We start from the raw sequence: 54,116 nt of genomic DNA on the forward strand, positions 1-54,116 counted from the left end.
CATCGCTGCAGCGTAGGCTTCCTCGAGTGCGCGGCGGTCCTCGGGCGGCTGCTCCGCGTAGCGCGCGGACAGCGCCTGGATGAAGCCCTGCTCGCGCTCGCTGGCGCCCGGCGCGAGTTCGCGAGCGCGCTGCAGGCGCTGCCAGGCATCGGCGTGGTCGGCCGGATCCATCGCCGCGTTGACGTGCGGGCCCAGCACCAGCGACGCGCCCCACCAGCACATGGCGCAGTCGGGATCGAGCTCGGTCGCCTTGAGGAAGGAGCGTTCCGCGGCGTCGTGGTTGAAGCCGTAGGCCAGCATCAGGCCCTGGTCGAACCAGCGCTGCACCTCCGGGTGCGCACTGGTGACCGGGAAGTGGTATTCGCCCAGGCCTTCGAGCAGGTGGGCGCCGACCATCGCCAGCTCCGGCGGCGAGACCTGCGGCGTCGCCGGTGCCCCGGACGCTTCGGGCCGGTCGCAGGCCGGCAGGGCCAGCGCGGCGAGCGCACAGGCGAGCAGCGGGGTGCGGATTTTCATGGCAGGGGTCTCCGGCGGAGGATCGCGCCGCCCGCGGCGGTGCGACGGCAAGGGCATCCACGGGAGCCCCTGTTCCCCATGGCAACGGTCCAACAGCCCCCTCAACGCGGACAGGCGCCGGCAACGGCCAGCAGGCGGCACCGCGCCGCGTCAGCGGGCCAGGCCCAGCGCCTCCAGTGCCTGCTTCAGGGCGGCGCGCTGGGCATCCAGCGTGTCGGGCCCGTCGTAGGGAAACACCGTCCAGGTCTCCGCGGCGCGCATGGTCTCGCCAGGCGCGAGGCTGCGCATCGGCGCATGGACTTCCAGCTCCAGCACGCCGGCCTCCGGATCGTCGGCGTGCCACTGCTGGTAGATCTCGACCTGGCCGTGCTCGGGATCAACCAGCGCGTCGGGCTGGCGCTCGAACCGGATCAGCAGCAGCTGGCCCGCGTTGAAGCCGGCGACCCATCCCGCCGAGGGCGCGATGAAGATCTTGCCGCGCCGCCCCTGCCTGTCCTGTGGCGGCGGGTCCAGCTGCAGCGAATACAGCCCGTCTTCCCACCACGCCACGGGGCCGTCGAACACCTCGTCGGCATCGGCGCGCAGGCGTGCGTCCCCTGGCCTGGCCACGGGCGCGAAGACGCGGCTGCCGGCAGGCAGGCGGGTGTTGAACCACAGGTCGCGCCGCACCTTGCGGTCGCGGCGGTTGACCGCCTCGGCGTCGAGCTCGAGCGTGGCAGGCGCAGTGCCCGACAGCCGGAACCGCTGGGTGGCCTGCAGCCCGGTCACCGGACTGGCGACGCCCTCGAGCACCAGGTGCCGGGCGGAACGTTCGACGACGCGATTGCGCGCGTGCGCCAGCCAGGGGTCCGGCGGCCAGATCGCGGCCGCGTCGCGGCGCTGCGGATTGAGGTCCTGGTCGGTCCACCAGCGCGACTGCGGACCGAACCACAGCTCATGCCCGAAATAAGGCAGGTCGGGCCCGTCGGCCGAAGGTTCCGGCGCCGGTTTCGCGGCCAGCGCCGGCCCGACCTTGAGCAGGTTGTCGCGGCCCGGCAGCGACAGGTGCACCACCCGGCCGCCGATGCCTGCCGCGATCTCCACCTCCAGATGACCGTCGTCCAGGCGGATGCGGCGTTCGTCGTCCACGGTCGCGGCCTGCGCGATCGCGGGCAGCGCCAGGGCGACACCCAGCAGCAGCCGGGCGGCGGCGCGGGACGCGCGCGGTCCGGTGGCCCGCATCACATCGTGTGCGTCGGCTTTTCGGCCGTCAGCGTGCCGGCCAGCAACGTCTCGATCCTGCCCCGCACCGCCTCGCCCTCCGGCGTGTCGGCGAACTGCACGCCGACTCCCGCCGTGCGTGCGCCCTGGGCGCCGGTCGGCGTCACCCACACCACCTTGCCGGCCACGGGCAGGCGCTCGTTGGACTCGGGCAGGGTCAGCAGCAGGAACACCTCGTCGCCGAGGAAGTAGCGCCGCGGCGTGGGCACGAAGATGCCCCCGTGCTTGAGGTAGGGCATGTAGGCGCCGTAGAGCTGGGCCTTGTCCTTCAGCGCCAGCGACAGGATGCCCTGGCGCGCGCCGCCCGCGGTCGTGTTCATCGATACCTCGTGTTTGCGGATGCCTGGCCCGTTGCTTCCCCGCCGCGCCAGGACAGCAGCAGCTCCGCCACCGCGAGGTCCGCGCGCACCGTGGTACGCAGCAGGTCGCGCGTTCGGTTGGCCGCGTCGAACCACTGGGCCAGCTTCCGGATTCGCGCCGGAGCGGTCAAGCCCGCGGCCTCGGCCAGTGCCAGGTCGGCGGCGTGGCGCAGGCGCAGGTCGGCCTGTTCGTCGCCCGTCCAGCGCTGCGCGGCCTCGATCGGCGCGAGCTCGCCGCGCGACAGCTTGGCCAGGTCGCCGGCCACCTCGCGGCGCAGCTGCATGCCGCCGTCGGCCAGCCAGGCGTCGGCCAGGCCAGGGTGGCCGCGCGCGGCGTCCAGCGCTTCGTCCGCGGCGGCGGCGGGATGGCCCTGCGCCCGCAGCCAGTCCAGCGCCTCGTCGTGCGGCGGCAGGCGGAACTCCAGGCGCTGGCAGCGGCTGCGGATGGTCGCGGGCAGGCGCGCCGGATTCGAGGCCAGCAGCCACAGGTAGCGCCCGGGCTGCGGCTCTTCCAGCGTCTTGAGCAGCGCGTTGGCCGCGGCGGTGTTGATGGCATCGGCCGGATCGACGATTGCCACCTGCACCCCGCCGTACTGCGGAGTCAACGCCAGCTTCTCCGACAGCTCGCGGATCTGCTCGATCACGATCTCCGTGCGCAGCTTCGTGCCCTCGCGGTTGGGCTGCAGGGTGACCACGTGGAAGTCCGGGTGCGTGCCGGCGGCGATCAGGTGCCCGGCGCGCGGGTCCTGCGCACCAAGCAGGTGCGCGGCCAGCCGTTCGGCGACCGCGCGCTTGCCCAGCCGCGCCGGGCCGCAGACCAGCAGCGCATGTCCGAGGCGGCCTTCGGACAATGTCCGCGCGGCATGATCGAAGGCGCGCTGCTGCCAGGGGGCGAGCGGAGCGCTCATGCGCGCGCCATCCAGTCGCGCAGCAGGCGCACGGCCTCGGCGGCCACTTCGGCAGCCGGCGCGGACGCGTCGATCACGCGGAAGCGATCCGGTTCGGCGGTTGCGCGCGCGCGGTAGACGGCGCGCACCCGCTCGAAGAATTCGTCGCGCTCGGACTCGATGCGATCGGGCGCGAGGTCGCGGCCGCGGGTGCGTTCGCGGCCACGACCGACGTCGACGTCGAGCAGCAGGGTCAGGCCCGGCCGCAGCCCGACCACTTGCCTCTCCAGCTGTTCGATCCAGCCCGCATCCAGGCCACGTCCACCGCCCTGGTAGGCGTAGCTGGAGTCGGTGAAGCGGTCGCACAGCACCCAGGCGCCGCGCTCCAGCGCGGGCCGGATGGTCTCGTGCACGTGCTGGGCGCGCGCGGCGAACATCAGCAGCAGTTCGGTGTCGGCCGCAGGCGGCTCGTGCGAAGGGTCGAGCAGCAGCCCGCGGATCATCTCCGCCAGCGGCGTGCCGCCCGGCTCGCGCGTGTGGACCACGTCCTGCCCGCCCTCGCGCAGCGCCTCGCGCAGCGCGTTGAGCACCGTGGTCTTGCCGGCGCCCTCGCCGCCCTCGAGCGAGACGAAGCGCGGATGGGTGGGCAGCGCGCCGCTCACGGACCGAACTGCGCGCGATAGCGGCGCACGTACTCGCGCACCGCCGCGTTGTGCTCGTCGAGGGTGCGCGAGAACACGTGGCGGCCGCTGCCGTCGCCCACCGCGACGAAGTACAGCTCGTCGCCGTCGGCCGGCCGGGTGGCCGCCTGCAGCGCCGCCGCGCCGGCCATCGCGATTGGCGTCGGCGGAAGCCCGTCGCGGGTATAGGTGTTGTAGGGCGTGTCGGCCAGCAGGTCGGCGCGGCGGATGTTGCCGTCGTAGCGGCTGCCCAGGCCGTAGATCACGGTCGGATCGGTCTGCAGGCGCATGCCCCGCTGCAGGCGCCGCACGAACACGCCACCGATGCGGGCGCGCTCCTCGGCGATGCCGGTTTCCTTCTCGATGATCGAGGCCAGCACCAGCGCCTGCTCGGCATCCTCCAGCGGCAGGCCGGGCGCACGCGCCTCCCAGGCGGCCTGCAGCGCGCGCTCGAGCGCCTGGTTGGCGCGGCGCAGGAGGTCGAGGTCGGTGTCGCCGCGGGTGTAGACGTAGGTCTCGGGCAGGAAGCGGCCTTCCGGATGCACGCCGGCGCGGTCGAGCTTCTCCATCAGCGCCGCGTCGTCGAGATCGCCGATGGTCTGCTCCAGCGGCGTCGCCTTGGCCAGCGCCGCGCGCAGTTCGCGGATGTTCCAGCCCTCGACGATGGTGAAGCGGTAGCTGAGCACGCGGCCGTCGCGCATGCGCTGCAGCAGCGTGCGCGGGGTCATGCCCGGTTCCAGCGCGTATTCGCCCACCTGCATCCGCGCGTCGGCACCGAGCTGGCGGGCGAGCGCCTGCCATTCCAGGTCGTGGCCGTCGCGCACCCCGGCCTCGCGCAGGCGCGCCAGCACCCGGCGGAACGAATCGCCGCGCTCCACCCGCAGCGCCTCGCCGGCCTCGATGCCCGACAGCGGCGCATCGGCGAAGCCGGTGTAGCGGTCGTACAGGAAGAACGCGGCCGCGCCGGCGAACAGCGCCGAGAGCACGAACAGCAGCCGCAGGCCACGCCAGAGACTACCGCTCCTGGCCATGCGCCTGCCTCGTCGGTCCGGAAGGAATCGTCATGCCGCTAGGATAGCGTGCCGCCGCCGGCCTCCGCCGCCAGCGCCTGCAGCATGCCGCGGGCCTTGGCCCGGGTTTCCTCGAGTTCGCGCGCGGAGTCGGAATCGGCCACGATCCCGGCGCCGGTGCGGAACCGCAACTCCGCGCCTTCGACCTCGGCGCTTCGGATCAGGATGTTGAGGTCGAGGTCGCCGTCGCGGTTCAGCCAGCCCATCGCGCCGGTGTAGACGCCGCGGCCGCTGCCCTCGAGCTCGGCGATCACCTGCATGCAGCGCACCTTGGGGCAGCCGGTGATGGTGCCGCCGGGGAAGGTGGCCGCGATCACCTCGCCGGGGCTGGCGCCGGGACGCAGGCGGCCGCGCACGTTGCTGACGATGTGGTGCACGTGCGCGTAGCTCTCGATGGTCATCAGCTCGTCCACCTCGACGCTGCCGGGCACGCAGACACGGCCCAGGTCGTTGCGCTCCAGGTCGACCAGCATCACGTGCTCGGCGCGTTCCTTGGGATGGCCGATCAGCTCGCGCACGCGCGCCGCCTCGTCGTCGCCGGGCAGGCGCGGACGGGTGCCGGCGATGGGGCGGGTCTCGACCACGTCGCCACGCACCGAAACCAGGCGTTCGGGCGACGCGCTGGCCACCGCGAAGCCGGCGCCCGCGTACAGTCCGGCGAAAGGCGCGGGGTTGGCCTGGCGCATGCGTGCGTACAGCCGCGCCGGATCCAGCGCGGCGGCGAAGCGTGCCCGCCAGCCGCGCGAAAGGTTGACCTGGAATACGTCGCCCGCGGCGAGGTAATCGAGGATGCGGGCGACGCCCTCGGTGAAACGCGCTGGCGCGTCCTCCTCGACCGCCAGTGGCGGCGCCCAGTCCGGCAGGGGCGCGAGCAGGGCAGCCGCCGCCAGGTCGGCCTCGAGCGCCCCCAGCATCGCGTCCTGCCCGGGCTCAGCCACGGCCACGCATTCGCCGCTGGCGTGGTCGCGCAGGACCGCGGCCGGACAGCGCAGCGCCTGCGCCACCGGCAGGGCGCCCGCGGCGGACGGCAGGCGCAGCACCGGCTCGACCTGGCGCGCGAGTTCATAGCCCAGCAGCAGCGCCCAGCCGCCGCGGAACGGCCAGCGCGGCTCCTCGCGCGGCAGCCGCAGGGCGCGCCAGGCGGCATCGAGCGCGTCGAGGAAACCACCGGCCAGCGCCGCGCCAGTTCCATCGCGGGTGGCGCCATCGTCGCCGAGCGTCAGCGATTCGCCGCTGGCGGCGAGCAGCAGGTCCCAGCGCGCCTGCGCGGTGCCGTGCGCAACCGACTGCAGCAGCACCGGATAACGGCCCGGATCGAGGCGATGCAGCGCCAGCAGGTCGGTATCGGGCGGTAGCGGCCTGCTGATCAGCACCCTGGACTCGCTTGCATGATGTGGCGGTTGCGACGCGGAACGGACCTCGCCCGCCGGCACAGGCCGCCAGCGGACGCGAGCCGGGACGCCGACGGCACCGCTGGCCCGCGCCGCAGCGCCGGGATCAGACCCGGCGGAAGACCAGGGTGCCGTTGGTGCCGCCGAAGCCGAACGAGTTCGACAGCGCGATGTCCACCTGCGCCTCGCGCGCGGTGTGCGGCACGTAGTCGAGGTCGCAGCCCTCGGACGGATCGTCGAGGTTGATCGTCGGCGGGACCACGCCGGTGTGCAGGGCCATCGCCGAGAACACCGCCTCCACGCCGCCGGCCGCGCCGAGCAGGTGGCCGGTCATCGACTTGGTGGAGCTGACCATCAGCTTCGAGGCGTGCGCGCCGAACACCGACTTGATGCCCATGGTCTCGGCCAGGTCGCCCTGCGGCGTGGACGTGCCGTGGGCGTTGATGTAGCCGACTTCCGACGGGTCGATCCCGGCATCGCGCAGCGCCGCCTGCATGCAGCGCGCGCCGCCCTCGCCGTTCTCGGCCGGCGCGGTCATGTGGTGCGCGTCGCCGCTCATGCCGAAACCGGCGAGCTCGGCGTAGATGCGCGCGCCGCGCGCCTTCGCGCGCTCCCAGTCCTCGAGTACCAGGATGCCGGCACCGTCGCCCATCACGAAACCGTCGCGTCCGGCGTCCCAGGGGCGCGAGGCGCGCGTCGGGTCGTCGTTGCGGGTGGACAGCGCCTTCATCGCGCAGAAGCCGCCCAGCGAGGTCGGCGTGGTCGCGAACTCGGACCCGCCGGCGATCATCACGTCGGCGTCGCCGTACTGGATCATGCGCGCGGCCAGGCCGATGTTGTGCGTGGCCGTGGTGCAGGCCGTGACCACCGCGATGTTGGGGCCGCGCGCGCCGGTCATGATCGACACGTGGCCGGCAACCATGTTGATGATCGTGCTGGGCACGTAGAACGGCGAGACCTTGCGCGGCCCGCCCTCGTGGTACTTGATCGACGTCTCTTCGATGCCCTTCAGGCCACCGATGCCGGCGCCGATGGCCACGCCGATGCGGTCGGCCTCCGGGCCGGCGATCTCGAGGCCGGCGTCGGCGATCGACATCAGCGCCGCGGCGACGCCGTAGTGGACGAAGGGATCCATCTTCTTGATGTCCTTCGCCGGGATCCACTGCGTCGGGTCGAAATCCTTGACCGAACCCGAGATGCGGGTGGCGAAGGCGGACGCGTCGAAATGGGTGATCGGGCCGATGCCGGAGCGGCCGTTGACGATGCCGTCCCAGCTCGAGGCAAGGTCGTTGCCGAGCGGCGACAGGATGCCGATGCCGGTGATGGCGACGCGACGCTTGGACATGGTCGGCTCTCTCCTCGATGCATGCATGGGCATCGCGCCGCGGGCGCCGCGCGATGCAAAACGCACGAGGCCGCATCGCGGCCCCGGGTTGTTACGGATCGGCCCGACGGGCCGATGCAATCGCTTCGGGACCACGCCCGGCCATCGGCCGGGCGCGGCCGCCGGGACTCACGCCTTGACGTGGGCCTTGATGTAGTCGATCGCCTGCTGCACCGAGGTGATCTTCTCGGCTTCTTCGTCGGGGATCTCGCACTCGAACTCTTCTTCGAGCGCCATCACCAGTTCGACGGTGTCGAGCGAGTCCGCGCCGAGGTCGTCGACGAAGGAAGCGCTGGCGCTGACCTCCTCTTCCTTGACGCCCAGTTGTTCGACCACGATCTTCTTGACGCGTTCTTCGATGCTGCTCATTGGCTCTGGCTCCGCGGAGGCTGTTACGTTGACAAGTGTAAGGTCTGATCCGGGGCGAGGATAGCGCGTTGCCGCTGCGCGGCCCCGGGGCGGTCGGGCGTGTCGCAACAGGCGACAACGCATTCCCTTTGAAATCGGCAACTTAGGAACGCACCGCGACCAGGGTCGCGACGCGCTCCGGAAGGCGTTGCGGCTCAGGGCATGTACATGCCGCCGTTGACGTGGATGGTTTCACCGGTGATGTAACCGGCGCCGGGTCCGGCGAGGAAGGCCACCGCGTTGGCGATGTCCGCCGCCTGGCCCAGTCGCGCAAGCGCGATCTGGCCCACCAGGCCCTTCTTCACTTCCTCGGGCAGCGCGGCGGTCATGTCGGTTTCGATGAAGCCGGGCGCGACCACGTTGACGGTCACGCCGCGCGAACCGATCTCCTTGGCCAGCGACTTGCTGAAGGCGATGATGCCGGCCTTGGCGGCGGCGTAGTTGGTCTGGCCGGCGTTGCCGGTCACCCCGATCACCGAGGCGATGTTGATGATGCGGCCCTTGCGCGCCTTCATCATGCCGCGCATCGCCGCCTTGGACGAGCGGTAGACGCTGGTGAGGTTGGTGTCGAGGATGGCCTGCCAGTCCTCGTCGCTCATGCGCATCAGCAGGCCGTCGCGGGTGATGCCGGCGTTGTTGACGAGGATCGACAGCGCGCCGATCTCCTTGCCGATGGACTCGACCAGCGCCTCGACCTGGCCGGGCACCGACACGTCGAGCACGCGGCCATGGCCGCCGTGCGCGGACAGGCGTTCGCCGATCGCGCTGGCGCCCGATTCGGATGTGGCCGTGCCGATCACGGTCGCGCCGCGCGCGGCCAGCGTGTCGGCGATGGCTGCGCCGATGCCGCGGCTGGCGCCGGTGACGAGCGCGATCTCGCCCTTGAGTTCCTGGGTCATCTGTTCCTGCCTGTCTTGGATCTGGAGCGTGGCTGCGGGGATTGTCGCGGAAGAGGCGGGTCGAAGGCCAATCGGGCCTGCGCCCGGCGTTGCGCCAACGTGCCCCGCGCGCCGGGACTCAGGCCTTCCAGTCACCGAGCGCCGCGTCGAACTCGGCGGGTGCGCCGATGGCCCTCGCGTCGAGCGACTTGTCGATGCGCTTGGCCAGGCCGGTGAGCACCTTGCCCGGGCCGCATTCGGCGACACGCGTGGCGCCATTGGCCGCCAGCGCCTGCACGCAGCCGGTCCACTGCACCGGGAGGTAGAGCTGGCGCACGAGGGCGTCGCGGATCGCCTGCACGCCCTGGTGCACTTCGGCGTCGACGTTCTGCACCACCGGGATCGACGGCTCGCTCCACGCCAGGTCGGCCATCGCCTGCGACAGGCGGTTGGCCGCCTCGCGCATCAGCGGCGTGTGCGACGGCACGCTGACCGCCAGCCTCACCGCCTTGCGCACGCCGCGTTCGGCCAGCAGCACCAGGGCGCGGTCGACCGCCGCGGCATGGCCGCCGATCACGATCTGGCCGGGGGAATTGTGGTTGGCCGGCACCACGACCTCGTCGCCGGACGCCTCGCGGCAGACCTCGTCGAGCAGCGCGTCCTCGGCGCCGATCACGGCGGCCATCGCGCCGGTGCCGGCAGGCGCCGCATCCTGCATCAGCTGGCCGCGCAGGCGCACCAGGCGCGCGCCGTCCTCCAGCGACAGCGCGCCGGCGGCGACCAGCGCGGCGTACTCGCCCAGGCTGTGGCCGGCCAACTGCGCCGGGCGCGCCCCGCCCTGCGCCAGCCACGCGCGCCACACGGCCACGCCCGCGGCCAACAGCGCCGGCTGGGTGAACTCGGTGCGATTGAGCTGTTCCTCGGGCCCCGTCTGCGCCAGCGACCACAGGTCCGCGTCCGCCCCGTGCGAGGCTTCGGCGAAGGTGTCGCGCACCAGGGAATGGCGCTCGGCCAGTTCGGCGAGCATGCCCAGCGACTGCGAGCCCTGCCCGGGGAACACGAACGCGAGTTGTGGATCGGTCACGCCAACATCCGGGGAAAAACGAGGGCGCGATGATACGGGCAAACCCCGGACCCCGTCTGTACCGGGGCGTATGCACAGCCCCCGGCAGTGCCGTTATCGCCGTCGATGCAGCGCCCATCGCACTGGAACATCGCCCATCGTCGAAAGCCCTCCACGCGGCACGACGTCGACGCCGCGACCGGGCCATCGGAGCATGCGCCTGGGAATCCGGGGGCAGGCGCGAGAACGCAGCGCAGCACGGCTCCGCAGCGCTGCGGAGGATCGCGCCGCAGCGACACAAAGCACAGACAGGCGTGCAGTAGCGCCGCACGCGGCGCCATCGACCTTGCTTCGCTCAGTAGCGCAGCAGCGCCGAGCCCCAGGTGAAACCGCCGCCAAAGGCCTCGAGCAGCAGCAGCTGGCCGCGCTGCACCTTGCCCGAGCGCACCGCCTCGTCCAGCGCCAGCGGCACCGAACCCGAGGAGGTGTTGCCGTGCCTGTCGACGGTCACGACCACGCGGTCCATCGGCATCTCCAGGCGCTTGGCCGTGGCCTCGATGATGCGCAGGTTGGCCTGGTGCGGGATCAGCCAGTCGATGTCGTGGCGGTCCAGGCCGTTGGCCTCGAGCGTTTCCTCCACGACCGAGTCCAGCGCCTTCACTGCGTACTTGAACACGTCGCTGCCCGACATCTGGATGCGCACGCCGGCGTTCTTGGCGTCCTCGTCGAAACCGGCCGACACGCCCACCGGGTTCCACAGCAGTTCCTTCTTGCTGCCGTCGGCATGCAGGTGGGTGCTGAGGATGCCGGTTTCGGAGTCGGCCTTGAGGACCACCGCGCCCGCGCCGTCGCCGAACAGCACGCAGGTGGTGCGTTCGGTCCAGTCGACCATGCGGGTCAGGGTTTCCGCGCCCACCACCAGGACGGTCTTCACGTCGCCGGAGCGGATGAACTTGTCGGCGACCGACAGCGCGTACAGGAAACCGGAGCAGGCGGCGTTGACATCGAACGCGCCGCAGCCGGCGATGCCCAGCCGCTGCTGCAGCAGGCAGGCCGAGGACGGGAAGATGAGGTCGGGCGTGGTGGTGCCGACGATGATCATGTCGATCTCGTCGACGCCGGTGCCCGCCGCCTCCAGCGCGCGCACGGCGGCGTGGTAGGCGAGGTCCACGGTGGTCTCGCCCTCGGCCGCGACGTGCCGCTCACGGATGCCGGTGCGCGAGGCGATCCACTCGTCGCTGGTGTCGACGATCCTGGACAGGTCGTCGTTGGTCAGCACCTTGCTGGGCAGGTAGCTGCCGGTCCCGGCGATACGTGAATAGATCCGCGCGCTGCTCATCTCGTGGATGGCCCTCTGGTGGAAGCGGGGCGGCCCGCGCCGCCGGCACCGCGGGCGCGGACACGGGCACGGACCGATGTCACCGGGCCCGCGGACGGGCCCGGATCGGGGTCAATCTTCCTCGACGACCTTCGTCTTCGGCTGGATGACCTGCTTGCCGCGGTAGTAGCCGTCGGCGGTGATGTGGTGGCGCAGGTGGGTCTCGCCCGTGGTCGGGTCGGTGGCCAGCTGCTTGGTCGTGAGCGCGTCGTGCGAACGACGCATGCCACGACGGGACGGGGTGACGCGGGACTTCTGCACAGCCATGGGATTGCTCCAGTAACGATTCGGTTGTTGCTATCGCGCTCCGCGCCACCGGGACGCGAACCGCTTCATTGTTTCTTCTTCAGCGCGGCCAGCCCGGCGAACGGATTGGCACGCACCTCTTCTTCCGCGGACACCGGCCAGTCGCGTTCGACCGCCTCGGAGCCCGGCTTCACCGGCACCACCGGCAGGGCGAGGATCAGCTCGTCCTCGACCAGGTCCAGCGGCCGCAGCGCGCCGTCGGCCTCGACCAGCAGCGGCTCGTAGCCTTCCGGCAGGCCGGCCTCGCCTTCCTCGTCCCGGATGAGCCCCAACCGCTGCTCCAGTCGCACCGGGAACAGGAACCGCTGCAGGCTGCGCTGGCACTCCAGCGGCAGCTCCGCCTCGATCTTCAGTTCCAGGTACGGCACCCGCATCGCGTCGGTGTCGAAGCCGAGTTCGAAGGCGACCTGTCCCTCGGCATCCAACAACGCTTCGCGCAGCCTGGGCAGCGCCGCCAGCGCGACCCGGCCCTTGAACTCCCGCCGCGCGGCAACCATCCGCCAGGCGTCCAGGATTTCGGGCAGTTCCGCGGACATAAGCTGTAGGATTTTAAAGGTCGAACCCACCCCTGTCAAACCCGGGCGGGGGAGGCAAACCATTGTGCGGGCAGGGAATTTGCCCGGCGTCGCGGTGGCGGTCAGACTGCCGGCCAGTCCGCGGGAGTGCCATTGTGACCGTTCTTGCCCTGTCTGTGCTGGTCGTGGCCCTCGCCGCCGGCCTCACCGCCTGGCTTCGCAGCCGCGGCAGCCGGCGCAATCGCGCCCTCAGGCAACTGCTCGACGCCGCCGATGCGCTGGAGGACCGCCTGCGCACCGCGCGTTCGGAAATCGAGGCCATCGCCGGCGACGACCACAACCCGGTGCGCGAGGCGATGCAGGAAATGCTGCGCCAGCGGCTGTGGCTGCAGCAGCACGGCCAGGTCGCGTCGCTGGAGCAGCTCGACCAGGTCCGCGCCTCGATCGACGCCGCGCGGGGCGACATCGACGCCCAGCTGCTGCAGATCGAACGCGCCCGCGCCGCTATGCACTGACCCCGCCGATGACCGCGACCCCTGCCCTCATTCTCGCCTCGACCTCGCGCTATCGCGCCCAGCTGCTGGAGCGCCTGCGCCTGCCGTTCGAAACCGCGCGGCCGGAGGTGGACGAGACCCCGCACCCCGGCGAGCCCCCGGCCACCCTGGCGCTGCGCCTGGCCATGGGCAAGGCCGAGGCCGTGGCCCGGGCGCGGCCCGGCGCGGTGGTGATCGGCTCCGACCAGGTGGCGAGCTGCGACGGCCGGCTGCTGGGCAAGCCCGGCTCGCGCGAGGCGGCGCTGGCGCAGCTGCGCGCCATGTCCGGGCGCGAGGCCGTGTTCCTGACCGCGGTGGCGGTGGCGGTGCCGGGCGCGGCCACCGCGCAGTGGCTGGATACCACGACGGTCCGTTTCCGCGCGCTGGCCGACGATGCCATCGCCCGCTACATCGACGCCGAGCAGCCCTGGGACTGCGCGGGCAGCTTCCGCTGCGAGGGCCTGGGCATCGCCCTGTTCGAGGCCATCGAATCGAACGATCCGACCGCCCTGGTCGGCCTGCCGCTGATCGCGACGGCGCGGCTACTGCGGGCAGCCGGCTTCGTCCTGCCCTGACTCCGGCCCGACGCCGCACGCCACCGCTTCGAACGGCGCGAAACTGCGTGCGCGCAGGCGTTCCAGGTGCCCCGCCGCGGCGTCGGCCCGCCAGCCGAATGCGGCCTCCATCACCACCGGATCCGGGTGCGGCGTGCTGGCGATATGCGCGGCGTAGTCCAGGGCCCGGTCATGGATCTCGCGCGCCTGCCTGGCCATGTGCACGCCGTTGGCCAGCACGAACACCAGCAGCGCAGCCAGCAGCGGACGCACGTACCGCCGCCAGGGCGGCCGGCCATCGCGCCAGGCCACCAGCATCGCGCCCGCCCAACCGAACCAGAACAGCAGCGAGAAACTGGCATAGCGGGTCACGAAGGCGTGGCCGGGCCCGTACTCGGCCGCCCGGCCCAGGCCGGTCAGCAGCGCGCATCCGATACCGAACAGCATCAGCGCCAGCCACGGACGCAGGGCGGACTGCCAGCGCGTCGCAACGGTGAAAGCGGCGCTCGCCAGCGCCAGCAGCGCCCACACCGGCGCCGCGGCCGTGGCCAGGCGCGAGACACCGCCGCCCAGGTAGTTGAGGGTGTACAGCGCCAGCTCGGCGACGCCCGGAAATCCACCGGCCGGGTCCACCCGTCCGGCCGACAGCCATGCCAGCAATGCCGCGCCGGCCGCGAGCCACGGCAGCGCCAGCAGGACGCGCTGGCGCGCCTGCAGGGCCGGATGCAGTGCGAGCAGTCCCAGCGCGACCGGGAATACCGCCAGCGTGGTCGAGAAGCCGAGCACCCCCACCGTCGCCAGCGCCACGGCCAGCAGGTTGGCCGCGACCGTCAGCACCGGCCGGGTCAGCAGCGCGATCGCGGCGACCGCGCCCAGGGTGCTGATGAAAACCGCGACCTGCCAGCCCCACTGCAGGTTGACCAGGTGTCCCGGATGCAGGGCGAGCAGCAGCAGGAGCAGCCACCAGACGCCCTGGATGCGGCCGACCGGGGCGACGGCCGCGATGCGCAGCAGCACCAGCGCCTGCGCCACGAGCAGCACCACGCTGGCCAGGCAGTCCAGCCAGGGCTGCCCGCCCGAGGCCCAGGTGGTGACCAGCAGCACCGCGTAGGCCGCCACGTGCAGGTGGCTGCCGTCGTGGACCTGCCAGAACGCCGACGATCCCAGCGCGCCCGACCGCCACGCCTCGTACATCGGCACCAGGTCGATGTGGTCCCACAGCATCATCGGCAAGTGCCAGGCCATGGTGGCGGCGAGCAGCAGCGCGGCCAGCACGGCGAAGGCGACCCACGTGCGCATCGTCACGATCCCCATCCCCCACCCCTTCCCCGTTTACGGACGCGCTTCGCCCGACAACTCCACCGGCCAGGCCGCGAACCGCTCCACGCTGCCGTCGCCGCCGGTCACCTCGACCCCGAGCCAGTAGCGTCCCGGCGCCACTCCGGACGCATCGACCCGTGCGCGGAACGCCACGCGCGGCAGCGACGGATCCTGCGAGCGCCCGCCGTAGAAGCGCTGCGGCCAGTCGTCGTGCAGCCCGTATTCGGCCTGCGCGACCACGCGCCCGTCCAGCGTCAACGCCACGCTCTTGACCCCGGCCACGTCCTTGATCGCCCAGCCGCTGGCCTCGAACACGGCCGGCAGGCGTTCGCCGGCCTGCGGCGCGTTGAGCCAGGCGATCGCCGGCGGCACGCAGGGGGCCGGTGCCGCGCCCTCCCGCGGCTCCAGCGCGAACAGCAGGAACCGCCGGCTGCCGCCGTCGGCATCGACGACCTCGGGCGCCGGAAGCGCGCCGAAGCGGCGGCACAGGGCCTGGTAATGATCGAGCAGTTCGCTCAGCTTGACGTCGCCCGGCGACACCACCAGCAGGGCCGGGCGCGCCGCGGAAGCATCCTCCCCGACCTCCAGGCCCCACAGCGCCAGCTGCGGCGCGCGTCCGTGCGCGCGGTTGAGCGCGTGCGGCAGCACCGGGATCGCCGGGTCGCCCAGCGCGAACCCGAGCTCGGCGCCGACCTTGAAGTTGTCCGCGATCACCTGCGTGCCTTCCGGCATCTGCGCCTTGCGCCGCCGCACCGCTTCGGCCAGTTCGTCCCAGCCGGAGAAGTTCTGCGGATACCACTTGGTCGCGGCAGTGCGCTCGCGAAGTTCCGGCGAGGACACCGCGGCGTAGTAGCCGAGCATCGACAGCATGCCGGCGAGCGCGATCACCCAGGTCAGCACGCGCAGCCAGCGCGGCCAGGTCGCCAGCACCAGCGGCAGCAGCGGCAGCAGGGCGACGTACCCGGGCAGCGGCCAGTGGAAGCTGACCCGCTCGGTATCGGCGAAAAAGCCCAGCGCGAAGAAACCGGCCACCACGATGCCGCCGGACAGCGCCAGCAGCCGCAGTGCATCGTTGGGATGGCGTCGGAAGCGCCATGCGCCAACCAGCAGTGCGGCCAGCAGCAGCGGGGTGACGAACGCGGCCTGGATGGGCAGGAAGGTGATGCCGTCGCGATGCAGCGCCCAGGGATGGCGATCGACCAGCTGGAAGCGCAGACCCGCCTCCGCGTTCTCGATATTCCAGGCCAGCAGCGGCATCCACGCCGCCGCACCGAAGGCGATGGCGATGATCACGCGCGGATCGCGCAGCAGTTCGCGGCCGCGCGCGATCAGCAGCAGGGCGACCATGCCCGCGCCGATCGCGGCGATGAAGCGGTAATGGCTGAGTGCACCGATCGCCAGGCCCACCGCCAGCTGCACTGCCGCGCCATAGCTGATCTGGCGCAGCATCCGCGTCAGCGCGTCCAGGCACAGCAGGGTCGCCAGCGCCATGAGCACGTCGGGCAGCGCCATCACGCCGATGCTGGCGAACAGCGGCAACGCCAGCGCCCCGCAGCCGGCGACCCAGGCCCGCGCCGGCTCCAGCTCGCGGCGCGCGATGCGCACCACCAGCCACGGCAGCGCGGCGGAGACGATCACGAACAGCGAGCGCGCCGCGAGCACGCTGTCGCCGAACAGTTCACCGCCGAGGCGGATCGTCCAGGCGGTCAAGCCCGGCAGGTCGGAGTAGGCCCAGGCCAGGTGCCGGCCTTCCTGCCAGTAGAAGGCCTCGTCGACGAACAGCGGCAGGCGCGCGGCCACCACCACCTTGGCCAGCACCACGCAGCACCACAGGGCGATGAATGCCGTCCGCCCGATGTTCCGTTCCTGCATGCGCCGCAACCCCGTACACTCGAAATCCGCCTGTCCAACGGAGAGCGTCGTGTCCGCCGCCATCCACGAACCCGCCATGCTAACCGACCGCGATCAAGACGCGTTGACGGCGGCGCAGGCGCAGGTCAACCGCCTGGTGCTGGGCAAGGCGCGCGAGGTGCAGCTGGCGTTCGTCGCCCTCCTCTGCGACGGCCACCTGCTGATCGAGGACCTGCCCGGCCTGGGCAAGACCACGCTGGCGCATGCGCTGGCCGCGACCCTGGGACTGGGCTTCCAGCGCGTGCAGTTCACCTCCGACCTGCTGCCTTCGGACATCGTCGGTGTATCGATCTTCGATGCGCAGGCGCGCCGCTTCGAGTTCCATCCCGGCCCGGTGTTCGCCAACGTGCTGCTGGCCGACGAGATCAACCGCGCGCCGCCGCGCACGCAGAGCGCCCTGCTCGAGGCCATGGCCGAATACCAGGTGACGGTCGACGGCACCACGCATCGCCTGCCCGAGCCGTTCTTCGTCATCGCCACGCAGAACCCGGTGGACCTGTCGGGCACCTATCCCCTGCCCGACTCGCAGCTCGACCGCTTCCTGCTGCGGCTGTCGCTGGGCTATCCGGACGAAGCGGCCGAGCGTGCGCTGCTGGCCGGCGAGGACCGCCGCGGCCTGATCGCGCGCGCCACGCCGATCCTCGGCGGCGACGACGTGCTTCGCCTGCGCCAGGCGGTGGCCGGGGTACACGCCAGCGAGGCGCTGGTGGACTACGTGCATGCGCTGCTGGCGCGCAGCCGCCAGGCGCCGGGCGTGCGCGTGGGCCTGTCGCCTCGCGCGGGCATCGCGCTGCTGCGCGCGGCGCGCGCGCATGCGCTGCTGCAGGGCCGGACCGCCGCCACGCCCGAGGACGTGCAGGCCCTGTTCGGCGCGGTGGCGGCGCACCGGCTGGTGGCGGACGTCGAGGCCGGAAGCGATGGCGCCGCGCTGGCGATGTCGATCCTGCGGGACGTGCCGGTGGACTGATGCCGGCGGCGATGACGGCTTCCGCCCCTGCTCCCCTGCACGCCGACGCGCGCCGCGCCTGCGCCCTCGCGGCGATCGGCGGAAACGCCTGATGCTGCGCGCGATCCGCCGCCGCCTGGATGCGCGCTTCGATGCCTGGATCCGCAGGCGCACGCCGGGGCGGCTGCCGGTGCGGTTCGACCGGCATCGCATCTATGTCCTTCCCACCCGCTTCGGCCTGTTCTTCGCCGTGCTGCTGCTGGCGATGGGCGCCGGCGCGCTCAACTACAACAACAACCCGGCACTGCTGCTGTGCCTGCTGCTGGGAGGCGCGGGCATCGCCAGCCTGCTGCAGGCGCAGCTGCAGCTGAGCGGACTGGCGATCCACGCCATCGGCGCCGAGCCGGTCGCGGCCGGCGCGCCGCTGCGCCTGCGCGTGCACGCGCGTGCCGACGACTCCCGCGAGCGCCGCGGGCTGCGCGTGGACTGCACCGGCCAGACCGCGACCCTGGACCTGGCCAACAGCGCCGGGGAAGCCGACATCGTCCTGCCCACCCGCGTGCGCGGCTGGCTGGATCCGGGCCGCCTGCGCATCTCGACCACGCGGCCGCTGGGCCTCGCCCGGGCCTGGGCCTATGCCTGGGCCGACGCGCCGCTGCTGGTCTATCCGGCGCCCGAGGCGGGCGGTCCGCCGCTGCCGACCGGGCGCGGCGAGCAGGCGCAGTCGCGGGTCTCGCCCGGCGGAGAGGACGTGCACCACCTGCGCGACTGGCGCCGCGGCGACAGCCTGCGCGCGGTCGCCTGGAAGGCGTCGGCACGTCGCGACGCGCTGCTGGTGCGCGAATTCGAGCAGCCGCAGGGCGCCGACATCGTGCTCGACTGGCAGCGACTGCAGGCCCTGCGCCACGAGGACCGGATCCGCCGCCTGGCGCGCTGGGTGGACGAGGCCGAGCGCGAGTCGCGCCGCTACCGCCTGCGCCTGCCCGGCCAGCCGGAACTGGGCCCGGGCCGCGGCGCCGCGCACCGCCACGCCTGCCTGCGCGCCCTGGCCCTGCTGCCGCGCGAGGACGATGCCCGTGCCGCGGGCTGAGGCGCTGCCGCTCGACCGCGCCGCGCGCGGCTGGGCGCTGGCCGCGGCGGCCGCCTGCCTGCTGCCGCTGCTGCCGCAGCTGCCGGCCGCGATCGCCTGGGGCTGCGCCGGCGCCGGCGTGCTGGTGGCCCTGGCCGGGCGGCACCGTCCGCTGCCGGGCTGGCTGCGGATCGCGCTGGCGCTGTGCCTGTTCGGCGTGGTGCTGTCGATATCGCGCTTCAGCCTCGGGCGCGACACCGCCTGCGCACTGCTCGCGGCCATGCTGGCGATCAAACCCGGCGAGCTGGCCTCGCTGCGCGACGCGCGCAGCCTGGTGGGATTCGCGCTATTCGCGCCGTTCTCGACCTTCCTGCTCGACCAGGGGCCGCTGTCGCTGGTGCTGGGCCTGCTCGGCGCGGTGGTCGCCCTGGCCGCGCTGGCGCAGCTGTCCGAGCGCGAGTCCGGCGAAGCCGCGCGCGTGGCGCCGCGCCAGCGGCTGGCGCTGGTGGGCAGGCTGCTGCTGGTCGGCCTGCCGCTGGCGCTGTCCGCCTTCTGGCTGTTTCCGCGCCTGGGCACGCCGCTCTGGGGCGTGCCGGAACGCGCCCTGGCGCGGCCCGGCCTCTCGGACGAGATGGCGCCGGGCGAGTGGCTGGACCTGATGAACGACGAGCGCCCGGCGCTGCGCGCCAGTTTCTCCGGCCAGCCGCCGCCGCAGTCGCAGATGTACTGGCGCGGGCCGGTGTTGATGGACTACGACGGCCGTACCTGGACCCGCGCGCGCCGGTTCGAGGCGCTGCCGCCGCCCGAGGTCGAGCCGGCGCGGGCGCGCTGGCGCTACGAGATGGTGCTGGAGCCGACCGAACGCCGCACCGTGGTGGCGCTGGAACTGCCCGACGCCGCCCCCCAGGCGGCACGCCTGTCCTGGGACTACACCCTGGAAGCCCGCGCGCCGCTGGTCTCGGTGAGCCGCTGGCGCATGGACGCCGCGCCGCCGCGCCGCTTCGAGCCGCGCCTGCTGCCCTTCATCCGCGAAAGCGCGCTGCGCCTGCCGGACGGGTTCAATCCGCGCACCGTCGCGCTCGGGCGGCAGTGGCGGCGCGAGCTCGGATCCACGGGCGATGCGGCCATCGTCGAACGCGCGATGGCGATGATCCGCGCCGAGTTCGGCTATACCCTGGCCACGCCCCTCCCCGGCCGTCATTCGGCCGACGAATTCCTGTTCGAGTGGAAGCGGGGTTTCTGCGAGCACTTCGCCTCGGGCTTCGCCATCCTGATGCGCGCGGCCGGCATCCCTTCGCGGGTGGTCACCGGCTATGCCGGCGGCACCCGCAACCCGATCGGCGACTACTGGATCGTGCGCAACCAGGATGCGCACGCCTGGGTCGAGGTCTGGCTGGACGGCCGCGGTTGGGTACGCGTGGATCCCACCGCGGCGGTCGCGCCGGAGCGGATCTACGACACCATCGACGATCGCGCGTCCGGCGGCGGCTTCACCGCCCTGCCCGGCGTGGGCCCGATGCTGGATGTGGGCGACTGGCTGCGCCGCGGCTGGAACGACATGGTGCTCGGCTTCGATGCGGCGCGGCAGGTGGCCATGCTGCGCCCGCTGGGCCTGGACGGCGCCGGCTGGCGCGGCCTGGTCGGCCTGTTCGCCGCCAGCGCGCTGCTGGCCCTGGCCTGGATGCTGTGGCTGACCGCCCGCGCCGATCGCGGCGGCGACCGGGTGCTGGCGGCCTGGCGCCGCCTCGGCGCGCGCTACGCGAGGCTGGGCCTGGCGCGCGCACCGCACGAACCCTCGCTGCAGTGGGCCCGGCGCGTGGCGGCGCTGCGCCCGGCCGACGGCGGCGCGCTGCTCGCGCTCACCGAACGTTTCGAAAACTGGCGCTACGCTCCGCGGGCGACAGGCGCGGACCCCGCGTCGCTGATCCGCGACCTGCGCCGCCACCGCCCCGCACGAACCGCCCGCCCGGAATCCTCGCCATGACCGTCCGCCTCCTGCTTCCCGCCGCCGCGCTCTTGCTGCTCGCCGCCTGCGCCTCCCAGCCCCGGCCGCTGCGCGGCGAATTCAGCGCCATGACCCCGCATGCCGCGGTCGAATCCGACGCCACCGGACTGCCGGTGCGCTGGGGCGGTCGCATCGTGCGGGTCGAGCCGGGTCCGAACCGGACCTGCTTCGAGATGATCTCCACCCGCCTGGCCGCGACCGGCCGTCCATGGTGGGGCAGCGACGACAGCCACGGCCGCTTCATCGCCTGCCGCGCCGGCTTCTACGACCCGGCGGTGTTCGAGGTGAACCGCGAGGTCACCTTCTCCGGCACCGTCACCGGCTACGAGACCCGCCGCATCGGCGAGTACGACTATCGCCTCCCCGCGCTTGCCGCCGACGTGGTGTACCTGTGGCCCAAGCGCGAACCGGTGCTGATCACCCGGCCCGAGCCGTGGCCCTGGTGGGGCTGGTGGTGAGGCGGCCGGGGCCGCTCAGCGCGCCCCGAAGCCGCCCAGCGGCGCGCCGGCCAGCAGGTGCAGGTGGATCTGGAACACGGTCTGCCCGCCGTCGCCGTTGCAGTTCATGACGATGCGGTAGCCGTCCTCGGCGAAGCCCTGCGCCCTGGCGTAGGCCGCGGCCGCGATGGCCAGGCGGCCGACGATTTCGGGACGGTCGCCGGGCACGTCGTTCAAGGTCGCGAAATCCTCTTTCGGCACGAACAGCACGTGCACCGGCGCCTGCGGCGCGATGTCGCGGAAGGCGATGACGTGCTCGTCCTCGAACACGATGTCGGCGGGGATCTCGCGGCGGATGATCTTCTGGAAGATGGTGGGCATGGCGGGGCCGTGGCAAACGTTGGAGGTCGGGGGCTGGACGCGGCGTCCGGGGCCATGCCCGGCGCATGCATCGTCGAGGCGAGCCTAGCGCGGATCGTTCCCCCGCGCCGGCCCGGCGCGGACGCTCATGCCATCTCGCTGCGCGATCCGAACGCGTGCGACAGCGTGCCGCGGTCGACGTATTCGAGTTCGCCGCCCAGCGGCACGCCGTGCGCGAGGCGGCTGGGCTTGACCCGGTGCTGGCGCGCCAGCTGGGCCAGGTAGTGCGCGGTGGCCTCGCCTTCGACCGTGGGATTGGTGGCGATGATCAGTTCCTGCACCTCGCCCTCGCCCAGGCGCGTGTCCAGCCGGTCGAGGCCGATCTCGCGCGGACCGATGCCGTCGAGCGGCGACAGCCGCCCCTGCAGCACGAAATACAGCCCGCGATAGCCGGTGGCCTGCTCGATCGCCAGCCGGTCGGCCGGCGACTCGACCACGCACAGCTGCTGCGCGTCGCGCGAGGCACTGGCGCAGGTGGCGCAGACTTCGCTTTCGCTGAAATCGCGGCAGCGGCCGCAGTGCCCCACCCGCTCGACCGCGTCGGCCAGCGCCGCGGCCAGGCGCCGGCCGCCGTCGCGCTCGCGTTCGAGCACGTGGTAGGCCATGCGCTGCGCGGTCTTCTGGCCCACGCCCGGCAGCACGCGGAAGGCCTCGATCAGCTGTTCGAGCAGGGAGGACATCGGTTGGTGGTTCGTGATCGGTGATTCGTGATTGGCAGAAGCGGATCGCGCGGCGGTTGCCTGGCGAATCACGAATCACCAATCACGAACCACGGCTCAGAACGGCAGCTTCATCCCGGGCGGGATCGGCATGCCGGCGGTGGCGCCGGCCATCTTCTCGCGCGAGGCGGCGTCGATCTTGTTGGAGGCGTCGTTGAAGGCGGCCGCGATCAGGTCCTCGGCCATCTCCGGATCGGACAGCACGCTCGGATCGATGCGCACCTTGCGGCACTCCTTGGCGCCCGACAGGGTGACGCTGACCATGCCGCCGCCGGCGCTGCCGGTGACTTCGAGGGCAGCGATCTCCTGCTGCACCTTCTGCATGTTCTCCTGCATCTTCTGCGCCTGCTGCATCAGCTGGGCGATGTTTCCACGCATGGCGTATTCCTAGGCTTCGTCGAATGGTCGGATGGAATCTGGCACGACCCGGGCGCCCTGCTGCTGGATCAGCCGCTGCACGTGCGGGTCGGACAGGAAGGCGCTCTCGGCCGCGGCCTGGCGTTCGTCGCGCTCGCGCGCGGTGCGCGTGTGCAGCGTCTCGCCCGGGGCCTCGACCGCGTCCTCGAACCGGATCTGCGGCGCGACGCCCAGCGCCGGCGCGAGCGCATTGGCCAGCTGGGTGACCAGGAAAGGCGCCTTGAGGTGGTCGTCGCTGGACGGCAGGGCAAGGCGCAGCACGCCGCCGGTCCAGTCGATGAAGGCGGCATGCGCCGCCAGTTCGCGCACCGGCCCACGCAGACCGAGGCCGGCGACCAGGTCGACCCAGGCCGCCTCGTCCAGCGGACCGCGCGTGGCGCTGGCGCCTGCCGGCGCCTCGGTCCGCGACGGGGCCCGACGCGCGGTTTCGGGCGGCGGCGCATCAACGACGGGCGGGGCGGCCTGGACCGGCTCCGGCTCTCGCGGCGCGGGCGGCGTCGCGCGTGGGGGCGGCGCGACACCTTCCGCCGGGGTCTGCGCAGGCGCGGGCGACGCCGTGCGCGCGGGCGCCGGACGCGGCGGCTGCATGTCGGCTTCCAGGGCCGCGCGCGCCGCCTCGGCCGCCGAGCGTCCGCCGCGCGCCGGGGCCGCGCCCGCAGCCGGCCCGCCGGCAGCGCCGCCGCCTTCGGCGGGGCGGAAGGCGAGCATCCGCAGCAGGCTCATCTCGAAGCCCGAACGCGCGCTGGGCGCCAGCGGCAGGTCGCGGCGGCCGTTCAGCGCCATCTGGTACCACAGTTGCACCAGCTCGGGACGCAGCGCCGACGCCAGCGGCACGATGTCGATGCCGTCGGCCTCGCCGGGACTGCCGGGCACCAGCTGCCGCACCTGGATGCGGTGCAGGGCGGCAGCCATCGCCTCGAGCACGCCGGACCAGTCAGGCGAGAACTCGGCCAGGGTCGCGATCTCGTCCATCAGCCGCGCGCCGTCGCCCGCGGCCAGCGCCTCGAGCAGCGCGCCCACGCGGGTGCGGTCGACGGTGCCGAGCATGGTCGCCACCCCGGCCTCGGACAGGTTGCCGCCGGTGTAGGCGATCGCCTGGTCGAGCAGCGACAGCCCGTCGCGCAGGCTGCCGTCGGCCGCGCGCGCCAGCTGGCGCACCGCGCCAGGCTCCACGGCGATGCCCTCGGCCTCGAGGATCTTCGCGATCTGCCCGCCGATCTGTTCCTCGTCCAGGCGCTTGAGGTTGAACTGCAGGCAGCGCGACAGCACCGTGACCAGGAGCTTCTCCGGGTCGGTGGTGGCGAACAGGAACTTCACGTGCTCCGGCGGCTCCTCCAGCGTCTTGAGCAGCGCGTTGAACGCCGGCTTGGAGAGCATGTGCACTTCGTCGATCAGGTAGACCTTGTAGCGGCCGCGCGAGGGCATGTACTGCGCGTTGTCGATCAGGTCGCGGACGTTGTCGACGCCGGTGTTCGACGCCGCGTCGATCTCCAGCAGGTCGATGTAGCGTCCCGCGTCGATCGCCTGGCAGGTCTCGCACTGGCCGCAGGGATCGGCGCCCGTGCCCTGCTCGCAGTTCAGGCTCTTGGCGAAGATCCGCGCGATCGTGGTCTTGCCCACGCCGCGGGTGCCGGTGAACAGGTAGGCGTGGTGCACGCGGCCGGAATCGAGCGCATTGGACAGCGCGCGGACCACGTGTTCCTGGCCCACCAGCTCGGCGAACCGCCTGGGGCGCCACTTGCGGGCGAGGACGAGGTACGACATGCGTCCATTGTGCCGCGCCGCGCACGGGTTTGTCCGCCCGGACCGGGCCGTTCAGCCCGCGGCGGCGGCGCTCGGTTGTGGTGCAGGCCCGGCGCCGCTAGAATTTGCGCCCCTGCGTGCGGCTGGATGTCGCCTGCCGGGGCCTCGCGGAGAGGTGTCCGAGTGGTTGAAGGAGCACGCCTGGAAAGTGTGTAAGCGTCTAAACCGCGCTTCGGGGGTTCGAATCCCCCTCTCTCCGCCAGTTTCATCTGGGTAGTTGGATCGGGTCGCGCGGGGTTCGCCGGCGGCACGATGAGGGGCAAGCGCCCCTGGGTTCGGCAGCCGATACGCGCAAGCGCCGAACGCATCCACATCCGCCGCCCGTACGCACGCCCCGCAAGGGGCGTTCTGCGTCGGCGCCGCCCGGCCCCGGGACGGCAGACCGGACGGCCGCTGCCCATCGCGGTCCCTGCTCGCCGCTTCTGCCATCCTGCCGCTCCCTCTCGCGCCGGAACGTCGCATGTACCTCACCCGCTTTTTCGGCGACCACGCCAGCCCGCACCCCTGCGCGAGTTGCGGAGATGCCGACCGGCTGGACTTCGACGTCCGCATGGCCTTCCAGCCCATCGTCGACGCGCGCGACCGCTCGGTGTTCGGCTACGAGGCGCTGGTGCGGACCGTCGAGGGCGGCGGCGCGGCCGAGATCCTGGGGCGGGTCGGACCGCAGCAGCTTTACCGGTTCGACCAGACCTGCCGGGTCAAGGCGATCGAGACCGCCGCCCGCCTCGGCCTGCAGTCGCGGCTGTCGATCAACTTCCTGCCCAACGCCGTGTACGAGCCGGCGACCTGCATCCGCCTGACCCTGGCCGCGGCCCGGCGCTGCGGCTTCCCGACGGACCGGCTGGTGTTCGAGACCGCCGAGTCGGAGCAGGTGCGAGACCACGCGCACCTGACGCGGATCTTCCGCGACTACCGCAGCCGCGGCTTCCTCACGGCGATCGACGACTTCGGTGCCGGCTACGCGGGCCTGGGACTGCTGGCCGAGTTCCAGCCGGACGTGCTCAAGCTCGACATGGCGCTGCTGCGCGGGATCGCCACCGATCCGGCCCGCCAGGCCATCGTCGGCGGGGTGGCGCGGATCGCGGCGGAACTCGGATCGACGGTGATCGCGGAGGGCGTGGAGACCGCGGCCGAATACCGCGCGCTGCGGACGCTGGGGATCGCGCTGTTCCAGGGCTACCTGTTCGGCCGACCGCAGCTCGAGACGCTGGGCGAGGTGCCTGCGTCGACATGGGACGCGCTGGACTGACGTGCGCGCGGTCGCGCTGGCCGCCGCTGCCGCCGACGTCTACAATTGCGCTCCGCCGCGCGGCCGTGCCCGCGCAGCGTCAGAGTTTCCATGGTGGCCCCGTCGGCCCCTCGCGACGCTAGATCGAAAACCCCGCCAGGGCCGGAAGGCAGCAACGGTATCGATCGACGCGGGTGCCGAGGTCAGCTGGCGGGGCCACCGCCTTTCCGGGCCCGCATCGACAGCGCCGACGGCCGGCGGTTCATTGCCGCTGCCCACGCGCCGGGCTTGTCCCGACAGCGACGGGAGGCCGCGTCGGCACGGCGAGCAGCGGACGCGCTTTACTGCCGCACTCGTGGCGACATGCCTTCGCAGTGCGGGCAGCGGCGCCAGGGGCTACGCGGGAACGGCTGCCTGCCCCGGGACATCAGCGCGACCTGCCGCCTCCGGCGCCCGACGCCAGTTCCACCACCGGCTGCCCGTCTTCCTGGCTGAATACCACCGCGTAGGACAGCCGCAGCGCCACCGGCGTGTCGATCGAATCGGGCTCGGCACAGGCGTCCGGCGAGGCGCGACCATCGGACGTGCGGCAGACCAGCGCCGGATCGAAGCGCCAGCGGCGCACCGACTCCTCCAGCAGCGCGGCAAAGCGCGCCCGGTGCGGTCCCGTGCCCGGGCATTGGACGCCTTCGCGCGGACGCACATCGCCCACCACCCCGTCGGCATCGATATCGACTTCCACGCAGAGGGTCTGCGGCGCCAGCCGCAGCGCGAGCAGGTCGGGCGGATAGACCGGCAGCTCCGATTCGACCAGCAGCGGGAATACGAAGGCCTGGCTGGCCTCGAGCTGCATGCGCGTGGCGCCCGGCGGAGGCGGTACGAGCGCGACCTCCACGTTGGCCACCGGAGGCGGCGGATCGGCCGGCACGGTGCGGCAGGCCGCCAGGCAGGTCACCCCCAGCAGTATCCATAGCGCTGTCCAGTTCCGCATCCCTGTCTCCTTCGCCAGCGTTCTTGCGCGATCTTACGGGACGATGCCCAGTGCATCGGGCTGCCTGCCCGTCGGCCAGTAGTCGAGCACGCGCCAGTCCGCGGTATCCACCACCGCGATGCGGTCGCCGCCGCTGATCGCGACGTACACGCGCGCTCGCGCCGGATCGGCGATCGCGCCGATCGGCATGGGGCCGGCCCCCAGCATGCTCTGCCCGGCCTCCGCGCCCTCCGGCCGCAGCACCACCGTGGCCACCTGCGTCCGCTCGGTGGCGTCGAACACCGACATGGTCGCCGCCATCGCGTTGGTGACCAGCGCGTGGCGGCCATCGGGCGTGAACACCACGCGGATCGGGAAGCCGGGGCTGGGCAGCGTGTCGATCCTGGCCAAGGTCTCCGGGTCGTGCACGGTCACCGTGTCCTCGGCGCGATTGGTGACCCAGACGCTGCCGTCGGGCGCCACCTCGATGCCCTCGGCGCCCTCGCCCGCCGCGACTTCGTGCGTCACCCGCCCGGCCGCCAGGTCCACCCGCAGCACCTTGCCCGCGGCGATCTTGCTCACGTACGCGATCGCACCGTCGCGCGACAGCGCGAACATGTGGCCGACGCCGTCGCCGACCCCGATCGCCTGCGCCACCGAACCCTGCGCCAGGTCCACGCGCAGCAGCGCATGGCTCTGCTCGGTGGTCACCAGCACCTCGCCGCGGCCCGGCAGGAAGCTCACGCCGTGCGGCCGGCCATGTTCACCCAGGTCGATGCTGCGCGGCGCCGCGCCACCCGCCAGGTCCAGCACGGTCAGCGCGTGCCCCGGCTGCTGGTGCCCGTAGGCGGTCACCACCGCGCTGCGGCCGTCGGGAGACACCGCGATTTCGTGCGGGCCGGCGCCGGTGGCGAACTCCGCCATGCGGCTGCCGTCGTCCAGCGACAGCCGCCAGACGGTGTCGTCGCTCTTGTTGCCCACCAGCAGGGTGCCCTGCGCCAACGCGGCGGCCGGGAGCAGCAGGGCGAGCGCGAACAGGAAGCGACGGTGCATGGCGACCTCGGCTGGAGCGGATTGAAGGGGTTTGCGTGGGCCAGTGCCGGCGCGCGCGATATCCCGATGGTCGCCCGCGTCGGATGGGTCGTCCAGCGCGGCGGTTGGCACGCTCCGGCCTGGATCACGTCATTCCCTGGCCGCTGGATCCCCGGATCGCGGATGCAGCCAGCCGGCCTCGCCATCGGCATAGCGCTCGTGCTTCCAGATGGGCACGCGCGCCTTCACTTCGTCGACGATCCAGCGGCAGGCATCGAACGCCGCGGCGCGGTGCGCGGCGCTGGCGCCGGCCCAGACCGCAAGTTCGCCAATGGCCAGGTCGCCGATGCGATGCACGCAGCAGGCCTCGACCGCATCGAACCGCGCCAGCGCCTCGGCCACGATGCGCTCGCCCTCGGCTTCGGCCAGTTCGACGTAGGCCTCGTAGCGGAGCCCGTGGACGGGCCTGCCCTCGTTGTGGTCGCGCACCCAGCCCTCGAACGCGGCGAACGCGCCGGCGCGATCGTGCAGCAGCCGCTCGCGCAGCGGCGCGATCTCGAACGGCGCATCGGCGATGCGGAACCGCTTCATGCCGGCCGACCCCCGGCAGCCACGCCGCGCACCGTCATCCTCCCGACACCGGCGGGATGAAGGCCACTTCCGCGCCGTCGCGGACCGCGTCGGTCCAGCGCGCGAACTCGCCGTCCACCGCCACGCGCAGGCGTTCGCGCGGCAGCGCGAAGCCGTGCCGCCCGCGCGCCTCGGCATACAGCGCCGCGAGATCGCCGTCCGCCTCGACGGTTTCCGAGCCCGTGCCCGCGGCATCGCGCAGGCTGGCGAAATACAGCAGCGTCACCCGCGCCATCAGCCGACCTGCCCGAAATCGCGCTTGCCGCCGCGCTTGCCGGCCAGCTTCGCCGGACCCAGCACGATCGCGTGCGACAGCGCCTTGCACATGTCGTAGACGGTCAGCGCGGCGACGGTGGCGCCGGTCAGCGCCTCCATCTCCACGCCGGTGCGATGGGTGGTCCTGACCGCGCACTCGATGCGCAATTCGCGTTCGCCGTGCCAGTCGATCGCGATGCGCACGCCGTCGATCGGCAGCGGATGGCAGAACGGAATCAGCTCGTGGGTACGCTTGACCGCCATGGTGCCGGCGATCACCGCGGTGTCGACGATGCCGCCCTTGGCGCTGCGCAGCCCGGAACGGCGCAGCTGGGCGGCCACCTCGGCGGGAAAGCGCACGCGGCACTCGGCCAGCGCCTGGCGCGCGGTGACGGCCTTGCCGGAGACATCGACCATGGCCGGCCGGCCCTGGTCGTCGAGATGGGTCAATGTGCTGCGCTTCGCCATGGCGCCATCCTAGCCGCTGCAGGCGCCGGCTGCCGCGCTCAACCGCCGACCAGGAACATTTCCACGTGTCGTCGCGGCACCTGCGTGCTGCCGCGCAGTTCGCTGTAGCGGTCGGCACGTTGCGACCATACCTGGGCCAGCCGCGCCGCTGCCGCGGCTTCGCCCTGCGCCAGCGCGGGCCGCAGGTCCACTCCCCGCGACGAAAACAGGCAGGTATAGAGGTGGCCGTCGGCGGACACGCGCGCGCGGTGGCAGTCGCCGCAGAACGGGGCGCTCACCGAACTGACGAAGCCGATCTCGCCGGCCCCGTCCAGGAAGGCGTGGCGCCGCGCCACCTCGCCGCGATAGTTGGCGTCCAGCGCGCGCAGCGGCCAGCGCGCGTGGATACGGTCGCGCAGTTCGGCCGAGCTGACCACGCCCTCGCGCCTCCAGTCGTTGCAGGTGCCCACGTCCATGTATTCGATGAAGCGCAGCACGTGTCCGCTGCCGCGGAAATGCGCGACCAGGCCCTCGACCTCGGCCTCGTTGATGCCGCGCTGGACCACGCAGTTGATCTTGAGCGGTCCGAACCCCGCCGCCTCGGCCGCGGCGATCCCGGCCAGCACGTCGGCCACGTCGCCGCGCCCGCCCGACAGCTGGCGGAACAGCGCCGGGTCGAGCGCGTCGAGGCTGACCGTGATCCGGCGCAGCCCGGCCGCGCGCAGCGGCCCGGCGTGGCGCGCCAGCAGCGCGCCGTTGGTGGTCATCGCCAGGTCCTCGATGCCCTCGATACGGGCCAGCCGCGCGACCAGTTCCGGCAGTCCGCGCCGCAGCAGCGGCTCGCCGCCGGTGATGCGCAGCTTGGTCGCGCCCAGTCGCGCGGCCGCGCGCGCCAGCGTTTCGATCGCTTCGAAGGACAGCCGCCCCGCCGCATCCAGCCCGTAATCTTCGGGAATCCGGTCTGCGGGCATGCAGTAGCCGCAGCGGAAATTGCAGGCCTCGATCACCGACAGCCGCAGGTCGCGCAGCGGTCGTGCCAAGCGGTCCACCACGGGCGCGCTGTCGGGCCGCGCGTTCATGGCCCGTCCCCGGACCGGGGCGGAGGCGCCGGCGGCGCCAGGTCGATGACCTCGCCCGGCGTCGCGACCCGATGCCCGCGTGCCGCCATCGCCTGGCCGTCGGCCACGCTGGCGTAGTGGTAGAGCACGCAGCGCGCCAGCAGCGCCGGCTCGTACTCGCGCTCGAGGTCCTCGATGCCGCTGTGCGAGGGATTGCCGTGCAATCCGCAGTCGTGCGCCACCAGCTCGCCGCGATCGGCGTGCCGGCGCAGCTGTTCGGGGACCGGCCGGGTATCGCCGGTCCACACCAGGCTGCCGGGCAGGCGCAGGCCGAAGGCGGTATCCGGCCAGTGGTGGCGCACCGGGAACACCTCCAGCCGCAGCCCGTCGTGCCAGAACGCATCGCCGACCGGGATCACCCGGAACGCATCCCAGAAGTTGGCGCCACCCTCGGCCAGCACGTTGGGATAGGCGCCGACGCGCTGGTGCAGCAGCGGCACCACGCTGGCCGGGACGTAGACCGGCATGCGCCCGCGCCGCGCCGGGTCGAAGTATTCCGAGACGAACAGCCGCTCGAATCCACCGACGTGATCGAGGTGGGTATGGGTGATGAACAGCGCCGGCGGAGGCGCGCCGTAGTGCGCCAGGAAGGCGGTCAGGCCCTCGCTGCCGCAGTCGATGGTGAGCCAGGGCCGGCCGTCGCGCTCGATGGTGGCCATGGGCGAACCCAGCTCCACCGCCGAGGCGTTGCCCACGCCGTGGAAGCGCAGCGCCCAGCTCACCGCGCGGCGCTCCCGCCGCTGGCGTCCGGACCGGAGCGGGGCGGCCGCCGCAGCATCGTCAGTTGCCGCGCGCCCAACGCGCGTCGTAGGCCTTGCGCAGCCGCGCGAAGCCGGCTTCGACCGCGGGCGCCCCACCGGGGCCGGCCACCTTGTGCAGCGAACGCAGCAGGCGCTGCAGGTTGCGCTCGCGCCAGGCCGTGGCCGGGATGTGCATGCGGCTGCGGTCGAAGTCGATCAGCCAGCCCTTGCCCGCGGCGTCGTAGAGCACGTTGTGCGCGTTGAGGTCGGCATGGTCCAGGCCTTCACGGTGGAAGCGCGCGACCAGCACGCCGGTCTGCTCCCAGGGCGCGTCGGCGGGCGACTCGCGCACCAGCTCGGCCAGCGAGCGCACCTCGCGCAGCCGCTCGATGATGATCCAGGCGCGGTAGCTGAAGCGGCTGCGCAGGTAGCAGGCCGCGATCGGCTGCGGCACCGGGCACTTGCGCCGCAGCAGCTCGCGCAGGATGCGGAACTCGGCGAAGCTGCGGGTGTGGTCGGCGCCGCGCCACAGGTAGCGGTCGCGGCTGAGCTTCGCCGCCATGCCGCCGCGCAGGTACTGGCGCAGCACGCAGGGGCCATGGCTGGCGTCGATGAACCAGGCGCCGCCGCGGCCGCTGCCGGACACCGCCTGCGCGCGCATGCCCCACTGCGCGGCGTCGAACCAGCGCGGGTCCACTTGCCGCAGCTGCGTGGAGTCGAACAGAATCGCCCCATACTCGCCGCTGCCGTGCGGATCGCGGAAGGGCGTCAGGCTCTCAGTGGCGTCGAACGCGACCATCCAGCGAGTCTAGCAAGCCGTGGCCCAACCTCCCCCTGCTCCGCGCTCCATCTGCCTGCTGCGCCTCTCGGCGCTGGGCGATGTCACCCATGTGCTGCCGCTGGTGGCCACCCTGCGCGATGCGTGGCCCGACATCGCCCTGACCTGGGTGATCGGCAAGGGCGAGCACCGCCTGCTCGAGGGCCTGTCCGGGATCGAGTTCCTCGTCTACGACAAGAAGACCGGCCTGGCCGGCATGCGCGCCGTGCGCCGGGCGCTGGCCGGGCGCCGCTTCGACGCGCTGCTGCAGATGCAGGTGGCGGCCCGCGCCAACCTGCTCTCGGCCTTCGTGCCCGCACGACGCCGCATCGGCTACGACCGCTCGCGTTCGAAGGACCTGCACGGCCTGTTCGTCAACGAGCGCATCCCCGATCGTCCGGGCATCCACGTGCTCGACGCCATCGGCAGCTTCTGCGAGCCGCTGGGGCTGCGCCAGGACCGCGTGCGCTGGGACATGCCGGTGCCGGCGGAGGCACGCGAATGGGCGCGGGCGCAGTGGCCCGACGACGGCGTCCCCGCCCTGCTGGTCTCGCCCTGCTCCAGCCACCAGCGCCGCAACTGGTATGCCGACCGCTACGCCGCACTGGCCGACCATGCCGCCGCGCGGGGTTGGCGGGTGGTGCTGTGCGGCGGCCGCAGCCAGCTCGAGCGCGACACCACCGACGCCATCCTCGCGGCGATGACCGCGCCGGCGCTGGACCTGGTCGGCAAGGACACGCTCAAGCAGCTGCCCGCCCTGCTGGAGCGCGCGGCCCTGCTGGTCACGCCCGATTCGGGCCCTATGCACATCGCCAATGCCATGGGCACGAAGGTGCTGGGCCTGCACGCGGCCAGCAACCCGGCGCGCAGCGGGCCGTATTCGGACCGCCGCTACTGCGTGGACCGCTACGACGATGCCGCGCGCAAGTACCTGGGCAGGCCGGCGGCGGAGCTGAAGTGGGGCACGAAGATCGAGTTCGATGGGGTGATGGAACTGGTGACGGTGGACGACGCCATCGCGGCATTCGAGCGGTACCGGGCCGAGCAGGGCTGAGGACCCGGCGCCGTCCCTGCCTCGGCACGCCCCTCCGACGCGCCCCATCCCGCCCTGCCCCGCGAGTGGAAGAAGGGGCTAGCCAGCGCGCGCACAGGCCGGGGGCCGTCCGCGCCTGAGCGCCTTCCAGCACATGGCAGGCGCGCGGCGCGGCGCTAGGCTGACCGCGGTCCTGCTGCGAACGCGACGATGGCCCCTGCGTCCCCCGCCCTTTCCGGCCTGCGCCGGGCCATCCACCACGCCGCCCAGCCGCTGCTGCTGGCTGGCGCGCTGGCGCTTTGGTGGGCGCTGGATCTCGACGAGGCGAGCGTCCTGATCGCCCTGGTGGCGGCGCAGCTGGTGCTGGCGATGCTGGAACGCGTGGCGCCGGCCATGCCGCAATGGCGGCAGAGGCCCGCCGAAAAGGCCACCCTGGCGGGCCTGTACCTGCTGAGCCTGCTCGGGCTGCAGCTCGTGCTGTCGGCCTACGCGATCGTGCTGGTCCCGGCGCTGGCCTCGGCGCGCGAATCGCTCGGGCTGTCGCCGTGGCCGGCGGGCTGGCCGCTGCTGGCGCAGGTGCTGGTGCTGTTCCTCGCCGCGGACTTCCTCTATTACTGGGTCCATCGCGCCCTGCATCGCTGGCCGCTGCTGTGGCGCGCCAGCGGCCACGGTTTCCACCACGCCTTCCACAACCTGCACGCCCTCAACACCGGCGCCACCCATCCGTTCGAGTTGGCCCTGCTGGCGCTGCCGGTGGTGGTGATCGCCTCGCTGTGCGGCGCCGGCGCGGACGCGGTCGCAGGCGCCACGGTGCTGGCGGTGGTCAATACCTCCATCGCCCACGCCAACCTCGACATCGACACGCCGCTGCTGCGCTGGCTGTTCACCAACAGCAACCAGCATCGGCGGCACCACTCGCTGGTCTTCGCCCAGAGCAACAGCAACTACGCTTGCAATGCGATCCTGTGGGACCGGCTGTTCGGCACCTATTCCGAAGGCACGGTGGCGCAGACCGGCATCGGCCCGCGCGAGCCCGGCCTGCTGCAGAAGCTGCTGCTGCCCTGGCGCGAGCCGGACGATGCCGACACGGCCGTATCCCGGAGCGAGCCGCGCTGAGGCCGCGCCTCAGACGCCCTTGCCCGTGCCGTAGTCCTGGTAGGACTTCTCCTCGACATAGGTCGAGCCCAGCGCGAGGTTGATCTCCTTCTTCACCCGGGCGCGCACGTCGTTCTCGAAATAGACGCTGCGCGCGAGGCGGATGAACTCCTCGTCGAAGGCCTGCGCCTTCTCCTTGAGGCGGATGTCGTCCTCGATCACCCAAAGCCGCTCGTTCACGGCCTTGAGCTCGGCGCGCAGGCGGGCGATGTCCTTGCCGGCGGCCGGATGCGCCATCCAGGTGTTCTCCAGCGCCGCCAGCTCCTTGCGCACGTTGGCCACCTTGTCCGGGTCGCTCATGCGCTCGGACTTGATCTGCAGGATCGCGATCTTGTCCAGCAGCTCGCCGAACGACACGGGCACGGAAATCTCGGACATGGAAGGCGCTCCTGCGCTGGCGGGCCGGCCAGTCTAGCGCCGCGCCTTGTCCGCCGGCAGCCCGCCCCGTATGATTGCGCCCCCGACGTTCAGCGCCGGGGCCGCGCGACACCCGCATCCAGGGGAGGTGGCAGAGCGGTTGAATGTACCTGACTCGAAATCAGGCAGGCGTTTATAGCGCCTCGGGGGTTCGAATCCCCCCCTCCCCGCCAGATCCGCTAGGGCCCCCGCAAGGGGGCTTTTGCGTTGCAGGGGGCGACCGGCCGCGCCGCATGGCCAGGTCGGCGGCGGCCCCGTGCCGCCGGCGCGGCCGACCCTGCCCATGGGCGTCAATTCCTGCGCCGCAAAGCGCGGCGCCGGTCGCAGTTCCCGCAGGCACGACTCCTGCTTGCGTTGTGCCTGCCGTCAACAGGACTGACGGACCGACCGGCGACCGCACCCATGAACCGCAGCGAGATTCCCTTCCGCAAGCTCGGCGAACAGGCCGGCATCGTCCTGTTGCGCGCCGCGCTGGTCCTGGCGCTGGTGTTCGCGCTGGCGAACTCCATGCCCGGCTGATCCCGCGCGGCGGCCGGTGGTCCGGCCCGCCGCGCCGTCTCGCTAGCGACCCGACAGCAGGTCCTGGGCCGCGTGCACCAGGTAGATGTAGCTGGCGCCGAGGTTGACCACGTACTCGTTCTGGCCCCAGAAGAACGGCCAGTCCTCCTTGTTCTCCGGGAAGTCGGGCTTGAGCACCAGCACGCCCGGCACGATGCCGCCGGCGATGAAGCTGAAATCGGCACGGTTCATGCCATAGGCGACCTGCTTGGACTTCGCGCCCACGGCCGAGACGAAGGAAATGTTGGAATCCGGGTGGGTGCCGTAGAGGTAGTTCAGGCCCTGCAGGGTCGGCTCGATGTCGAACAGGTCCGGGAAGGCCTTGTGCAGGCGGTAGTTGCCGTTGGCCAGGCCGATCACCGCGCCGTTGCCGGCCCAGCCGCCGCGGGTGATGAGCACGCCGTAGGGGTTCTCGGACGCCATCCCGGCGCGCTCGTCGCGGAACCTCGCGGCGCGTTCGCGCATGCGCGCGCGGAAGCCCTCGTCCATGCGGTCCAGCACCGGGACCAGCGCCGGGCCGTTGAAGCCGAAGCGCTGGTCGATCACGGGCCACAGTTCGGCGATGCGCGCGGCGTACTTCGCCTCGCCCGTGCTGGCCAGCAGCTGGACGGCCGCGCGCAGTTCCTCATCCTCCGGATCGCCGCCGGTGGTGTTGCCGACGCGGAACAGGTTGGGCTCGCGCCCGTGCTCGAACTCCCACACCTTCTGCGCGGTCGCCAGGCATTCCTCGGCCAGCGCGTCGTTGTAGCCGCGCAGGGCGCGGCTGGCGGCGGCCAGCGCGGCGGCCGAGCCGTAGTTGAGGGCGGTGGTGTTGGTGGTGAAGGCCAGGCGGTCGTCGTTGGGCGAGTCCGGGTCGTCGGGATCGTCGACCTTGCCGTCGGTCTTGCTGGCGGCATCGCCCAGGTGCGTGTACTGGCCGAGGTCGGGCTCGACGATGCCCGGAATGGCGTGGCCGAACACGCGGTGCTGCGCGATCAGCGCCAGGGTGCCGTGCTCGATCTGCTGCAGCAGGTCGGGCTTGCCGTCCGGCACGTGCAGTTCGACGTGCTGCTTCTCCTGGTCGATGCTGGTCTCGTCGCGCAGCGGCCGGAACTCCTCCCACACGTCCACCAGCGACATCACCGTCGCGTAGTGGGTCTGGGTGCGGATGTCGAAATCGCCGGCATCGAACCAGCCGCCGTAGTTCAGGCCGGGGATGTGCTCGCCCGGCTGGAACGGCGAATCCAGGTCAGGCCCCTGGCCGAACAGGTCGAAATGCTCCTTGCCCGGCGGCACCTGGCGCGCGTCGTCCATGTGCGGGCGGCCGTGCCAGACGCGGTAGGCCTCGTTGACGAACATGTGGTCCATCTGCACCGGGAAGAACACGTCCAGGGTCGGGTGCCAGGCGGTGGCGTAGGCATCGGCCGCGATGCGGAAGGCGTTGCTGCGCTGGCCGGCGGCCTCGATGGCATAGAGCCCCGGCTCACGCACGCTGGAGAAGTCGAAGGTGTAGTACCGGTAGCGCAGGTACTGCCCCCACTCCGCGGCATCGGCCGCCAGCACTTCTTGTTCGCGTCCGTCCGCGCCGATGCGCAGCAGCCGCGCGCGCCCGGGCGCTTCGGCGTTGCGGTCGGTCTCCAGCACCGCGACCTTGCGCTGCGCCGGGTGGTAGCCCACCTGCGAATGGCCGATCACGGTGGGCCGGGTCCAGCCGGGAATGGTGCTGCCTTCGATGGTCCAGTCCAGCACCACGCCGGTGCGGCCGGCGGGCAGCAGGCCGCGCGCCACGTACCAGCCGTTCTGGGCCTGGTTGCGGCCGTCGAACAGGCCGATCTCGCCCTCGCGGGCACGCAGGGTGACGCGGCGCCCGGGATCCTCCGGCGCCAGGGTCAGGCTGCGGCCGCTGGCCATCGGCAGGCGCACCGGCCTGCCGTCCTCGCCGCGGGCGGTGGGGCCGGCGGGATACAGCGGCAGCTGGCCGCTGCCGGTCTCGCTCACCCAGGCCTTGCCCCAGTAGGCCGAGGGCAGGAACTCGAGGTTGAAACCTGCCTTTCCTGCCAGCGCCTCGGGCAGCGGGCGGTCGAACACCACCTGCACGCGCACGCCCTCGCCCGCAGGCGCCACCCGGATGTCGTACTCGAAGCCGTGCGCGGCGTAGCCCAGCCGGGTGGTGACCGTGCTGGTGCGGGCATCGACCTTGCGGTCGACCATCAGCGCTACTGGATCCCACTGCTCCGGCGTGGGGCTCAGGCGCACGTCGCCGTTGGTCGCGGTGCGCACGCCGTGGTGGATCAGTTCCACGCCGGCGTGCTTGGCGTCGCTGAACAGCCCGTCGTAGTAGTTGCTGAAGGCCAGCACGTCCAGGCCGCGCTTGTGGAAATACTCCAGCTCGTTCAGCACCGGAGCCTCAGCGGCGGCCGCCAGCGGCCAGGCGAAAGCGGCCGCCAGGCAGGCGGCCGTGAGGCGACGCGCCAGCGGGCGCGTCGGGCTCGGATGCATCATCAGGTCGATCCCCGGGGCGGAAATGTTAACGCTAACATTCGCACCCGGGGACGATCCCGCCGCGCTGCAGCATGAGGCGATACGCGGGCCCCGGTTGGCCCACCCGGACATGCGGTGTCGGCCACGGCCGACCTTACGGGGGCGGGCATGGACGGGTCGCCCCAGCAGGAACCGCGGCAGATCGTGGCCGGCTACGTCTGGCACCTGGCACCTGGCACCTGGCACCTGGCACCTGGCACCTGGCACCTGGCACCTGGCACCTGGCACCTGGCACCTGGCACCTGGCACCTGGCACCTGGCGGTGGCCGTGGCGGTGGCCGCCAGCTTTGCCGCCGATCCTGGCCGCTTCGCGGTCGTCCAGGCTGGCGCTGATGGCCGCGACATCCGCACATCGGGGAGCGCAGCGATGGCGCTGGAGGCGCTGACGGCCGCGGAGGACTTGCGCCTGCACGACGCGCGCGAACCGCTGCGCAGCGCGCCCAGCGCGCAGTTCGGCAGCAGGGCGGAAAGGCTGGAATCCGGATGGCCGGCCTCCGGCATTGCGCCCGTGCGGCCCGAGGCAAGGGCGCGGGCCCGCGAGCCGCCTCAGCCGCGCGGGTGGTGGCGCGCGTGCAGCTGCTTGAGTTTCTCGCGCGCGACCAGGGTGTAGATCTGGGTGGTCGACAGCGAGCTGTGGCCCAGCAGCATCTGCAGCGCGCGCAGGTCGGCGCCGTGGTTGAGCAGGTGGGTGGCGAAGCTGTGGCGCAGGCTGTGCGGGCTGATCTTCGACGGGTCCATGCCCGCGATCGCCGCGCAGCGTTTCACCGTCGACCAGAAGTGCTGGCGGCTGGGCGGCTCGCCCGAGGCGGTGAGGAACAGCGCCGGGAGCACGCGTTTGCCGGCCAGGGCCGGGCGCGCCTCGGCCAGGTAGCGCTCGAGCCAGTGCTGGGCCTCCTCTCCCAGCGGCACCAGCCGCTCGCGGCCACCTTTGCCGGTCACCCGCAGCACGCCCTGGCGCAGGTTGATCGCGGTGGCCGGCAGGCCCACCAGTTCGCTCACGCGCAGGCCACAGGCGTACATCAGCTCCAGCATGGCGCGGTCGCGCAGGCCGTCGGGCGTGGCGACATCCGGCGCCGCGAGCAGGGCTTCGATCTCGCCCTCCCCCACCGCCTTGGGCAGCGAGCGCGGCAGGCGCGGCGGGTCGATCAGCGCGACGGGGTCGTCCTCACGCTCGCCGCGCCTGCGCAGATGCGCGAAGAAGGCGCGCAGCGCGGTGAGCAGTCGCGCGTTGCTGCGCGCGGCATAGCCGTCGGCGGTGCGCACGGCCAGATAGTCGAACAGCCCGGCGCGATCGATCGCGGCCAGTCCGCCGCCGCGTCCGTCCAGCCAGCGCGCCAGGCCTTCCAGGTCGCGTCGGTAGCTGTCCAGGGTCTGGCGTGCAACGCCGCTCTCGGCCCAGAGCGCGTCGAGGAAGCCGTCGATGGCTTCGCCGTCGGCTGGGCGCAGCACGGGCAATTCGCGGCTGCGCCGGCGACGTTCGGCAGGGGTGGTGCTGGGCATCGGCGCAGCTTAGCCGAGGCGTCGGGACGCTATCCTGTACCGATGCACGACACGCCTGCCGACGCCGCCATCGCCCCGCCCTCGCCCTGGATCGGGCGCCGCCTGCTGGGGCTGGTCTACGACCTGTTCGTCGCGGTCGCGTTGTGGTTCGTCGTGGCGGTGCCGTTCGTGCTGGTGGATGTCGCGATGAGCGGCGACGTGCGCCACAACATCGGCCCCTTCAGCCTGCTGCAGTGGCTGCTGTGGCTGGCGTGCTGGGCAGTGACCGGCCTGTACGCGACCGCCAGCTGGCGGCGCGGCGGGCAGACGCTCGGAGCGCGGCCCTGGCGGCTGCGGGTAGTGCCGCTGGACGGCCCCGCGCCGACGCGCGCTGCGGTGTGGCGGCGCTATGCCGTGGCGACGCTGTCGCTGCTGGCCGCCGGCCTGGGGTTCTGGTGGGCCTGGATCGACCGCGACCGGCTGACCTGGCACGACCGGGCGGCGGGGACGCGGGTGGTGCGGCTACCGAAGGGGAGCTGAGGGCTGGGACGGACGGGATTGCGGCTTCCGGGCGCATCCCCGCGACGTTTGCCCCCACCCCAGCCCTCCCCCGCTGCGCAGGGGAGGGAGCAGACCCGCGGGCGTCGCTCCAGTTCCCCCTTCCCGACTTTCCCCCTTCCCGACTTTTCGCCTTCCCGAGTTTTTCACTCCGGTCGCAACGTCCTGCCCCTCCCTCCGCAAAGCGGGGGGAGGCTGGGAGGGGGGCGGATCAGGTCGCAGGGCTGCCGAACGCTGGCCCGTGCGGACACGGGACCTTGGACGCCGCTTGCTCATCCGGCCTCGCGCAGCGCGCGAGGCGTTCGGAGGGCCTGCGCGGCAGTGCCGCGCAAACGCCGCTTGCTCATCCGGCCTCGCGCAGCGCGCGAGGCGTTCGGAGGACCTGCGCGGCAGTGCCGCGCAAACGCCGCTTGCTCATCCGGCCTCGCGCAGCGCGCGAGGCGTTCGGAGGGCCTGCGCGGCAGTGCCGCGCGAGCAGGCCCTCCTCACCCACTTCGCCGTCGGAACAGGAACCAGGAAACCGACAGCATCGCCAGCGGCGGGATCAGGTAGGCCAGGCGGTAGTCGAAGCCGTACACGGCGGCCAGCTTCACCACCTGGGTCTGCAGCAGCCAGAAGCCCAGCGCGAACACGACGCCGACGAACAGGCGCCGCCCCAGGCCGCCGCTGCGCAGGCTGCCGAAGGCGAACGGGATCGCCGCCAGGCACAGCGCCAGCACGTTGAGCGGGTAGAACCAGTGGCCCCAGTAGTGCTCTTCGAACTCGCTGGCGTCGAGCTGGTTGCGCTTGCGGTACTCGATGCCCTGGCGCAGCTCGCTGGCGGTCATGTAGCGCGGTCGCCAGATGTTGCTCGCGTTCGCGGCCAGCGTCGCCGAGTCGAGGTTGGACTCCCAGTGTTCCTCGGCCGATTCGGTCTGGCTGACCGCGCGTTCCTCGAACCAGGTGCGCGTCACGTCGCGCAGCAGCCATCCGCTGTCGGCGCGATGCTCGGCGATGCGCGCGCGCGCCACCGAGGCCAGGCGGCCGTCCTCGTTGAACTCGAACAGGCGCACGTCGTCGAGCTCCAGCCAGTGTTCGCCGCCTTCGCTGCGCTCGCGGCCCGACTGCGCGTTGAGGAAGATGTCGCCCTCGCGCGCCCAGAGACCGGAGTACTGCGCCACGATCATGTCGTTGGAGCGCGCCGCCGACTTCATCATGTCGGCGCTGCGCTGCGCCCAGGGAGCGACCGTCTCGGCATTGACCATCATCAGGCCGGTCAGCAGCAGCAGCGGCAGCGCCACCGACAGGCTCAGCCGCCGGCGCGAGATGCCCAGCGCACGCAGCGCGGTCAACTCCGAGCTCGCCGCCAGCTGGCCCAGGCCCATCAGCGAGCCGATGACCGCGGCGGTGGGGAACATCATGTACGCGCGACGCGGCGCCGTATGGGCCACGTAGTTCAGCGCCTTGAGGAAGTCGTAGCCGCCCTGGCCGACCGAGCGCAGCTCGTCCACCATCGCCAGCACCAGGTCCAGCCCGGTCAGCACGGCCCAGGTCAGCAGCACGGTGCCGATGACCACCCGCGCGACCAGCAGGTCATGGAGCCGCGGGAACGGCCTCATCGGCTGCCCCCGCCAAGGCGCGACAGCCGCGTGCGCTTCACCCGGCCGTCGCCGAAGTACATCCACAGCGCCAGCGCCAGCAGCGGCAGCACCAGCCACCACAGGCCGAGCGCGACCGGCAGTTTGCCCGAGGCCAGGGCGTTCGTGCCCAGCAGCATCAGGTTCACCCCGAACACGTAGGCCAGCAGCCCCAGCATGATCCGGCCCCACCGCGCCTGGCGCGGCGGACTGCGCGCCAGCGGGACCGCCAGCAGGGCGAAGGCCAGCGCCAGCAGCGGCGGCGCCAGCCGGAAATGCAGCTGGGCCTGGGCTTCCCGCCCGCCGTCGGCCAGCAGGGCCGGGGTCGACATCAGCTCGGGATCGCTGCCCGGGTCGGAGCTGTCGGCATCGGGCAGGCGCACCTCGTTGGAGGCGTAGCGCATCAGGCGGAAGTCCTTGCCTCCGTCCATCGGCCCTTCGACCCGGAAACCCTCGTCGAGCTTGAGGTAGCGGGTGTTGCCGTCCAGCGCCAGGGTGCCGGTGCGGGCCGAGGTGATGTCCATGCGCCCCTCGTCCTGGCTGTAGATGAAGACCCGCCCGAGGTAGGTACCGTCGCTCGACATCGAATTGGCGTAGACCACGCCGTTGCCACCGGGCAGCTCGACGAAGCGGCCGGCCTCCAGGCCGGAGACCAGCAGGGTGCGCTGGCCGGCCTCGATCATCCGCTGGGAATAGGCGCGCGCCCAGGGTCCGAGCCACAGCGAGCAGGCGCCGACCACCAGCACGAACGGCACCACCAGCATCAGCAGCGGCCGCAGCAGCCGGCGCGGCCCGACCCCGACCGAGGCCAGCACCGGCGCCTCGCTGTCGCGGTACAGCCGGCCCACGCCCATCAGCAGGCCCAGCATCAGGCCCAGCGGCAGGATCAACGGCAGGTAGTTGAGCAACTGCAGGCCCAGTTGGGTCAGCATGATCCCGGCCGGCACCTTGCCGCCCACGATGTCCTTGAGCACGTCGGCGAACACGCCGCCCAGGCTCACCACCATCAGCACCACCAGCGCCGCGAACGTGGTCTGCGCGAATTCGCGGAACAGGTAGCTGTCGAGCTTCGGCATCGGGCGGGGGGTTCGATTAGACTAGGGCATTGCGTCCGGCCAAGGCTGCGGACCTGACATCGACGCCGGATCGGGCGCCTTGGCGCCGCGCGGCCGCCGATTGTACGTAAATACCCTTCGGAATCTGATTGATGACCCTCGAATTCACCCTGAACCACTCGGCTCCGGGCACGACCGGCACCGACTGCGTCGTGGTAGGCGCCTTCTCCGACGGCTCGCTGAGCCCGGCCGCGCAGGCGCTCGACGGCGAGGGCCGGCTTGCCGCCCTGGTCGCGCGCGGTGATGTGTCCGGCGCCACCGGCCGCAGCCTGCTGGTGCACGACCTGCCCGGGGTCGCCGCCCCGCGGGTGCTGGTGCTGGGCCTGGGCGAGCGGGAGAAGTTCGGGGTCGCGCAGTACCTCAAGGCGGTGGCGGACGCGGTGCGCGCGCTGCGTACAGGTCCTGTGAAGAACGCGCTGTTCACCTTGTCCGAACTGAAGGTGCGGGACCGCGATACGGCCTGGAACGTGCGCCAGGCGGTGATCGCCGCCGACCACGCCGCCTACCGCTACACCACCACCCTCGGTGCGAAGAACAAGAAGCGCGGCGAGACCGGCCTGGCCGCGTTCGCGGTGCAGGGCGACGACGAGACCGCGCTGGCGCAGGGCAAGGCCATCGCGGCGGGCGTGAAGTTCGCGCGCGAGCTGGGCAACCTGCCGCCAAACATCTGCAACCCCGCCTATGTCGCCGAACAGGCGCAGGCCTTCGCCGCGCGCTTCGACAAGGCCGAGGCCGAGATCCTGGACGAAGCGCAGATGGAGCAGCTGGGCATGGGCGCCCTGCTCGCCGTCGCGCGCGGCTCGGCCAACCGCCCGCGACTGGTGGTGCTGAAGTGGAACAACGGCGGCGACGCGCGCCCCTACGTGCTGGTCGGCAAGGGCATCACCTTCGACACCGGCGGCGTCAACCTCAAGACGCAGGGCGGCATCGAGGAAATGAAGTTCGACATGTGCGGCGCGGCCGGCGTGATGGGCACCTTCGTCGCCGCGGTGGGCATGCAGCTGCCGATCAACCTGGTGGTGGTCGTGCCGGCGGTCGAGAACGCGATCGACGGCAACAGCTACCGCCCCTCCGACGTGATCACCAGCATGGCGGGCAAGACCATCGAGGTCGGCAACACCGACGCCGAGGGCCGCCTGATCCTGTGCGACGCGCTGACCTACGCCGAGCGCTTCAAGCCGCAGGCGCTGGTCGACGTGGCCACGCTCACCGGCGCGTGCATGGTGGCGCTGGGCCGCTACGCCTCGGGCCTGATGAGCAAGCACGACGACCTGTCGGCCGAGCTGCTGTCCGCCGGCGAGCAGGTCTTCGACCGCGCCTGGCGCCTGCCGCTGTGGGACGAGTACCAGACCCTGCTGGAGTCCAACTTCGCCGACGTCTACAACATCGGCGGCCGCTGGGGCGGCGCGATCACCGCCGGCTGCTTCCTCTCGCGCTTCACCGAGGGCCAGCGCTGGGCGCACCTGGACATCGCCGGCAGCGCCAGCGGCGACGGCAAGATGGGCATGGCCACCGGCCGGCCCGTCGGCCTGCTGAGCCAGTGGCTGCTCGAGCGCGTCGCGGAGGCCGCCGCGCGCTGAGGCAGGCCAGGCCCGGAGCGACAGTCCTGCGCGACCGCGCTCCGGTCCCGGCCCCCATCCGCTTCCTGCCATGGCCCGCGCCGACTTCTACCTGATCGCCAAGCCGCGCTTCCGCGAGCAGCCGCTGCGCCTGGCCTGCGAGCTGGTGCGCAAGGCCTACGAGGCCGACATGCCGCTGCTGGTGCTGGCGCGCGACACCGCACAGGCCGAGGAACTCGACGACCTGCTCTGGGACATGGGCGGGGACGCCTACATCCCGCACCAGATCGCCGGCCGCGACGAAGAGGACGAGGTCGTCCCGGTCCTGATCGTCGAGCCGCACACCGACATGCCGATGCGCCCGCTGGTGATCAACCTGCGCGACGCGCCGGTCGCGGGGGGCTTCGAGCGCGTGCTGGAAGTGGTGCCCGCCGACGAATCCGCGCGCGGCCCGCTGCGCGAGCGCTGGAAGCACTACAAGGCGCAGGGGCTCGAGCTCAACAAGTACGACATGTAGGAAAGCAGTGATTCGTGATTGGTGATTGGTGATTCGAAAAAAGCGGCTCGCCATCCCGCCACGGACCTGCTCTTGCGAATCACCAATCACGAACCACCAATCACCGGCCCATGACCCTCGCCCCCTCCTACGATCCCGGCAGCTTCGAATCCCGCCTGTACGCGGAATGGGAGGCCGGCGGCGCGTTCGCGCCGCGCGGCGACGGTCCGGCCTACACCATCCTGCTGCCGCCGCCGAACGTCACCGGCACCCTGCACATGGGCCATGCGTTCCAGCACACCCTGCAGGACGCGCTGATCCGCTACCACCGCATGCGCGGCTATCGCACGCTGTGGCAGATGGGCACCGACCACGCCGGCATCGCCACCGAGATGGTGGTCAGCCGCAACCTCGCCATCGCCGGCACCGGCGAAACCCGCGATTCGCTGGGGCGCGAGGGCTTCATCGAGAAGGTCTGGGAGTGGAAGCAGCAGTCGGGCGACACCATCGAGCGCCAGATGCGGCGCCTGGGTGCGTCGGGCGACTGGTCGCGCAAGGTGTTCACGATGGACGAGGGTCCGTCGCAGGCGGTGGTCGAGGCCTTCGTGCGCCTGCACGAGAAGGGCCTGATCTACCGCGGCAAGCGCCTGGTGAACTGGGATCCGGTGCTGCAGACGGCGGTGTCCGATCTCGAAGTGGTGAGCGAGGAAGAGGACGGATTCCTCTGGTCGATCCGCTACCCGCTGGCCGACGGCCGCCGCTACGAGCACGTCGAGGTGGACGCCGACGGCAACGAGGTGCTGCGCGAGACACGCGACTACCTGGTGGTCGCCACGACCCGCCCGGAAACCATGCTCGGCGATACCGCGGTGATGGTGCATCCGGAGGATGCGCGCTACGCGGCCCTCCACGACGCCAGCGTCGAGCTTCCGCTGAGCGGCCGCCGCATCCCGCTGATCGTCGACGATTACGTCGACCGCGCCTTCGGCACCGGTGTGGTCAAGGTGACCCCGGCGCACGATTTCAACGACTATGCGGTGGGCCAGCGCCACGGCCTGCCGATGATCAACATCCTCACCGACACCGCGGCGATCGCCGACGCGGCGCCGAAGCCGTACCGCGGCCTGGACCGCTACGCGGCGCGCAAGGCGGTGCTCGCCGACCTCGAGGCGCAGGGCCTGCTGGTCGAGGCGAAGCCGCACAAGCTGCAGGTGCCGCGCGGCGACCGCAGCGGCCAGGTGATCGAGCCCTACCTGACGGACCAGTGGTTCGTGGCCATGGACCAGATGGGCCGCCGCGGCATGGAGCTGGTCGAGTCGGGCCAGGTGAAGTTCGTGCCGCCGAACTGGATCAACACCTACCGCCACTGGATGGAGAACATCCAGGACTGGACCATCAGCCGCCAGCTGTGGTGGGGCCACCGCATTCCCGCCTGGTTCGACGAGGCCGGCAACATCTACGTCGGCCGCGACGAGGCCGATGCGCGCGCCCGCGGCGGCATCGGCAACGACGTGCCGCTGCGCCAGGACAGCGACGTGCTCGAGACCTGGTTCTCCTCGGCGCTGTGGCCCTTCAGCACCATGGGCTGGCCGGACGCGAAGGCGATGGCCGAGCGCGGCTTCGACGACTTCGTGCCGACCAGCGTGCTGGTCACCGGCTTCGACATCATCTTCTTCTGGGTCGCGCGCATGGTCATGATGACCGACGCGCTCACCGGCAAGGTCGCCTTCGACGACGTCTACATCACCGGCCTGGTCCGCGACAAGGACGGCCAGAAGATGTCCAAGTCCAAGGGCAACATCCTCGACCCGCTCGACATCATCGACGGCATCGGCATCGACGCGCTGGTCGCCAAGCGCACCACCGGCCTGATGAAGCCCAAGGACGCGCCGAAGATCGAGAAGGCCACGCGCAAGGAATTCCCGGAGGGCATCGCCGCGCACGGCGCCGACCCGCTGCGCTTCACCATGGCGGCGCTGGCCGGCCCCGGCCGCGACATCAAGTTCGACCTCGGCCGCGCCGAGGGCTACAAGAACTTCTGCAACAAGCTGTGGAACGCCACCCGCTTCGTGCTGATGAACACCGAGGGCTACGTGGCCTCGGGCGCGCACGCACCGGCCACCGACGCGGAGAAGTGGATCCTCGCGCGCCTCGAGAAGACGGCCGCCGAGGCGCAGGCGCACTTCGCCAGCTACCGCTTCGACCTGCTGGCGCAGGCGCTGTACGAGTTCGCCTGGAACGAGTACTGCGACTGGTTCGTCGAACTGGCCAAGCCCGCGCTGCAGGGCGGCGACGCGGCAGCGGCCGGCAGCACCCGCCGCACCCTGCTCACCGTGCTCGAGGCGCTCCTGCGCCTGCTGCATCCGCTGGTGCCGTTCGTGACCGAGGAGCTCTGGCGCCAGGTCGCGCCACGCCTGGGCATCGCCGGCGACACCATCTCGCTGCAGTCCTACCCCCAGGCCGGCGATTTCACCGGCGAGGGTTTCGACCGCGCCGAGGCCGACATCGAATGGCTCAAGCAGATGGTCACCGCGCTGCGCCGCATCCGCAGCGAGCTGGGCGTCTCGCCCGGCCGCCAGGTACCGCTGCTGGTCCAGGCCGGGAGCGACGACGACCGGGCGCGGCTGCAGCGTTTCGACGCGCAGCTGAAGTTCCTCAACCGGCTCGAGCGCGTCGAGGCCGTCGCCGGCGATCCGCCGCCCTCGGCAGCGGGCCTGGTCGGCGATCTGAAGCTGTTCGTTCCGCTCGAAGGCCTGGTCGACCTCGACGCCGAACGCGCGCGCTTGGACAAGGAGATCGCCCGCGTCGCCGCCGAAAAGGACAAGAGCGCGGCCAAGCTGGAGAAGTTCAGCGACAAGGTGCCGGCCGCGGTGGTGGACCAGGAGCGCCAGCGCCTGGCCGACTGGAGCGCGCAGTTCGAGGCCCTGAGCCTGCAGCGCGCGCGCCTGGGCTGAACCCGGCGCCGCGGGCGACCGCGACCGCCGCAGCGACCGGCTCCGCCGCCTAGAGCGGCGGCATCCGGTCGAGCGTGTCGGGCAGCAGTTCCTTGGCCATCACGATCGCGTCCTCGCGCCCCTCGTGGGCCGGGTAGTAGCGCGGCCGGCGGCCGATCTCGTTGAAGCCCTCGTCGTGGTACAGCGCGATGGCATTGGGATTGGACGGCCGCACTTCCAGGAACACGCGCTGCGCCGCCTGTCCGCGCGCCGCGCGCACCAGCGCGCGCAGCAGCCGGCGTCCATGGCCGCGACCCTGGTCTTCCGGCGCGATGCAGACGTTGAGTACGTGCGCCTCCCCCGCCGCCACGCTCAGCACGCCGTAACCGAGGATGCGTTCGTCCTCGACCAGCACCCAGGCCGGATAGGCCGCGCGCAGGCAGTCGCGGAAGATGCCCGCGGTCCAGGGAAACGGATAGGCGCGCACCTCGATCCGCATCACCCGGTCCAGGTCGTCCTCGCGCATCGGCCGCAGCGTGGCGCGGGACTGCGCGGCGTCGGCCGAGAGCGCGCTCATCGCACGCTGCGGGCTCGCAGCGCGCGCAGCCGCGGCCACAGCGCGCGGCGCGCGGACGCATCGCGCAGCCCCGCCGCCGCCGGCACGCACAGGGCCAGCGCCTCGGCATCGTCCGCGCGCCGACCGCAGGCGCGCAGCAGCGCGTGCAGCAGCGCGCCGCCGGCCGCGTCTGCCGCGCTCACCGGAGCCGTCCGCCCGGGGGCCGCCTCCGGCACGGACGCCGGCGCATCGGCGTGCCCACCCTGCACCGTGTACAGGCGCAGCCCCATCGCCTCCAGGGCTTCGCGCTGGAACGGATCCCAGCTCACGCCCGCTCCGCGCGCGCGCCTTCCTGGCGGCGCCAGAACCACAGCACCGGACCGGACAGGGCGTACAGGGTCGCCGCGATGAGCAGGGTCTTGGGCGGATCGACCCACAGCGCGATCAGCGCGCCGACCGCGATCGGCAGGGCCACGAACGGCACGCGTTCGGCGCGCGGACCGGTGCCGCTGCCCTTGAAGCTGTTGTAGCGCAGCCGGCTGACCATCAGCAGGCCAGCCACCACGGTCACGCCCAGCGCCAGGTAGCGCAACTGCTCGCCGACGAAGCCCAACTCGTGGCAGGTCCAGACGAAGCTCGCCATCAGGCCGGCGGCGGCCGGACTGGCCAGGCCGATGAACCAGCGCTTGTCCACCGTTCCCACCTGGCTGTTGAAGCGGGCCAGCCGCAGCGCGGCGCAGGCCGCGTACAGGAAGGCGGCCAGCCAGCCGATCTTGCCCAGGGTCACGCCGTCCAGTTTCATCGACACCAGCGCCCAGTGGTACATCACCAGCGCCGGGGCCATGCCGAAGCTGATCAGGTCGGCCAGCGAGTCGTACTGCACCCCGAACTCGCTCTGGGTATTGGTCAGGCGGGCGACCCGGCCATCGATGCCGTCGAGGATCGCGGCCACGAAAATGGCGATGCAGGCCGCGCCGAAACGGCCCTGCGAGGCGGCGATGATGGCGAAGAAGCCGCCGAACAGGCCGCCGGTGGTGAACAGGTTGGGCAGCAGGTAGATGCCGCGGCCGCGCGCCGGGGCTGGGGTCGGTTGATCCATCGCGGCAGTGTAGCGCCAGACGCCACCACCCGAGGCCGGCGCGCCCTTGCCCGCGCGGCCCGTCGCCAGCCGACCGGTTCACGTTTCCGTCGTCGCGCGCTTGCGCAGTGCCCCGGGCGATGCTGCAATCCCGCCGGGAAACCCGCCCCCAGGAGCAATGCCGATGCCCCGCCTTCCGATCCTGGCGCTCGCCGCCGCCGGCCTGCTGGCCGCTTCCGCCGTCCAGGGCGGCGAGGTCTACCAGTGGAAGGATGCCAATGGCGTCACCCATTACTCGCAGACGCCGCCGCCCAAGGGCAGCTACCAGCAGCGCGTGCTCAGCGGCGACCGCGCCGGCAGCGCGCAGCCGGTCGCGGCCCAGTCCGCGACAGTGCCGGCGGAGAACGCGAACTGCGCCACCGCACGCGCCAATGTCGCCGCGCTCAGCAGCGGCCGCCCGGTGCACGAGGCCGGCGAGGACGGGCAGCCGGGCCGCGCGCTCAACGACGCCGAGCGCGGCAGCCAGCTGGAGCTGGCCAACGCGGCGGTCAAGACCTACTGCAGCGCCGGCGCGCAAGCCGCGCACTGAGCCGTGCGCACGGCCTGGGCGATCGTCGCAGGCATCGTGGGGGCCGCCGCGCTGGCCTGGTGGCTGGCGCGCGATCCCGGCGCCGCCCGGTCCACTGCTCCCGCCCAGGCCGCGCCCGCCGCCGCGGCGCATGCCGAGTCCGCAAAGGCCTCCGGCCCGACCCTCTACCGCTGGCGCGACGAGGCCGGCGTGGTCCAGGTCACCGACATCCCGCCCCGCGATCGCGACTACACCGTCGTGGACGTGGGGGCGCTGGAACGGCGCAACATCATCGATCCGGATCCGGCGATCGAGGCCGCGCGCTGAGGGCATCCGCCCGGAACCGGCGCGGCACGCGTGGCAGAATGCGCGTCCCGCCGTTCCGAGCCCGACGATGCGCCTGTCGCAGTTCCACCTCCGTACCGAAAAGGAAACCCCCGCCGACGCCGAGATCGTCAGCCACCAGCTGATGCTCCGCGCCGGCATGGTGCGCCGCCTGGCCGCCGGTCTCTACACCTGGTCGCCGCTGGGGCTGCGCGTGCTGCGCAAGGTCGAGGCGGTGGTGCGCGAGGAGATGAACCGGGCCGGCGCGATCGAGATGGCGATGCCCTCGGTGCAGCCGAAGGAACTGTGGGAGGAGACCGGCCGCTGGCAGAAGTTCGGCCCGCAGCTGCTCAAGATCCGCGACCGCAAGGAGCAGGACTACTGCTTCACGCCGACCGCCGAGGAGGCGGTGACCGACTTCTTCCGCCAGGAGTTCGCCAGCTACAGGCAGCTGCCGGTGAACCTGTACCAGGTGACGTCCAAGTTCCGCGACGAGATCCGGCCGCGCTTCGGCGTGATGCGCGCGCGCGAATTCATCATGAAGGACGCCTACTCGTTCCACGTCGGCGACGAGGACCTGCAGCGCGAATACCGCAACATGTACGACACCTACACGCGCATCTTCACCCGCCTGGGCCTGAAGTTCCGCGCGGTGGCCGCCGACACCGGCGCGATCGGCGGCAGCGCGTCGCACGAGTTCCACGTGCTGGCCGACTCGGGCGAGGACGCGCTGGCGTTCTCGGAGACCTCCGGCTACGCGGCCAACGTCGAGCTGGCCGAAGCCGTCGCGCCGGGCGCGCGCGCCGGTGCGACCGAGCAGCTGCGCAAGGTGGACACGCCGGTCCAGAAGACCTGCGAGGACGTGGCCGCGCTGCTGGGCATCGCGCTGCAGCGCACGGTCAAGTCGGTCGCGCTGTGGGGAGAGGACGGCTTCGTGCTGGCGCTGGTGCGCGGCGACCACGTGGTCAACGAGATCAAGCTGGCCAAACTGGCGGGCCTGGCCGACTACCGCCTGGCCACCGAAGCGGAGATCCGCGAGCACCTGGGCGCCGAGCCCGGCTTCCTCGGCCCGATCGGCGCGAAGCGGCCGATCCGCATCGTCGCCGACCGCGCCGTGGCCGCGATGGCCGACTTCGTCGTCGGCGCCAACGAGAGCGGCTTCCACCTGGCCGGTGTGAACTGGGGTCGCGACCTGCCCGAACCCGACGAAGTGGCCGACATCCGCAACGTGGTCGCCGGCGACCCCTCGCCCGACGGCCAGGGCACCCTGGCGCTGGCGCGCGGCATCGAGGTCGGCCACGTGTTCGCGCTCGGGCGGCGATATTCCGAAGCCATGCAGTGCACCGTGCTCGACGAGGCCGGCAAGGCCGTGCATCCGGCGATGGGCTGCTACGGCATCGGCGTGTCGCGCATCGTCGCCGCCGCCATCGAACAGAATCACGATGCGTCCGGCATCGTCTGGCCGGCGCCGATGGCGCCCTGGCAGGCGGTGGTGTGCGTGATCAATCCCAAGGGCAATGCCGAAGTCGCGGCCGCGGCCGAGGCGCTGTACCGCGAACTGCTCGAGGCCGGACTCGACACCGCGCTCGACGATCGCGGCCTGCGCCCCGGCCCGATGTTCGCCGACATCGAGCTGATCGGCATCCCGCACCGCGTGGTGGTTTCCGAACGCGGGCTTGCGGCGGGCACGTTCGAGTACCGTGCGCGCAGCGCCGCGGAATCCGAAAGCCTGGACCGCGAAGCGCTGCTGTCGCGCCTGCTCGCGCGGTAAACCGAACCCTGTGCGAGGCAGGACGCGCCGCCCGCGCGGGCGGCGCGTCGTTTCGCCGATCGCGATCGCGGGATCGGCGCATCGCGTCGACGGACGCGGGGATACGGCCTGGCCCGGTCCCAGTTTATCGAGCTGGTGCGGCGGACCCAGCGGCCATCGCGCGGCAAGAAGCGGCGATTATCCCCCGGAAAAACCACGCCGCGATAATCGCGAACGGCGCGAACCGGCGCAGCGCGATTTTGCCGGCTGGCCGCGCTCCATTACCATGGCGCCGGGCCACGGAGCGGCCACTTCCTTTTTCCTTCCGTACTGGAGTTTCGAATGGCAATCGATCTGAATGCACTTTCGCCCAAGGAGCTCGACGCGCTGATCAACGCGGCCCGCCAACGCAAGACCGTTTTGAAGAAGCGCAAGCCCATTGCGGCGATCCGCAAACGGATCGTCGATTTCGCGGCGGCCGAAGGTTATTCGATCGAGGAGCTGTTCGGCGGCGCGGCGACGGGCGGCGCCCGCCGCGGCGCGAAGAAAGCCCCCGCCAAGCGGGCGCCGGCGCAGGCCGGACGCAAGCTGGGCAAGGTGCCGCCGAAGTATCGCAACCCGGGCAACCCGGAGGAGACCTGGACCGGCCGCGGCAAGCAGCCGCGCTGGATGGCCGCCCTGGTCAAGAAGGGCAAGAAGCCCGAGGACTTCCTGATCAAGTAGGACTGCAGCTCCCGGCGACACCGGAACGCCGGCCTTGCGCCGGCGTTCTCGCGCCAGCCGCTCAGAGGTCGCGGCGCGCCGGGAGCAGCAGGTTGCCGACCAGCAGGCCGGCCACCAGCGCCAGCAGCACGTTGAGCACGGTGATCGCCGCGGCCTGCCCCGCCGACATGTCCTGCTGCTGCACCGCCACCAGCAGGCTGCGCAGGCTGGTGCTGCCGGGCACGAGCATGATGATGCCGGGCACGCGGATCAGCGCGCCGGGCCGGTTCATCCAGCGCGCGTAGCCGTTGCCGGCCACGGTGATCACCAGCGCCGACAGGAACACGCCGGCCGGACTGCCCAGCCATTGCCCGCCCAGCCGGGAGATCTGGTAGCCGGCGATGGCCGCCGCCATCACCAGCAGGTAATCGCGGCGCGCGGCGCGGAACAGCGCCGCGAAGGCCCAGGCGGCGGTCACCACCGCGCACCACTCCACCCAGTCCGGCTGGGGGCGCCATGCGCGCACCTGCGGCTCCAGCCCGACCATCTGCGCCAGGGTCAGCGCGATCATCGTGCCCACCGTGAGCTTGAGCAGGGTCGACATCGCCCCGAACAGGCGCGCGGTCCCCGACATCAGGTGCTGGCTGGTGAGCTCGCTGAAGGCGTTGGTCAGGGCCATCCCGGGCATCAGCACGATCATCGACGCGATCACCACGGTATTGAGGTTGAGCGGGCCAACGAAGGTGGCCGCCAGCGCCGCGAGGGCACCGGCCAGCATGCCCGCGATGGCGTCGTCGGCCTCGCGCATCTGGGGACTGTTGCGGCTGGCCCACAGCAGCAGGCCGATGAGCGTGCCGGTCACGCCGGCCGTGGCGATGTCCAGCCACGGCAGCCGCAGCAGCCCGGCCACGCTGGCGGCCGCCAGCCCGAAACCGAAGGTCTGGCGCAGGTGCGTGCGCCAGTCCCCCTCCCGACCCAGCGCGCGCAGCGCGGCATGGCCCTCCGCGATGCCGAGCCGGCCGGCGGTGACCTCTTCGGCGATGCGGTCGGCCTCGCACAGCCGCGACAGGTTGGTTTCGCCCAGCGGCAGGCGGATGACCCGGGTGGTGTCGCTCTCGCCCGGCGGACGCTGCGGATCGTTGAAGCTGAGGATCAGGCCGGTCGGATTGCTCCAGGGCTCGCAATCGAGCCCGAGCCGGCGCGCGACCGAGACGATCGCGCCCTCCAGGCGCTGCGCGGTGGTGCCGTTGCGGTGCAGGTGGCCGGCCAGTTCGACGATGAAGGCGATGCGGATCGCGTAGGCGGCGTTGGCGGGCAGGGGTTCGGCCATGAGCGACAGGATCGCATGGCACGCCCCCCGGTCGCACGGCGGTCGTGACCTGTCCTTGCAGGGCGTTGCCTGTATCCTCGCCGGCGATGACTGCCTCCACCGCGACCCCGCCCACCGCCGACCTCGCGCCTGGCGAACAGGCCGTGCTGCGCCTGGCCGGATGCTGGACGCTGGCCCACGCCGCCGGGATCGGCCAGGCGCTGCGCTCGGCGCCCGATTCGGTGTCGCGCATCGACGCAACGGCGGTCGAACGGCTCGATTCGCTGGGCGTGCTGCAGCTGCTGCGCTACGCCAAGCGCCGCGACCTGGACTACGACGACTTCCGCTTCCGCGAGGACCATCGCGCCCTGGTCTCGGCGATCGAGGACATCCACGACGAGCGCCCCAAGCCGCGCCGCGAGTACGGCTTCGCCGCGGCGCTGGCGCGACTGGGCTACGCCGTCCACGACAACGCGCGCGAAGTCGTGGCGCTGGTGAGCTTCCTTGGCGAGACCCTGGTCAAGCTCGGCCGCACCGTGCTCGACCCGCGCCGCTTCCGCCTCACCCCCACGGTGCACCACATGGAGCAGGTGGGCCTGGACGCGGTGCCGCTGGTGGCCCTGCTCTCGTTCCTGGTCGGCGCGGTGATCGCCTTCCTCGGCGCGCAGATCCTGGCCGACTTCGGCGCCACGATCTTCGTGGTCGAACTGGTCTCGATCGCCTTCCTCCGCGAATTCGGCGTGCTGCTGACCGCGATCCTGCTCGCCGGCCGCACCGCCAGCGCCTTCACCGCCCAGATCGGCGCCATGGTCAGCCGCGAGGAGGTCGATGCGATCCGCACCCTCGGCCTGGACCCGGTGGAACTGCTGGTGATCCCGCGCCTGATCGCCCTGCTGGTGATGCTGCCGCTGCTGACCTTCATCG

At 72.1% G+C, this 54,116-nt stretch carries 55 protein-coding genes, 2 tRNA genes and 1 other RNA gene (2 of these 58 cut by a window edge); 21 read left to right on the forward strand and 37 right to left on the reverse strand.

Features of this window, described 5'->3' with window-relative positions; translation table 11 throughout:
* The 14 genes from ACFQ2D_RS13050 to ACFQ2D_RS13115 all read right to left on the reverse strand — a co-directional run.
* A protein-coding gene (locus tag ACFQ2D_RS13050; protein ID WP_280942086.1) for a tetratricopeptide repeat protein crosses the window boundary here: on the reverse strand, positions 1-516 show its start. Its footprint begins 1,179 nt before the window's first position; the window shows 516 of its 1,695 coding nt (coding positions 1-516); it begins with the start codon at positions 514-516; its stop codon lies off the left edge, out of view.
* 150 nt (positions 517-666) lie between these two features.
* Positions 667-1,737: a DUF4380 domain-containing protein gene (locus ACFQ2D_RS13055; protein ID WP_280942085.1), complete on the reverse strand. Its 1,071-nt coding sequence runs from the start codon at positions 1,735-1,737 to the stop codon at positions 667-669.
* Positions 1,737-2,096, reverse strand: coding sequence for a PilZ domain-containing protein (locus ACFQ2D_RS13060; RefSeq protein WP_280942084.1), 360 nt, complete (start codon positions 2,094-2,096; stop codon positions 1,737-1,739). The genes ACFQ2D_RS13055 and ACFQ2D_RS13060 overlap by 1 nt, the downstream gene beginning before the upstream one ends.
* Entirely contained in the window at positions 2,093-3,043 is a 951-nt protein-coding gene (locus tag ACFQ2D_RS13065; RefSeq protein ID WP_280942083.1) for a DNA polymerase III subunit delta', read from the reverse strand. Before ACFQ2D_RS13065 ends, ACFQ2D_RS13060 begins: the two co-directional genes overlap by 4 nt.
* A complete protein-coding gene (gene tmk / locus ACFQ2D_RS13070) occupies positions 3,040-3,684 on the reverse strand; it encodes a dTMP kinase (RefSeq protein ID WP_280942082.1) in 645 nt (214 codons plus the stop codon). The genes ACFQ2D_RS13065 and tmk overlap by 4 nt, the downstream gene beginning before the upstream one ends.
* Complete coding sequence (gene mltG, locus ACFQ2D_RS13075) at positions 3,681-4,733, reverse strand: endolytic transglycosylase MltG (protein WP_280942081.1); 1,053 nt, start codon at positions 4,731-4,733, stop codon at positions 3,681-3,683. Before mltG ends, tmk begins: the two co-directional genes overlap by 4 nt.
* A 38-nt stretch (positions 4,734-4,771) precedes the next feature.
* Positions 4,772-6,145, reverse strand: coding sequence for an aminodeoxychorismate synthase component I (locus tag ACFQ2D_RS13080; RefSeq protein ID WP_280942080.1), 1,374 nt, complete (start codon positions 6,143-6,145; stop codon positions 4,772-4,774).
* Positions 6,146-6,269: 124 nt separating this feature from the next.
* On the reverse strand, positions 6,270-7,508 hold the full coding sequence (fabF, locus tag ACFQ2D_RS13085; protein ID WP_280942079.1) for a beta-ketoacyl-ACP synthase II: 1,239 nt from the start codon (positions 7,506-7,508) through the stop codon (positions 6,270-6,272).
* Positions 7,509-7,676: 168 nt separating this feature from the next.
* Positions 7,677-7,916 carry an acyl carrier protein gene (gene acpP / locus ACFQ2D_RS13090; protein ID WP_146387575.1) on the reverse strand — a complete coding sequence of 80 codons (240 nt, stop codon included), beginning with the start codon at positions 7,914-7,916 and terminating at the stop codon, positions 7,677-7,679.
* Between the two features lie 194 nt (positions 7,917-8,110).
* Entirely contained in the window at positions 8,111-8,854 is a 744-nt protein-coding gene (fabG, locus tag ACFQ2D_RS13095; protein WP_280942078.1) for a 3-oxoacyl-ACP reductase FabG, read from the reverse strand.
* A gap of 118 nt (positions 8,855-8,972) precedes the next feature.
* Positions 8,973-9,917 (reverse strand): ACP S-malonyltransferase, encoded by a 945-nt coding sequence (gene fabD, locus ACFQ2D_RS13100; protein ID WP_280942077.1) that lies wholly within the window; start codon positions 9,915-9,917, stop codon positions 8,973-8,975.
* A 334-nt stretch (positions 9,918-10,251) separates the two neighbouring features.
* Positions 10,252-11,235 carry a beta-ketoacyl-ACP synthase III gene (locus ACFQ2D_RS13105; protein WP_280942076.1) on the reverse strand — a complete coding sequence of 328 codons (984 nt, stop codon included), beginning with the start codon at positions 11,233-11,235 and terminating at the stop codon, positions 10,252-10,254.
* Between the two features lie 111 nt (positions 11,236-11,346).
* Positions 11,347-11,541 (reverse strand): 50S ribosomal protein L32, encoded by a 195-nt coding sequence (gene rpmF, locus ACFQ2D_RS13110; protein WP_280942075.1) that lies wholly within the window; start codon positions 11,539-11,541, stop codon positions 11,347-11,349.
* Between the two features lie 65 nt (positions 11,542-11,606).
* A complete protein-coding gene (locus ACFQ2D_RS13115) occupies positions 11,607-12,116 on the reverse strand; it encodes a YceD family protein (protein ID WP_280942074.1) in 510 nt (169 codons plus the stop codon).
* Positions 12,117-12,250: 134 nt separating this feature from the next.
* On the opposite strand from ACFQ2D_RS13115, the gene ACFQ2D_RS13120 reads away from it, so the two are divergent.
* Both ACFQ2D_RS13120 and ACFQ2D_RS13125 read left to right on the forward strand, forming a co-directional pair.
* Entirely contained in the window at positions 12,251-12,610 is a 360-nt protein-coding gene (locus ACFQ2D_RS13120) for a hypothetical protein (RefSeq protein ID WP_280942073.1), read from the forward strand.
* Between the two features lie 8 nt (positions 12,611-12,618).
* On the forward strand, positions 12,619-13,203 hold the full coding sequence (locus ACFQ2D_RS13125; RefSeq protein ID WP_280942072.1) for a Maf family protein: 585 nt from the start codon (positions 12,619-12,621) through the stop codon (positions 13,201-13,203).
* Here ACFQ2D_RS13125 and ACFQ2D_RS13130 read toward each other — a convergent pair.
* Together ACFQ2D_RS13130 and ACFQ2D_RS13135 are read right to left on the reverse strand one after the other, a co-directional pair.
* On the reverse strand, positions 13,171-14,481 hold the full coding sequence (locus ACFQ2D_RS13130; protein WP_280942071.1) for a hypothetical protein: 1,311 nt from the start codon (positions 14,479-14,481) through the stop codon (positions 13,171-13,173). The two genes, ACFQ2D_RS13125 and ACFQ2D_RS13130, sit on opposite strands and share 33 nt — an antisense overlap.
* Positions 14,482-14,514: 33 nt before the next feature.
* Positions 14,515-16,374 carry an ArnT family glycosyltransferase gene (locus ACFQ2D_RS13135; protein ID WP_280942070.1) on the reverse strand — a complete coding sequence of 620 codons (1,860 nt, stop codon included), beginning with the start codon at positions 16,372-16,374 and terminating at the stop codon, positions 14,515-14,517.
* Between the two features lie 49 nt (positions 16,375-16,423).
* Here ACFQ2D_RS13135 and ACFQ2D_RS13140 point away from each other — a divergent pair, with 49 nt between their 5' ends.
* From ACFQ2D_RS13140 to ACFQ2D_RS13155, 4 genes are all read left to right on the forward strand, one after another.
* On the forward strand, positions 16,424-17,380 hold the full coding sequence (locus ACFQ2D_RS13140) for an AAA family ATPase (protein WP_386795673.1): 957 nt from the start codon (positions 16,424-16,426) through the stop codon (positions 17,378-17,380).
* 94 nt (positions 17,381-17,474) lie between these two features.
* Positions 17,475-18,449, forward strand: coding sequence for a DUF58 domain-containing protein (locus ACFQ2D_RS13145; RefSeq protein ID WP_386795696.1), 975 nt, complete (start codon positions 17,475-17,477; stop codon positions 18,447-18,449).
* Positions 18,430-20,412, forward strand: coding sequence for a transglutaminase TgpA family protein (locus ACFQ2D_RS13150; RefSeq protein ID WP_386795674.1), 1,983 nt, complete (start codon positions 18,430-18,432; stop codon positions 20,410-20,412). The genes ACFQ2D_RS13145 and ACFQ2D_RS13150 overlap by 20 nt, the downstream gene beginning before the upstream one ends.
* Positions 20,409-20,891: a Slp family lipoprotein gene (locus ACFQ2D_RS13155; RefSeq protein WP_280942066.1), complete on the forward strand. Its 483-nt coding sequence runs from the start codon at positions 20,409-20,411 to the stop codon at positions 20,889-20,891. Before ACFQ2D_RS13150 ends, ACFQ2D_RS13155 begins: the two co-directional genes overlap by 4 nt.
* Positions 20,892-20,906: 15 nt before the next feature.
* Here the strand turns inward: ACFQ2D_RS13155 and ACFQ2D_RS13160 are convergent, their stop codons facing one another.
* From ACFQ2D_RS13160 to dnaX, 4 genes are all read right to left on the reverse strand, one after another.
* Positions 20,907-21,251, reverse strand: coding sequence for a histidine triad nucleotide-binding protein (locus ACFQ2D_RS13160; protein WP_280942065.1), 345 nt, complete (start codon positions 21,249-21,251; stop codon positions 20,907-20,909).
* Between the two features lie 125 nt (positions 21,252-21,376).
* Positions 21,377-21,970: a recombination mediator RecR gene (recR, locus tag ACFQ2D_RS13165; protein WP_280942064.1), complete on the reverse strand. Its 594-nt coding sequence runs from the start codon at positions 21,968-21,970 to the stop codon at positions 21,377-21,379.
* A 96-nt stretch (positions 21,971-22,066) separates the two neighbouring features.
* Positions 22,067-22,387 carry a YbaB/EbfC family nucleoid-associated protein gene (locus ACFQ2D_RS13170; RefSeq protein WP_280942062.1) on the reverse strand — a complete coding sequence of 107 codons (321 nt, stop codon included), beginning with the start codon at positions 22,385-22,387 and terminating at the stop codon, positions 22,067-22,069.
* Between the two features lie 9 nt (positions 22,388-22,396).
* Positions 22,397-24,190 carry a DNA polymerase III subunit gamma/tau gene (gene dnaX / locus ACFQ2D_RS13175; RefSeq protein ID WP_386795675.1) on the reverse strand — a complete coding sequence of 598 codons (1,794 nt, stop codon included), beginning with the start codon at positions 24,188-24,190 and terminating at the stop codon, positions 22,397-22,399.
* 148 nt (positions 24,191-24,338) lie between these two features.
* Here dnaX and ACFQ2D_RS13180 point away from each other — a divergent pair.
* From ACFQ2D_RS13180 to ffs, 3 genes are all read left to right on the forward strand, one after another.
* A tRNA-Ser gene (locus tag ACFQ2D_RS13180) sits at positions 24,339-24,431 on the forward strand.
* Positions 24,432-24,689: 258 nt separating this feature from the next.
* On the forward strand, positions 24,690-25,478 hold the full coding sequence (locus ACFQ2D_RS13185) for an EAL domain-containing protein (RefSeq protein ID WP_386795676.1): 789 nt from the start codon (positions 24,690-24,692) through the stop codon (positions 25,476-25,478).
* Between the two features lie 99 nt (positions 25,479-25,577).
* Positions 25,578-25,674, forward strand: an RNA gene (gene ffs, locus ACFQ2D_RS13190) — signal recognition particle sRNA small type.
* Between the two features lie 210 nt (positions 25,675-25,884).
* Here the strand turns inward: ffs and ACFQ2D_RS13195 are convergent.
* From ACFQ2D_RS13195 to ACFQ2D_RS13230, 8 genes are all read right to left on the reverse strand, one after another.
* Positions 25,885-26,448 carry a hypothetical protein gene (locus tag ACFQ2D_RS13195; protein WP_280942653.1) on the reverse strand — a complete coding sequence of 188 codons (564 nt, stop codon included), beginning with the start codon at positions 26,446-26,448 and terminating at the stop codon, positions 25,885-25,887.
* A 33-nt stretch (positions 26,449-26,481) separates the two neighbouring features.
* A complete protein-coding gene (locus tag ACFQ2D_RS13200; protein WP_280942652.1) occupies positions 26,482-27,480 on the reverse strand; it encodes a gluconolaconase in 999 nt (332 codons plus the stop codon).
* 129 nt (positions 27,481-27,609) lie between these two features.
* Complete coding sequence (locus tag ACFQ2D_RS13205; RefSeq protein WP_280942651.1) at positions 27,610-28,050, reverse strand: molybdenum cofactor biosynthesis protein MoaE; 441 nt, start codon at positions 28,048-28,050, stop codon at positions 27,610-27,612.
* A gap of 34 nt (positions 28,051-28,084) precedes the next feature.
* Entirely contained in the window at positions 28,085-28,327 is a 243-nt protein-coding gene (locus ACFQ2D_RS13210; RefSeq protein ID WP_280942677.1) for a MoaD/ThiS family protein, read from the reverse strand.
* On the reverse strand, positions 28,324-28,812 hold the full coding sequence (gene moaC / locus ACFQ2D_RS13215) for a cyclic pyranopterin monophosphate synthase MoaC (protein WP_280942650.1): 489 nt from the start codon (positions 28,810-28,812) through the stop codon (positions 28,324-28,326). The genes ACFQ2D_RS13210 and moaC overlap by 4 nt, the downstream gene beginning before the upstream one ends.
* 38 nt (positions 28,813-28,850) lie before the next feature.
* A complete protein-coding gene (gene moaA / locus ACFQ2D_RS13220; protein WP_280942649.1) occupies positions 28,851-29,870 on the reverse strand; it encodes a GTP 3',8-cyclase MoaA in 1,020 nt (339 codons plus the stop codon).
* The gene (locus tag ACFQ2D_RS13225; protein ID WP_280942648.1) at positions 29,867-30,631 is read right to left on the reverse strand and encodes an MBL fold metallo-hydrolase; all 765 of its coding nucleotides are present in this window, start codon (positions 30,629-30,631) and stop codon (positions 29,867-29,869) included. Before ACFQ2D_RS13225 ends, moaA begins: the two co-directional genes overlap by 4 nt.
* 58 nt (positions 30,632-30,689) lie before the next feature.
* The gene (locus ACFQ2D_RS13230; protein ID WP_280942647.1) at positions 30,690-31,448 is read right to left on the reverse strand and encodes a 3-deoxy-D-manno-octulosonic acid kinase; all 759 of its coding nucleotides are present in this window, start codon (positions 31,446-31,448) and stop codon (positions 30,690-30,692) included.
* Positions 31,449-31,467: 19 nt separating this feature from the next.
* On the opposite strand from ACFQ2D_RS13230, the gene ACFQ2D_RS13235 reads away from it, so the two are divergent.
* Together ACFQ2D_RS13235 and ACFQ2D_RS13240 are read left to right on the forward strand one after the other, a co-directional pair.
* On the forward strand, positions 31,468-32,520 hold the full coding sequence (locus ACFQ2D_RS13235; protein WP_280942646.1) for a glycosyltransferase family 9 protein: 1,053 nt from the start codon (positions 31,468-31,470) through the stop codon (positions 32,518-32,520).
* 189 nt (positions 32,521-32,709) lie between these two features.
* The gene (locus ACFQ2D_RS13240) at positions 32,710-33,615 is read left to right on the forward strand and encodes a sterol desaturase family protein (RefSeq protein WP_280942645.1); all 906 of its coding nucleotides are present in this window, start codon (positions 32,710-32,712) and stop codon (positions 33,613-33,615) included.
* 9 nt (positions 33,616-33,624) lie between these two features.
* On the opposite strand, the gene ACFQ2D_RS13245 is transcribed toward ACFQ2D_RS13240, so the two are convergent.
* Entirely contained in the window at positions 33,625-34,032 is a 408-nt protein-coding gene (locus ACFQ2D_RS13245) for a DUF6165 family protein (protein ID WP_280942644.1), read from the reverse strand.
* Positions 34,033-34,153: 121 nt separating this feature from the next.
* On the opposite strand from ACFQ2D_RS13245, the gene ACFQ2D_RS13250 reads away from it, so the two are divergent.
* A tRNA-Ser gene (locus ACFQ2D_RS13250) sits at positions 34,154-34,244 on the forward strand.
* A 388-nt stretch (positions 34,245-34,632) separates the two neighbouring features.
* Here the strand turns inward: ACFQ2D_RS13250 and ACFQ2D_RS13255 are convergent.
* On the reverse strand, positions 34,633-37,110 hold the full coding sequence (locus tag ACFQ2D_RS13255; RefSeq protein WP_280942643.1) for a glycoside hydrolase family 9 protein: 2,478 nt from the start codon (positions 37,108-37,110) through the stop codon (positions 34,633-34,635).
* 585 nt (positions 37,111-37,695) lie between these two features.
* The gene (xerD, locus tag ACFQ2D_RS13260) at positions 37,696-38,649 is read right to left on the reverse strand and encodes a site-specific tyrosine recombinase XerD (RefSeq protein ID WP_280942642.1); all 954 of its coding nucleotides are present in this window, start codon (positions 38,647-38,649) and stop codon (positions 37,696-37,698) included.
* Positions 38,650-38,691: 42 nt separating this feature from the next.
* Between xerD and ACFQ2D_RS13265 the strand changes: the two genes are divergently transcribed.
* Positions 38,692-39,168 carry an RDD family protein gene (locus ACFQ2D_RS13265; RefSeq protein WP_280942641.1) on the forward strand — a complete coding sequence of 159 codons (477 nt, stop codon included), beginning with the start codon at positions 38,692-38,694 and terminating at the stop codon, positions 39,166-39,168.
* A 503-nt stretch (positions 39,169-39,671) separates the two neighbouring features.
* On the opposite strand, the gene lptG is transcribed toward ACFQ2D_RS13265, so the two are convergent.
* Complete coding sequence (lptG, locus tag ACFQ2D_RS13270; RefSeq protein ID WP_280942640.1) at positions 39,672-40,784, reverse strand: LPS export ABC transporter permease LptG; 1,113 nt, start codon at positions 40,782-40,784, stop codon at positions 39,672-39,674.
* Complete coding sequence (gene lptF / locus ACFQ2D_RS13275) at positions 40,781-41,878, reverse strand: LPS export ABC transporter permease LptF (RefSeq protein ID WP_280942639.1); 1,098 nt, start codon at positions 41,876-41,878, stop codon at positions 40,781-40,783. Before lptF ends, lptG begins: the two co-directional genes overlap by 4 nt.
* A gap of 131 nt (positions 41,879-42,009) precedes the next feature.
* Between lptF and ACFQ2D_RS13280 the strand changes: the two genes are divergently transcribed.
* From ACFQ2D_RS13280 to ACFQ2D_RS13290, 3 genes are all read left to right on the forward strand, one after another.
* Positions 42,010-43,497 carry a leucyl aminopeptidase gene (locus ACFQ2D_RS13280; RefSeq protein WP_280942638.1) on the forward strand — a complete coding sequence of 496 codons (1,488 nt, stop codon included), beginning with the start codon at positions 42,010-42,012 and terminating at the stop codon, positions 43,495-43,497.
* A 70-nt stretch (positions 43,498-43,567) separates the two neighbouring features.
* Positions 43,568-43,993, forward strand: a complete 426-nt coding sequence (locus tag ACFQ2D_RS13285; RefSeq protein WP_280942637.1) for a DNA polymerase III subunit chi — start codon at positions 43,568-43,570, stop codon at positions 43,991-43,993.
* A 110-nt stretch (positions 43,994-44,103) separates the two neighbouring features.
* Positions 44,104-46,926: a valine--tRNA ligase gene (locus ACFQ2D_RS13290; protein WP_280942636.1), complete on the forward strand. Its 2,823-nt coding sequence runs from the start codon at positions 44,104-44,106 to the stop codon at positions 46,924-46,926.
* 49 nt (positions 46,927-46,975) lie between these two features.
* On the opposite strand, the gene rimI is transcribed toward ACFQ2D_RS13290, so the two are convergent.
* The 3 genes from rimI to pssA are packed head-to-tail and all read right to left on the reverse strand — an operon-like array spanning position 46,976 to position 48,560.
* A complete protein-coding gene (rimI, locus tag ACFQ2D_RS13295) occupies positions 46,976-47,482 on the reverse strand; it encodes a ribosomal protein S18-alanine N-acetyltransferase (RefSeq protein WP_280942635.1) in 507 nt (168 codons plus the stop codon).
* The gene (locus ACFQ2D_RS13300; RefSeq protein WP_280942634.1) at positions 47,479-47,790 is read right to left on the reverse strand and encodes a hypothetical protein; all 312 of its coding nucleotides are present in this window, start codon (positions 47,788-47,790) and stop codon (positions 47,479-47,481) included. The genes rimI and ACFQ2D_RS13300 overlap by 4 nt, the downstream gene beginning before the upstream one ends.
* On the reverse strand, positions 47,787-48,560 hold the full coding sequence (gene pssA, locus ACFQ2D_RS13305) for a CDP-diacylglycerol--serine O-phosphatidyltransferase (protein ID WP_280942633.1): 774 nt from the start codon (positions 48,558-48,560) through the stop codon (positions 47,787-47,789). The genes ACFQ2D_RS13300 and pssA overlap by 4 nt, the downstream gene beginning before the upstream one ends.
* A 163-nt stretch (positions 48,561-48,723) precedes the next feature.
* Between pssA and ACFQ2D_RS13310 the strand changes: the two genes are divergently transcribed.
* The 4 genes from ACFQ2D_RS13310 to ACFQ2D_RS13325 all read left to right on the forward strand — a co-directional run bounded on the left by ACFQ2D_RS13310 (position 48,724) and on the right by ACFQ2D_RS13325 (position 51,904).
* Positions 48,724-49,128, forward strand: coding sequence for a DUF4124 domain-containing protein (locus tag ACFQ2D_RS13310; protein WP_280942632.1), 405 nt, complete (start codon positions 48,724-48,726; stop codon positions 49,126-49,128).
* 3 nt (positions 49,129-49,131) lie between these two features.
* On the forward strand, positions 49,132-49,434 hold the full coding sequence (locus tag ACFQ2D_RS13315; protein ID WP_280942631.1) for a DUF4124 domain-containing protein: 303 nt from the start codon (positions 49,132-49,134) through the stop codon (positions 49,432-49,434).
* A gap of 67 nt (positions 49,435-49,501) precedes the next feature.
* Positions 49,502-51,202, forward strand: coding sequence for a proline--tRNA ligase (locus tag ACFQ2D_RS13320; protein WP_280942630.1), 1,701 nt, complete (start codon positions 49,502-49,504; stop codon positions 51,200-51,202).
* Positions 51,203-51,523: 321 nt separating this feature from the next.
* Positions 51,524-51,904, forward strand: coding sequence for an H-NS histone family protein (locus ACFQ2D_RS13325; RefSeq protein ID WP_342457131.1), 381 nt, complete (start codon positions 51,524-51,526; stop codon positions 51,902-51,904).
* Between the two features lie 61 nt (positions 51,905-51,965).
* Here the strand turns inward: ACFQ2D_RS13325 and ACFQ2D_RS13330 are convergent, their stop codons facing one another.
* Entirely contained in the window at positions 51,966-53,213 is a 1,248-nt protein-coding gene (locus ACFQ2D_RS13330; protein WP_280942629.1) for a threonine/serine exporter family protein, read from the reverse strand.
* An 86-nt stretch (positions 53,214-53,299) separates the two neighbouring features.
* Between ACFQ2D_RS13330 and ACFQ2D_RS13335 the strand changes: the two genes are divergently transcribed.
* On the forward strand, positions 53,300-54,116 hold the 5' portion of the coding sequence (locus ACFQ2D_RS13335) for an MlaE family ABC transporter permease (protein WP_280942628.1). It continues 302 nt past the right edge of the window; only the first 817 of its 1,119 coding nucleotides appear in the window; the start codon lies at positions 53,300-53,302; its stop codon lies off the right edge, out of view.

This window comes from Luteimonas composti (genome assembly GCF_042678665.1).
In the GTDB taxonomy this organism is placed as follows: Bacteria; Pseudomonadota; Gammaproteobacteria; order Xanthomonadales; family Xanthomonadaceae; genus Luteimonas; species Luteimonas composti.

Bases quoted from the DNA above. Each gene is read 5' to 3' on its own strand.
- fabG (WP_280942078.1), bottom strand. From the start codon at position 8,854: ATGACCCAGGAACTCAAGGGCGAGATCGCGCTCGTCACCGGCGCCAGC.
- ACFQ2D_RS13160 (WP_280942065.1), bottom strand. From the start codon at position 21,251: ATGCCCACCATCTTCCAGAAGATCATCCGCCGCGAGATCCCCGCCGAC.
- dnaX (WP_386795675.1), bottom strand. From the start codon at position 24,190: ATGTCGTACCTCGTCCTCGCCCGCAAGTGGCGCCCCAGGCGGTTCGCC.
- ACFQ2D_RS13135 (WP_280942070.1), bottom strand. From the start codon at position 16,374: ATGCAGGAACGGAACATCGGGCGGACGGCATTCATCGCCCTGTGGTGC.
- ACFQ2D_RS13115 (WP_280942074.1), bottom strand. From the start codon at position 12,116: ATGTCCGCGGAACTGCCCGAAATCCTGGACGCCTGGCGGATGGTTGCC.
- rpmF (WP_280942075.1), bottom strand. From the start codon at position 11,541: ATGGCTGTGCAGAAGTCCCGCGTCACCCCGTCCCGTCGTGGCATGCGT.
- rimI (WP_280942635.1), bottom strand. From the start codon at position 47,482: ATGAGCGCGCTCTCGGCCGACGCCGCGCAGTCCCGCGCCACGCTGCGG.
- ACFQ2D_RS13255 (WP_280942643.1), bottom strand. From the start codon at position 37,110: ATGATGCATCCGAGCCCGACGCGCCCGCTGGCGCGTCGCCTCACGGCC.
- ACFQ2D_RS13195 (WP_280942653.1), bottom strand. From the start codon at position 26,448: ATGCGGAACTGGACAGCGCTATGGATACTGCTGGGGGTGACCTGCCTG.
- moaC (WP_280942650.1), bottom strand. From the start codon at position 28,812: ATGGCGAAGCGCAGCACATTGACCCATCTCGACGACCAGGGCCGGCCG.
- mltG (WP_280942081.1), bottom strand. From the start codon at position 4,733: ATGGCCAGGAGCGGTAGTCTCTGGCGTGGCCTGCGGCTGCTGTTCGTG.
- ACFQ2D_RS13245 (WP_280942644.1), bottom strand. From the start codon at position 34,032: ATGTCCGAGATTTCCGTGCCCGTGTCGTTCGGCGAGCTGCTGGACAAG.
- recR (WP_280942064.1), bottom strand. From the start codon at position 21,970: ATGTCCTCCCTGCTCGAACAGCTGATCGAGGCCTTCCGCGTGCTGCCG.
- ACFQ2D_RS13105 (WP_280942076.1), bottom strand. From the start codon at position 11,235: ATGAGCAGCGCGCGGATCTATTCACGTATCGCCGGGACCGGCAGCTAC.
- ACFQ2D_RS13230 (WP_280942647.1), bottom strand. From the start codon at position 31,448: ATGGTCGCGTTCGACGCCACTGAGAGCCTGACGCCCTTCCGCGATCCG.
- ACFQ2D_RS13060 (WP_280942084.1), bottom strand. From the start codon at position 2,096: ATGAACACGACCGCGGGCGGCGCGCGCCAGGGCATCCTGTCGCTGGCG.
- ACFQ2D_RS13330 (WP_280942629.1), bottom strand. From the start codon at position 53,213: ATGGCCGAACCCCTGCCCGCCAACGCCGCCTACGCGATCCGCATCGCC.
- ACFQ2D_RS13150 (WP_386795674.1), top strand. From the start codon at position 18,430: ATGCCCGTGCCGCGGGCTGAGGCGCTGCCGCTCGACCGCGCCGCGCGC.
- ACFQ2D_RS13325 (WP_342457131.1), top strand. From the start codon at position 51,524: ATGGCAATCGATCTGAATGCACTTTCGCCCAAGGAGCTCGACGCGCTG.
- ACFQ2D_RS13320 (WP_280942630.1), top strand. From the start codon at position 49,502: ATGCGCCTGTCGCAGTTCCACCTCCGTACCGAAAAGGAAACCCCCGCC.
- pssA (WP_280942633.1), bottom strand. From the start codon at position 48,560: ATGGATCAACCGACCCCAGCCCCGGCGCGCGGCCGCGGCATCTACCTG.
- ACFQ2D_RS13290 (WP_280942636.1), top strand. From the start codon at position 44,104: ATGACCCTCGCCCCCTCCTACGATCCCGGCAGCTTCGAATCCCGCCTG.
- ACFQ2D_RS13155 (WP_280942066.1), top strand. From the start codon at position 20,409: ATGACCGTCCGCCTCCTGCTTCCCGCCGCCGCGCTCTTGCTGCTCGCC.
- ACFQ2D_RS13065 (WP_280942083.1), bottom strand. From the start codon at position 3,043: ATGAGCGCTCCGCTCGCCCCCTGGCAGCAGCGCGCCTTCGATCATGCC.
- ACFQ2D_RS13125 (WP_280942072.1), top strand. From the start codon at position 12,619: ATGACCGCGACCCCTGCCCTCATTCTCGCCTCGACCTCGCGCTATCGC.
- ACFQ2D_RS13170 (WP_280942062.1), bottom strand. From the start codon at position 22,387: ATGCGTGGAAACATCGCCCAGCTGATGCAGCAGGCGCAGAAGATGCAG.
- ACFQ2D_RS13265 (WP_280942641.1), top strand. From the start codon at position 38,692: ATGCACGACACGCCTGCCGACGCCGCCATCGCCCCGCCCTCGCCCTGG.
- ACFQ2D_RS13310 (WP_280942632.1), top strand. From the start codon at position 48,724: ATGCCCCGCCTTCCGATCCTGGCGCTCGCCGCCGCCGGCCTGCTGGCC.
- ACFQ2D_RS13200 (WP_280942652.1), bottom strand. From the start codon at position 27,480: ATGCACCGTCGCTTCCTGTTCGCGCTCGCCCTGCTGCTCCCGGCCGCC.
- ACFQ2D_RS13285 (WP_280942637.1), top strand. From the start codon at position 43,568: ATGGCCCGCGCCGACTTCTACCTGATCGCCAAGCCGCGCTTCCGCGAG.
- ACFQ2D_RS13055 (WP_280942085.1), bottom strand. From the start codon at position 1,737: ATGCGGGCCACCGGACCGCGCGCGTCCCGCGCCGCCGCCCGGCTGCTG.
- ACFQ2D_RS13240 (WP_280942645.1), top strand. From the start codon at position 32,710: ATGGCCCCTGCGTCCCCCGCCCTTTCCGGCCTGCGCCGGGCCATCCAC.
- xerD (WP_280942642.1), bottom strand. From the start codon at position 38,649: ATGCCCAGCACCACCCCTGCCGAACGTCGCCGGCGCAGCCGCGAATTG.
- acpP (WP_146387575.1), bottom strand. From the start codon at position 7,916: ATGAGCAGCATCGAAGAACGCGTCAAGAAGATCGTGGTCGAACAACTG.
- moaA (WP_280942649.1), bottom strand. From the start codon at position 29,870: ATGAACGCGCGGCCCGACAGCGCGCCCGTGGTGGACCGCTTGGCACGA.
- fabF (WP_280942079.1), bottom strand. From the start codon at position 7,508: ATGTCCAAGCGTCGCGTCGCCATCACCGGCATCGGCATCCTGTCGCCG.
- ACFQ2D_RS13280 (WP_280942638.1), top strand. From the start codon at position 42,010: ATGACCCTCGAATTCACCCTGAACCACTCGGCTCCGGGCACGACCGGC.
- ACFQ2D_RS13185 (WP_386795676.1), top strand. From the start codon at position 24,690: ATGTACCTCACCCGCTTTTTCGGCGACCACGCCAGCCCGCACCCCTGC.
- ACFQ2D_RS13130 (WP_280942071.1), bottom strand. From the start codon at position 14,481: ATGCGCACGTGGGTCGCCTTCGCCGTGCTGGCCGCGCTGCTGCTCGCC.
- lptG (WP_280942640.1), bottom strand. From the start codon at position 40,784: ATGAGGCCGTTCCCGCGGCTCCATGACCTGCTGGTCGCGCGGGTGGTC.
- lptF (WP_280942639.1), bottom strand. From the start codon at position 41,878: ATGCCGAAGCTCGACAGCTACCTGTTCCGCGAATTCGCGCAGACCACG.
- ACFQ2D_RS13205 (WP_280942651.1), bottom strand. From the start codon at position 28,050: ATGAAGCGGTTCCGCATCGCCGATGCGCCGTTCGAGATCGCGCCGCTG.